Genomic DNA, 41,037 nt, shown 5'->3' on the forward strand with positions numbered 1-41,037 from the left:
GACCGCCGACGCGGCGGCGAACCTGTGGGACACTTTCACTGGAAGTGCCTTTCCGAGTTGTGCCGATAAGTGCGTAAGGAACACTCATCATCACAGCTCAGAGGGCACTTTCCTCGTCACGACACCCGATGACCAGCCGATTCGTCGGTGGATCGAGGCTTAGGTTGATGGCTGGCTCCTATATTTCCTACATCACAGCGTTTCTCGTCGTGAACTGGTCGTCGCCAGCAGCGTGGGTGCTGCCGACGGTCGTGGGGACCCCACTAATCGCCCTTGCGTCACGTCACCTAGCAACACAACCGGAGGGCGCTCATGTCCCACCCGAATAACTGGGTCTCGAACTCACGGTGGGCACCTGACCAGATCGACGACCAGTCCGGTCGCGTAGCCGTGATCACCGGCGCGAATAGCGGCATAGGCTACCGAGTTGCTCTCCACATGGCAGAGCACGGCGCGCGCACCGTGCTGGCATGCCGCGACACCGCCGAAGGCGCCCGCGCCGCGCAGCGCATCGCGGACGCCGTCCCTGATGCAGCCACCCGCGTCGAAGAAGTTGACCTCGCCGACCTGTGCTCAGTCGAACATCTCGCCGGCCGGATCGCCGAGCGCGGCGATCGACTCGACTACCTTTTCAACAACGCCGGCGTGATGATGGCGTCGAACGAGAAGACAGCACAGGGCCATGAGTTTCACTTTGGGGTGAATCATCTCGCGCACTTCGTGCTGACCAACCGACTGCTGCCCACCTTGATGGCGACTCCGGACTCGGTCATTGTGACCGTCTCGAGCTACGGCCACAGATGGGGCGGGATCGATTTTGATGCGCTCGGGGCCAGAAGCGCGCCCGGCAACGCCAGCAAAGCCTACGCGCAGAGCAAACTGGCGAACCTTCTCTTTCACTACGAACTAGATCGTCGCCTAACCAACGCACGAGCCCCAACCCGTGCCGTCGCCGCCCACCCGGGGCGGGCTCGAACAGAGCTGGCACGCCACTCGCGCATGCTGCGGCTGGTCCAGCCCCTGTTATCCCAATCGGCCGACCAAGGCTCGTGGCCACTCCTCTACGCCGCCACATCGCCGCGAGCTGCCGCCGGTAAGTACTACGGCCCCAACGGCTTCCTAGGCCTCACTGGATATCCCGCCGAAAGCACCGCCAGTCCCCGTGCGCGTGACCCGGGGGCAGCTGGCCGCCTTTGGGATCTCTCGGAGTCGCTAACCGGGGTGACATCTGGCATCTGATGTGCCCGATAGAAACCGATGTCCCACGTTGTGACCTTTCGTTTCCAGGTCTAGTGAGCATGAAGCCTTAGCCACCACAATGAATCTGGGCAAGTCCTGCGATCAGCAGGTCCAACCCGAAGTTGAATTCCTCCCCGAGTGCGACCGGCAAGTGTTCAGCGAGCGCCGACGGTTGCCGGGTAGCGATCGACGCCCAAGTATTGAAGGTCGGGTTGCACTGCGCCATACTCGATACCCGCGTCCGAGAGTTGGATCGAAAATCCAAGAACGTAGCGAGCGGGGGTCGCATAACACCGGGCGGCGAGCTCGGGAGCGAATCCATTGTCGAGCAGCACCGAGATCACATGTTCACGAATGGCCATCATGTTCGGCCCGCCAGGCACGCGTTCGACCAACAGGGCCGCGACGTTTCTGTGCCGACGCAACGCGTCGAACATCATCTTCGCGGTCACCCGGCAGGCTTCCTGCCAACCGGAGGCGTCGAGCCGCTGAGCATCGGCGGCTACCTCGCTGAAAACACGGTCGACGACCCGGGCGAGTAGCTCACCACGATTGGCGAAGTGACGGTAGAGAGTCGCGGTTCCCGAATCAAGCCGTTGTGCCTGAACACGCATCGACAACGCGTCCGGGCATTCATCGTCGACGATGGCCAGCGCCGCGTCGATGATCCGATCCGTACGCACTGGCGGGCGGCCCTGCGAGGGGCGCAGCGCAGCGTCGCCGGCGGATGCGCGCACTCTGTTGGCAGCGGGCACGCCCACAGTATGACGGGCTTGACTGCACCGTTCAATATCGGTAACGATGTAACCATATTTATCGGCTCTGCGGTGGTGTCTAGGACCGAAGACAGAAGGAAACGAGAAACGCCGATGTTGCTTCCACTTGCACCCGAACCCTTCACCGTTCCGACCGACCGCGACATGCTGCCCTCGGAACGCCGCCAATTCGTACAGACACATCGAACCTGCGTATACGGCTACCGGCGTCGCCAGGACGGACCTGCCATGTCGATCGTCTACTACGTGCCCACCGACGACGACGAGCTACTCGTGTCCACCATGGCCGGTCGCGGCAAGGCGCGAGCCGTGGCACGCGACGGAAAAGTCAGCCTCTGCGTGCTCGACGAACGCTGGCCATTTGCCTATCTGCAGGTCTACGCCGATGCCGAGATCGAGCATGACCACAACCTGATCGTGGACGTCATGATGGCAGTCGGCGATCGGATGTCGGGCCAACCCCTGACCGACGACGCCAGGCCCGTCGTCGAAGCGATGGCCATCGAGGAGAACAGGGTGGTCGTGCGCTGTCGCCCGTACGCGACATTCGCACAACCACCACGACACCTCCACCACAACGACCAGGACGAGAAGATCACCCACTGGGTTTCAGGCACCATCCCCTGGAACGCGCCGGACCCGACGTGATAGGCATGCACTCGTCCCGCCAACCAGCATGCGGCAGTATCCCCTAAGAGCCGACGAGTGCCGTCACCAACATCAGGGACATCGTCAGATCCATGACGGCATGGGGAAATACCGCGACTCGCGTCGCCTTCGGCAGCTTGCGGTGATCGATCCCGGGAAAGCGGAGCGTGATGGCCACGATGACAGAGCCCAGGAGGTCGGCAAGGAAGAACGCCACCCCGATCCAGCCCAGTACCGGCAGTGGCGGCGGGGCTGCGTGCTCGCGGTGTAGGCCATACATCTCAGGTCGCGAAACGGCCCCCAGGGTCGGGTAGAGCATGGCCAGCGCCGCGATCAAGTGATAGCCGGCGGCCGCGATGAGGTCAGTGGACTGCCCACCGACAGGCGCACGCCTGCGTTGGCCGATATGTATGACGATCAACACTGTGTATACCGCAGCGAGAGCGCCGAAGATGCTCTGCCACAGGTAACTCGGCACCGCATCGTGCGGGAAGACGACCATGATGAAGATCGCCGCCAGCATCACGATATGCCCGAGATCGGACGCCCGGCCGGACGAATAGAGACCCGGCACCGCTTCGTGGCGGCCCCCGCCAGTCGCCCGAGCCACGGCGACGATGAGACCGGCGGCCGTCAGCCCGGCCACCGCCCAGCGCACAGCCAGCGGTAGATCATCGAGCATTTCGGTGACCGGTGCCGCTACTGAGTGGGGGCCAGCGAAACAGCGGTACGGGCGTCGAGGTCGACGTCGACGTAACCGAGGCCTCGCTCGTCGGCAGTCACCGTGGGCTCAACGGCGCCGCCTACACGGTGGGTTCGATTCGGCTGCAGGCGGGCGATGCCCAGGCGTGCACGATGCGGCCCAGTCCCGGGGTACAGCACCAGATCGAGGTCCGACCCGTCAGTGAGCGCGCGAGCCACCAGGACATCGGGGTAGGCCGCCTCGGCGAGCACCGGGCCGGTGCGCCACTGCTCGGGAATCCGTCCCGCAATGAGATCAGCGACACCGTTCGTGCGTGAGAACCGCGCCAGCGCGTACATCGCGTTGACGAGGTTCGACACCCCGCGATAACGACGGGCTCCACGCGCGCGCTCCTGTTCGAGGTCGGAATCGATGGCCTCGGATAGCCTGTCGGCGATGTGATCCGCGCCAAATTCTCTGGCCGCGTTCATGACTGCAACCTTGGTATTCGCTTCACCGTTAGTGAAGCGGTAGTTGCCGACGTCGATTCGCAGCCAGCTGCGACCCCGCATCACGACGTCGTCCCCGTCCCAGCGGAGCAGTCGTGACGTGATCATGTCCCAGGTCTGTCGGGCGATGTCGGGCATCGCCGCGCTCAGCCACAATGCCATCGCTGCGTCGGACCCGATCACCGGGGGTGAGAGGTTGACCGATGCTCCGAGGCGTATCGGAATGAACCGGCGATCGGCACGTCGCCAGCCGTCGGCGTCATAGCTCGTGCGTACTTTCGAGACCAGTTCACTGGAGATGTCATCGTTGTGAAGGCGGTCGTACATCATCAAGGTGTTGAGAGCGAACGTATTGCAGATCGGGTAGATCAGATGCGGCTCGCATGGGTACTGCGGGCACTTCGGCTTGGCCAGCATGTTCTCCCTGATGGCAAAAGCCAGCCGCCGGAAGTCGTACTCGTGCGAGATCTGGTCGTCCCATCGATACGTCAACGAGCCAGGGCGATCGAAGGCGTCGTCTTGGTTCAGTGTTTGAAACACCCCGATCATCACGCCGAGATAGCCGCTGTACATCACGTTGGCGTGCCTGATCGGATCGGTTTCGTGCCGCAGATAACCGATCCGACTCTCTCGAGCCCAATACCCCCAGACCCTCTTGTCGCACATCTTGACGATCAGGTTCCGCTGCGCTGCTGCCAGATATCCGGTGAACGCCGGTGTTCGCGTCAGTTGCGACAGTGCCAGTGCATAGCCGATGAAGTTCAACTGGTAGCGATAGGCAGCGGTGCCCACCTGGTCTCGGCGGTCGAAACCATCGAACTGGTCCAGCGGTTGCAGCGAAAGATCGAACAGGCCACGAAGGACCTCCAGATCGTCCGGCGTCGATTCGCCAACGACGGGCAGCACTCCTACAGCGGTCATCCCGCACCCTTCAATTCGATCTGGGGTTTCAACACACTTTCAGGCGGCGCAGACCACGTGGCGGGTGGCGCGAACCCCGACTCCGGCAGCTTCCCACCTTTGACCTTGCGCCAGCAGTACTGCACGGCAATAACCAAGTAGGTCAACGCAACACAGCAGATCATGTACCACCGGCCACTGCCGCCAGAATGCGGGCGCTGCGCTGGCTGATGGACTCAGCGCTCTCTTCCGGGTGCTCGAGCCACCACCCAACTGTTGCCGAGACCACGCTGAACCAGATCTGGGTCACCAGTGAGACGTCCCGGTCATCGTGATTTCCGATTTCCGACAGCGCCTCCCGGACACCTGCATTGCCGAGTTCAGCGAGCTTTCGCCGGTACAGCAGCGCGGCCTCGTAGGGATCCGTCGTCGGCGGCAGCGTCCGATCGAACAACAACGCCCAGTCCAGCGGCCGCGGCTCGAGCACCCTGAAGAGAGCTTGCAGGCTGGCGACGGCCCGGCCTCGATGCGGACCGCGCTGGGCAGCGGCGACTTGCTCGACGATCGCTGCGCCCGCTCGATGCGCACAGGCGATGTACAGCCCGTCTTTGGTGCCGAAGTAGTTGTAGATCAACGGCTTCGAGATGCCCGCACGTGCAGCTATTCGATCCATCGACACGTGTGCGTATCCTTGTGCACCGAATTCCGCCACCGCAGCGTCGAGAATCGACTGTTCGCGGTCGGCCCGTGCCACCCCCTTGGTGCCGACATCCTTCGCCATAGCCGTGACGATACCACCTGAATTGACTATAGAGTAACTTACTGCATGATCAATGGTGTCGGCGGCCACTCGGCCGGTGACCTATTCGGTTACGCGGAACGCTACGGCCATCGGCGAGGCCCGTCGGCGTCGACTCGGAGATGACCGAACAGTTCCACCGAACGTTCGATGGTGGCGCTCAGGTGCTGACGGCGCTGATGCAGGACGGCATCTCCACCGGATACAGCCGCCCCGACATCGACCTGCACGCGACAGCCGATTCAATCGTTGCCATCCCGTTCGGACACATAGCGCTGCCCTACGGGCATGGCCCGACCGTGAAACGCTGGCCGCGCGGGTTGCGGGCCACAACGGATCTGGTCTGTCGCGGGATTGCGGGCGAGTGGTTGGAAGCCTTTCACGATTGAGGCTCAGCGATCGTGTCTGCTCGCCAACGCCCGGCTCGTCGGTCAGCGGCGTGGTGTGGTGGTGATGTGCAGGTGGTCGTAGTGGCCGTAGCCCGACCCCCGCGGACCGCCCGGCGTGTAGTACGTACCGCGCCAGATCACATCCTGTAAGCCGAATCGGGCCGCATTGCTCATCACGAAGGCGAAGATCTCGTCTCCGAGCGCGATGCCCTCGGCGCTGCCGGAATTGGGAATCATCACATCGATCGCCAGACCGCTGGGGTGCCACGGCTTGGAGTCCGGCCGAACCCCGTCGATATTGGCGATCTGGGGAAACCTCGCGCTGATGGCCCGCGCCGCCAGGATGGTGTTGGGCTGCAGTCCGGCCTCCACGGCCACGCCGACGGGCAAAGCTTCCGGGATATCGACGGCAGCAGCCACCGGCAATGGCGCAACCCCGCCCGGCGGCGGGGCCGGCATCGCGGCGATGGGCGGGTCGGCCGGGACGGGCGCACTCGGCGGCGGCAGCACTGCGGACGCGGTGTCGACCACCATCTGCTGTTGCGGTGTCAACGCCGCGTACTGCGCCTCCGCAGCGAGAATCTGTTGCTGCAGGTCAGTCCATTTGGCCTGCAGCTCTGCGCTCACCGCGGCAGACTGCTCGGCCGCGTCGCGGGCGGCCGTGGCGGATGCCTCCGAGACCCGGGCGGCAGCGGCCGCGCGCTCATGTGCTGATCGAAAGGCCTTCATCTGATCGGCCATCTCAGCGGCGACTGCCCGCTGTAGCGACAGCTCGTCGATCAGCTGCTGCGGGGAAGCTGCGGTGAGCAACGTCGCTATCTGACCGGTGCGTCCGCTCATGTAGGTCGCCGACGCCAGTCGGTCTACCGCGGCCTGATAGGGCTGCAGCTGCGAGTTCGCGACCTCGAGGGCGCCCAGGTCGGCGCGGTGGCGGTCTTCGGCGGCGGTCTGGGCGGCCAGTTTGTCGTCGGTCTCCCGTTGGGCCGTGGTGACAGCCTCGCGACTCTGCAGCGCTTGACGGGACAACTCGTCGAGCCTGGACAGCGCGTCCGCCGCCGGGTCAGCCTTCACATCACCCATCGATATCGCCGCCACCAGGAGCGCGGCCGCCGAACTGACCACGGATCGCCGAAGCAAGAGGCGCACCGTGGTCATGCGGATTGTCCCGATCCTTCGCTGCAGGGACCGATCACGATCCGGCTAGTGGGTCTGGGCAAGGCTACGAACTCGCGTGGGCGCTGTCCACCCGGCCGATACCGCGACTGCCACTGCAGTGGTGACCCGCTGTCGACTTACACACCCGCGTCACCGCTGGTTCAGTTGCGCGCACTACAGGGTCCACCCAGCAGTCGACGCGATCGGCGCTTTCCGCCCCGACGCCGCCGAAATGGCATTCCGGCAGGCGTTTTGCGAGAGCGGGCCTGCTGGAATGCCATTTCGGCGGGCTGGGTCGGGGGCTCGTTACCGATCAGATGGCAAATTGGGATTGAGTTGCCGTCGACGAGCCTCGCCAAGCTCAATAGTAACAATTGTCCCTTTGGTACCATCAGGTAATGCGGGACACGCCGTGGGCTATCGAACCGCGGCAATCACGTCCGGTTTCCCGGCGTGACGCACTGCGCTATGCCACCGCGGCGTCGGTGCTGGCCGGGTTGGGTGCCGCCGCGGCAGGCGCCGGCGTCCCCAGTGCCTCGGCCGCCGCTCCCACGCTGATCGACTACGCCATGCTCCAGATCCCCGCCCAACACATCCGGGCGGCCGGGCACTCCGGAGTGATCAACTACGTGTCGACATCACGGCCCGGTTCGTCTTTCGGCGCCAAACCGATCACCCTGCCCTACGCCAAGTCACTGACCGCCGCCGGACTGGTGATCGTCAGCAACTACCAATACGGAAAGCCGGGCGGGACGGCGCCGTCGGACTTCACCCGCGGGTTCGCCGGCGGCGTCGCCGACGCGCGCACCGCCTGGAACCTGCACACCGCGGCGGGTGGCGGCCGGAGCGCACCGATCTTCTTCAGCGTCGACGACGATATCGATCGCACCACCTGGAACGACCTCGCCCTGCCGTGGTTTCGCGGAATCAACTCGGTGCTGGGCGCGCAGCGCACCGGCATCTACGCCGGTATCAACCCCTGCCAGTGGGCCGCAGCCGATGGCGTCATCGGACGGTCACGCTCACCCGGCCACGTCTGGGCGTGGCAGACCCGGTCCTGGTCTCGCGGTCAGATCTACCCCGCCGCAGTTCTCTACCAGCGCATCATCGACACCGCCTCGAATCCGGGACCGGTGGTCGGCGGCATCCGCGTCGACGTCAACGACGTCCTGGCCTCCGATTGCGGGCAATGGAATCTGCATCCCTGAGCACGAGAGTTCGGGTAAGCGGCCAATCGAGTGACGCCGAGTCTGAGAGCGCGGCGTGCAGGGGCTCGTTGCCGAAGTTCTCGTTGAGCTGCGCCTGAATCTCCCGCGATCGCGAGGACCAGCCTGCGTTCAAGCGACCTCTTCAGAACGCCCTTCTGATTTGGTTCGTTTGGGATCGGTAGCGTCCCGAAAGCGGTGTCATGGTGTCATGACCACGAAGCACCTGCTGCCTATCGCCTTGGCAGTCCTGCTTTCCGGATGTGCCGCCGAGCGCTCCGTGCCCGTTGCCACCGAGACGGTGACTCGCACGGCACCGAGGTCCACCGCAGTCCCGGCGGCCCCGTCATCCCCGCCGGTCACCGTGACGGTGACCGCGCCGCCGCCGCAATCCCCCGAGCCGTCCGGCGTGCCCACCCCGTGCACCGACGGCGAGCTGGCGGTGTCGAACAAGCCGGTGGAGTCGCAAGGTCCCGAATACCGCGTGGTGTTGCTCTTCGAGAACACCTCATCGCACCGCTGCACGCTGACCGGTTATCCCGGCGTGGATATCGTCAACCAGACCGGCCCGGTAGTCCACGCCGAGCGCCGGCCGCAGAACGCGGCTCCTCATCTGACGCTGGAACCCGGCGATGTCGCCACCGCCGACCTTCAGTCGCGCGACGTGCATCCGGTGAATTCCGGTGACGTGTGCCCGCACTGGGGCTCGGTGGTGGTCATCGCGCCCAACACGTTCCAGCCGCACACGCTGGACATCGGGATGCCGATGTGCAGCCCGCTGATCAGTTCGGTGACCTAGGGGGTCGTGCAGCTTCCCCAAGCGGCGCCCGATCGTACACCAACTTTACACGTCAGGTGTAAAGTACGTGTATGGCAAGGGTGCGCACCAATATCGAAATCGAGGACGTCTACGTCGAGGCGATCAAGAACCGCTACGGGGTCCACACGAAGACCGAGGCCGTTGAGCTTGCCCTGCGGCATCTGGCGGGCCAGCCGATGACGCGCGAGGAAGCGCTGGCAATGCGGGGTGCGCACGCGATGGGTGAGGCCCCCGCCGATACCGGTCCCGCCGGCACCGCGTGATCCTGGCCGATACCTCTGCGTGGGTCGAGTACGACCGGGCCACCGGCAGTATGGCGGATCAGCGCATTACCGAGTTGATCGCCACCGATGGGCCGCTGATGTTCACCGAGCCCGTTCTGATGGAGGTTTTGGCCGGCGCGCGCAGTGATGCGCGTGGGCAGGATCTGCGGCGCATGCTGCTGCGGTTCGGCTTGGCGCACTTCGATGCCGTCACCGACTTCGACGCCGCGACGAGAATCTATCGTCGGTGTCGACAAGCGGGCGTCACCCCTGGCGGGGTGGTCGACTGCATGATCGCAGCGGTCGCGTACCGTCGCGCTCTGGCGTTGCTCGCCTGGGACGCCGACATGTACCGCGTCGCCCAGGTGGTCGGAATCGAACTGGACGGGGCATCGCTCCACGCGTGACCCTGCGGGAGATGCATCCTGAAGGGGTTCCGGCTACGTGGCCGCATTGCCGGAACCTGCCAACTCCCCGTTGAGAATGTCGATCCAATTCGACATCCGCGCAAGTAGTTCCGATTCTGGCATCCCGAGGGGCGGCAAGGCCGACTTCCGCGTTGGCCACCAGTCTACGAGCTCACACTCATCATCGTTCTTGAGCCTGAGGCGGTTTCGTCAGATATCGACGACATCGGTCCACCTCCAGCTGATCTTGCGCAACCGAACGAAGGACGTCTCACGGATCAAACCAACAGGTCTGCGACCTATCTCAAGAGAGCAGGGAGTCAGGTTGGATCTGGGGCGTTCCACGCGACAGTGCCCGACACCCAATGGGTGATCTTCTCGTCCTGGTCGTTGCTGTGGAGGTGCCGCGGAGGTTGAGCGAACGTCTCGTAGGGGCGGCAGCGGATCAGGACGCGGTTCTCGTCGAGCGCCATCTGCTGAACGAATGGACGCGCATCCTCGCCCAATGGCTGTCCCGACATCCGGCCGGCCACCGCCATCATGACATCGACCACCAGCTCGGGGTCGTCCTCAACTACTGCGTCCGCGTAGACCTGCAGATACGAAAAGGGCCAACGCTCGTCGAGAACGCAGAGGCTCACCTTGCCGTCACGTGCCGCCACGCGGGCCTTGCCACGACCGGCCATCGTTGAGACCAACAGATCGTCACCATCGGTCGGTATGTAGTAAACGATCGACATGGCCGGACCGTCCGCCTTGCGTCGGTAGCCAAAAACGCAGGTGCGGTGCGTACGAACAAACTCGCGGCGTTCCGAGGGAAGCATGTCGCGGTCGGTAGGTGGGGTGAATGGCTCGCTCGCCAGGGGCAGCAGTCGCACGGCGGTACAGTCCTCCAACAGATCATCACACAATTACAGCTACAGTGTGTTCGTTACTACGTCGGCTGTCAAGGACGGACCAGTGAAAGACCAGCCCAAGACCACCGCCCCCGGGCACACGCTGCCTTCGGTACGACGATCTGTGGGGCGGCCCGCGATACCGGTGCAGCGCATCATCGCCGCGGCACTGCGCATCATCGACGATCGCGGAGCCGACGCGCTGTCGATGCGATCGTTGGCGCAGCAACTCAATTCGAGTACCGCCACGCTCTACCGGCACTTCAGCGGTCGCGCGCAACTCGTGGAGGCCGTCATCGACTACGTCCTCGGGATGGCGATCATCGGTTCCGATGACGCCGCGATGATGACGTGGCCTCAATCGTGCAGAGCACTTTCCCACAACATGTTCAGTGTGTTGAGCGAACACCGCAACGTGGCGCCCCTTCTGGTCGGCTACATCCCGACCGGCCCGAATGCCTTAGCTCGGCGCGAAGCCTGGATCGGGCTCCTGCTCGAGGCCGGGTTCGCGCCCGACATCGCCGTCCGCGCCTACGCCACCATCGCGCACTACACCCTCGGATTTGCCATGCAACTCCCAGCCGAAAGCGACCCCGATGGCGCAGAGGTTCATGAAATCCGTGCCCTCGATGCTGCTAGGTACCCCGCCACCAGCTCCGTGGCCCACCTACTGCCGATGCCACTACACGACGAGTTCACCTTCGGCCTCGACCTCATCATCGACGGTCTCGGCCGCCTCGCGCCGACCGAAGAGACAGACCCTTCAACAAACCCGACACACTTGCGCTCGCCCACCGAAGGGATGTAGGCCATCGGCGCGGCCCCGCCTGGCGCCCTGGGTAGAACCGAGGGGGTCCTTGTGGTGGCGGTCGAGCGAAATACGTTGCGTTCCTCCGGCACTCGACCGGCGCAGGCAACGTGTCAGTGCTCAGTCGACTGCGGAGATCTGCAAGCCACGAATGATCAGTCCAGCAACCTCATCGGCATATCGGCGCACCGCGGCGTCGTCGCCGGCTGCTGGCGCATCGACCAGGGCGCCCATGGGAACCAGCGTGAATGGAGCGACCGCCCCGTGAGTAAGCAGAAAGTGGAGAAGGTACAGCGGAACGGGTCGAATGCGACCAGCACTGACCAGCCGGTCGAGCACGCTGCTGACCCGTTGTAAGGCGGGCTGGATGTACTCGGCGTAGAGGTAGCGCAGCCGGTCGGTGTCCTGCCGGCTCTCGATGTCGACTAAGCCGAGCAGGTCGGGATGCGCCGCAGAGAAGATCACAAACCCGCGGATGAGATAGCTGAGTTCGTCAAGCGGGTCCGTGGTTCCGACATCGGTATTCAGCAGCTCCAACAGTTCGCCGAATCCATGATCGACCGCTGCGCGCCACAGATTCTGCTTGGTTCCGAAGCGCTGGTAGATGAGGTTGTGGCTGACACCAAGCCCCTGGTTGAGCAGGCGAACTGAAACGCCTGTGTAGCCATGGGTTGCGAACGCGTGCAGCGTCGCCTGAAGCATGTCGGCGGTGGCCACCGGCGCATCCTCGGCCTTCGGACGGCCACGGGGGCGCCTGTTGAGAGGCTCTGAGGACACAGCGACGATTCTGCCTCATCCCTTAACTGCCGCATTATATTGACATATGACAATTTATTGTCCACACTGTGACGCACGTTGGTGCCACCTCGACAGGTGACCGCAATCGACACGGAAGGCCTGCAATGACCGCTCCCACCGAAGTTCCCGTTCTGATCATCGGCGGCGGCTGCGCCGGCTTGAGCGCCTCGATGATGCTCTCGAAGCTGGGAATCGAGTCGCTGCTGGTGAGCGCATTGCCGACGACCTCGATCCTGCCCAAGGCCCACGTACTCGGGCAGCGGACGATGGAGATCTTCACCGAGCTGGGATTGGCCGACGAGATCTACAACCGAGCGGCGCCGATGGAAAACCAGGTGCATACCGGGTTCTATGCAGGGCTCACGGGACCTCGATCCGAGTTCGGGCGAGAGCTCGGCAAGCTCGAGATCTGGGGAGCCGGCGATCGCGACCCGGAATACACCGACGCCAGCCCATGTCCGACTGCCAATCTGTTCCAGGTCCGGCTCGAGCCAATCCTCAAAGCCCACGCGGAAAGCCTTGCGCCGGGACGGGTCCGGTTCAACCATGAACTGCTGGCCTTCGACCAGGATGATGATGGGGTCACGAGCACGGTGCGCGACAAGGAGACCGGCGAGGAGTACCGCGTTCGATCTCAGTATCTTCTCGGGGCCGACGGAGGGCGCACCGTCAACAAGATCGTCGGCATCGAACTCGAAGGCCTGCGCAACATCGTCAACATGGTTTCGGTCCACATGACCGCCGACCTGTCGGAGATTCTCGACGACGACTCAGTCCTCTTGCGCTGGCTGGTCAACCCCGAGTTTGGCGGCAGCTTTGGCGGCTGCCTGTGCCCCGCGGGCCCCGACAACTGGGGAACCCGATCAGAGGAGTGGGTGTTCCACATCGCATACCCGCCCGACGACCCGGACACCGGCGACACCTCCAAGGTTCTGGACCGCATGCGGGCGGCACTGGGCATGCCCGAGTTCGACCCGGTCGTGCACGCGGTCTCGGTGTGGGCGCTGGAAGGCATTATCGCCAACAGATTCAGATCGGGCCGCGTGTTCATCTTGGGCGACGCCGCGCACCGTAATCCACCCACCGGTGGGCTCGGTCTGAACTCGGCGGTGCACGATGCGCAGAATTTGACCTGGAAACTCGCCGCGGTCTTGAAGGGGCAGGCGGCCGACACGCTGCTGGACACGTACGAAGCCGAGCGGCGTCCCGTCATCGAGGTCAATGTGGAAAACTCAGTGAACAGCGCCGCCTTGCGGTTTCAGATGGACGCGGCTATCGGGCTGTCCCCGACGAAATCTGCCGATCAGAACTGGGCGGAACTGGGTGTGCTGTGGGACAGCTCGCACCCCGAGCACAAACAGCGGAAGGCAGCCTTCGACAAAGCGTTTGCCGCACAGACCATCGAATTCCACCACCACGGGCTGGAATTTGGCTTCAGTTACAACACGGGGGCAATCGTCAGCGATGGAACTCCTGCGCGTGAACCGATCGATCCAATCCGCATCTACGAGCCGAGTACGCGACCGGGCCACCCATTGCCACACGCTTTCGTTAGCGATGGCAACAGCACCTACCCGCTGCAGAAGCTCACGCACGGAGGAAGATTCGTCCTCATTGCCGGCGAGGATGGCGCCGCGTGGGTGGTAGCCGCCCGCTCCATCGCCGAGCGAACCGGATTGCCCATCGACGCCTACACGGTGGGCAACGAACAGGCCGATCTCTTCGATGCTCGGTTCGCGTGGCTACGCAAGCGTGAGATCGATCGCGATGGCGCCGTCCTCGTTCGACCTGACCGCTTCATCGGGTTCCGGTCTATCGGAGCCGCTGATGACCCTGAAGCCACTCTCGCCGGTGCCCTCAGCCAGATACTGGGTACGGAGATGAGGATCGACGCTTAGTGCCGCAGCGGTAGGTCGTGGCTGGCAGTGTTCAGCGTGTCTGCGCTGGTCCCCGAGGCCCATCAATGCGCCGCCGGCAATAGCGAGCGCCATCGCCAGCTCGCCCCGCACCGTAAACCTGCCTTCTTCCTCAGAAATGAACTTTTCCTCAGGAGACTTGACTGATCATTGTCTCGTATGTGACGATTTCGTCACCATCAGCGGAGGAGGTGCGCGTGAGCACACCACAATCGGATGCCCACAGCGACATGCATTTCGAACAGGGTGCGCTACCCGGCGAACATCCGGGCCGCTCCAAAAACCCCGTCATCAAGGTTCATGACCTGGCATGGCTCGAATTCGAAAAGCCCGACCTGATGCAGGCGGCAACCTTCGCCCACGACTTCGGCTTCGGCATAGCACTGCAGACTCCCACCGAACTGCACCTGCGCGGCGCGGGTGTCGGCGCGCCGTGCGTCATCATCCGCCGGGCCAACCGATCGAGGTTCGTTGGCGTCACGTTCACCGCCCAGGACGCGGCGGACGTCGCCAAACTGGCGAAGGCGACGTCAACCCGCCCCCGGCCGCTGCCGGATGCCCTCGGCGGAATCGCAGTGGAACTGAGAGATCCCACCGGGCTACCGGTTCGGGTGGCCTCGGGTATGCACCAGCTCGCTGCTCTGCCCTCCCAGACCCCACATGACTTCAACTTCGGCGCCGAGCTTCACCGTACGAACGCAACGCAACGCCCACCACACCAGCCAGCCACGGTCGAGCGACTTGGCCACGTGGTGCTGGAAACCAACCGATACCAGGAGGCACTGGACTGGTATCTCGATCACCTCGGGCTGATCGTCAGCGACTTCATGTATTACGCAGGGCAGCGCGAGCGTGGCCCGGTGATGAGCTTCATTCGCTGTGACCGCGGGCAGACGCCCGCCGATCACCACACCTTGGCGATGACCCTGGGACCGCGCAACCGGTACGTGCACTCGGCCTACCAAGTGTGCGACCTCGACGCACTGGCCGCAGGCGGTGAATACCTCAAAAACCGCGGTTACCGGCGCTCGTGGGGCATCGGCCGCCACATCCTGGGCAGCCAGCTCTTCGACTACTGGCGCGACACCGATGGCTTCCTGGTCGAACACTTCAGCGACGGTGACATGTTCGATAACACCCTCGAGCCCGGGTGGGCGCCAATGAGCGCTTCCGGCCTCGTGCAATGGGGACCACCGCCGACCAAGGACTTCCTCGGAACCGCACTGCGGCGCGAGACCCTCGACGATCTGAAAGCCATCGTCGGTGCCCTCCGCGATGACAACGAGTTTGACCTCACCCGCCTGCGCGGCCTACTGAAAGTTGCCACAACATGAGCGTGTCCGTCGTGAAGACTGCCGAATCCTGGTGGGTGCTCACCCCGTCGGGCGCCGCCAAGATCGACACCACCGCACAAACCACCGGCGAACTGCTTGCCGACCGAGCCGCCATCGCGACTGCGGTGACCAACTCCGAGACCGTGTCCGCCGACGGGCTCGAACTCCTGTCGCCGATCACGACACCCTGCCGAGTCGTAGCTCAGATGACGAACTTCGTCTCCCACGTCGTCGACGCCGGCATGAACCCCAAGACGGTGCCCCTGACCTTCTTTCGCAAGACCTCAGGCTCGATCGGCGGACCTTTCGACGACATCGTCAAGCCCAGCCACGTCACCCTCCTGGACTACGAAGTGGAGATCGGCCTGGTGATCGGTCGCGACATGCCAGTTGGATCGTCGCTCACCCAAACCAACCTGGCCGACTACGTCGCGGGGTTGGTCGTCACCAATGATGTCTCCGCACGCGACGTCCAGTTGTCGAAAACGCAGTTCTTCGAAGGCAAGTCGTACCCCACGTTCACTCCGGTCGGGCCACGGCTCGTGTTGCTGGACGCTGAGGAGCTGCGCCGCTTCTCCGATCTTCGCCTGCAACTGTGGGTCAACGGCGAAATCCGGCAGGACATGACCGTCGCCGACATGATCTACCCCCCGCTGCAGGCTCTGCAGGCACTGGCACGATTCCAGCACCTGAGCGCCGGCGACCTGGTGATGACCGGAACTCCCGTGGGGACGGCGTTGAGCGCACCACCCAAGCCCGTTCAGATGATCGCCGATCTACTTCCGCCGGAGCTGAAGTGGAAGATCTTCTTCAAGAGGCAGGCCCAGAACCCGAAGTATCTGGCCGACGGTGACGTCGTCGAACTCGCGATAGCCACCGACGACGGCGCACTCGACCTGGGCCGGCAACGCACCGTGGTCAGAGACGCGTGAGCCGACCGCACTCCGAGGCCAGGCTGTGGCCGACCTACGCCGGACCCGATGACCTGGCCGACATCGAGACGATACCGCTACAGCAGCGTGGACTGCCCGACTCCACCTACGCGCTTCTGCGCCGCGCCGCGACGATGTGGCCGGATCGAACTGCGCTGCAAGTGCTTTCAACAGCCGACCGCTGGCAAGACCCGGTGACCGCCACCTTCGCCGAGCTGATCACCGACGTACACCAGACCGCAAACCTGCTTCGCCACCTCGGCGTAGTCCGGCACAGCCCCGTCGCGCTGATCGCGCCCAACTGCGCCGAACTCGTCACCGCCACCCTGGCAGCGCAACTTGCCGGTGTCGCCGTCCCCATCAACGGTGCGCTGTCCATCGAGCACATCAGCGAGCTGCTGCGCCGATCGGGGGCCCGCGTCCTGATCGCTGCCAGCCGGGAGCTCGACCCGGCGTCGTGGGAGACCGCCCAGCACCTCGCTGAGGCCGGGATCGTCGACACCGTGCTGCTGCTGGCGCCGACCGGGGGCACCGTCGCCACCCCCGATCCACTGGGAATCGACGGGCTTACCGTCGGGCTCCTGGGCGAGCTTGCCGCGGACTTCGACGGAGGGTCATTCACCGCAGAGCCGCCGGCGGCCGCGGATATCGCTGCGCTCTTCCACACCGGAGGGACCACCGGCACACCGAAACTCGCCGCCCACACGCACGCGAACGAGGTCGCCGACGCCTGGATGATCGCCGCCAACACCACGCTCAACGAGGACTCGGTGATCTTCGCCGCGTTGCCGCTGTTCCACGTCAACGCGCTCGTGGTGACACTGCTGGCCCCGCTGTTCCACGGGCAAACCGTGGTGTGGGCCGGCCCACTGGGCTACCGCGATCCTGCGCTGTATGGAAACTTCTGGAAGATCGTCGAGCGCTACCGAATCAGCGCGATGAGCGCGGTCCCGACCGTCTACTCGGTGCTTGCCGAGTGCCCCGTCGACGCCGACGTCTCCAGCTTGCGGGTGCCGATGGTGGGTGCGTCGGCGCTGCCGCGGTCGGTCCGCAGCAAGTTCACCGCCCACACCGGATTGCAGCTGCTCGAAGGCTACGGGCTGACCGAGGCCACCTGCGCCAGCGTGCGCAGCTTCACCGACCACCAACGCGAAGGCGCGGTCGGTCAACGTCTGCCCTACCAGCGTGTCAAGGCCGTCCACGTCGACGACGACGGCAGCTGGCATGATCTCCCGCCCGGCGCGGTCGGGCACCTCGTCATCTCGGGACCATGCGTGTTCCCGGGCTATGTGGTGGGTCGAGACGGTGAAGGGTTCGTTCTCGACGGCCGGGGTGCGCTCAACGACGGCTGGTTGGACACCGGCGACTTGGCGAAGGTGGATTCGCAGGGATTCGTTCATCTGGCCGGCCGCGCCAAAGATCTCATCATCCGGGGTGGCCACAACATCGATCCCGCCACGATCGAGGACGCCCTGCGGACCCATCCCGCGGTCACCGGCGCCGCCGCCGTGGGGCGCCCCGACGTCCACGCCGGGGAAGTTCCCGTCGCCTACGTCACGCTGACGTCTCCGGACGCCGTGTCCGCCGAGGACCTACGCGCGTGGGCCACCAGCAGGGTGCCCGAACGTGCAGCGGCGCCACGATTGGTCACGATCGTGGCGGACCTACCGCTGACCGCAGTCGGAAAACCATACAAACTGCCACTGCGCGCCGACGCGGCCCGCCTCGCGGCGCGGGACGCACTCGCGGGACTTTCCGGCATCGTCGAGGTCACCGCCGAGGCGGATGGCGGTGCGCCGGTAGTGACGGTCACGGTCGAACCGTCTGCCGACCACGAGTCCACTGCCGCGGCGCTTGACCAATTCACCACCACCTGGCGGATCGCGCAACACCATGAATGACGACCTGACGCTCACAAAGTCGCCGAGAGCCAGCGCGTCGGGACCGCTGCTGAGGCGCTTCCACTGTCGCGAGGTCCCCGTCGACGCACCAAAGCCGGATCCGTTGCTGCTCATCGCGGCCGATCGCGGCATCGGTATAAACCCCGCAATTGGGCCCACCCCCCGGTTCGGCTGACCACAGGACTGCTCGATGGCGCTCCCTTCGAACCTACTCTTTGTCCCCGTCGTCATCGTCGGCGCGGGCCCGACCGGGGTGACGGCTGCCATCCTGCTCGCGCAATACGGCGTGCAGTGCCTGGTCCTGGACCGCTGGGACGACGTTTACCCCCAACCGCGGGCAGTCCATCTCGATGACGAGGTCTACCGGATCCTGGACCGGCTGGGGGTATCCGAGGCCTTCGCCGCCATCTCACGACCGGCCCGGGGCCTGCGCCTGCTCGACAAGCGGTTGAACGTGCTGGCCGAATTTCAGCGTGACAGCGCACCCAGTAACCAGGGGTTCCCGCAGGCCAACATGTTTGACCAACCAGAACTGGAATCCATCCTGCGGGAACGGATGAACCGCCATCCTCTCGTCGCGTTCCGAGGCAACGTCGAGGTGACCGACATTCAACCCGCCGAGTCCGGGCCGACGCGAGTGTTGTTCGCCGATCGAAACACCGGGACCACGCACGCAGTGAGCGCGCACTTCGTGCTCGGGTGCGATGGAGCCAACAGTCTCGTCCGCTCGGCTATCGGCGCCGAAATGGAGGACCTGGGATTTGAGCAACGCTGGCTGGTGATCGACGTTGACACCGACGCCGATTTGGGGCATTGGGAGGGGGTGCATCAGGTCTGCGACTCGACCCGCGCCGCCACGTACATGCGTATCGGCGTTACCCGGCACCGTTGGGAATTTCAGCTGCTGGACGGTGAGGCGGTCGCCGACTTCGATACGATCGAACGGCTGATGCCGCTCATCGCACCATGGGTTGCGGACACAGCCGTCGATCACCTCCAGTTGGTCCGGGTCACCGAGTACACGTTTCGCGCGCAACTGGCCACCCAGTGGCGCAAAGGCAACGCCTTCATCCTCGGCGACGCCGCCCACCTCACCCCACCATTCATCGGACAAGGCATGGGGGCCGGTGTTCGGGACGCGATGAACCTCACCTGGAAGATCGCGGGCGCGTTGGCGGGCACCCTGTCCCCCGCTGTGCTCGACTCCTACCAGCAGGAACGAAAACCCCATGCTCGCAGTCTCATTCGGCTCGCCGTCGGCATCGGGTGGGCGATGACCGGCGGCGGAAGCATCGGCGACGTCGTTCGGCGGACGGTGGTGCCAAGGCTAAGGCTGATACCCGGGCTACGGGCCCGGATCGCGGCCAGCCGAACCCCACCCCTCCGACGTTCGGGGTTCGTGGTCAAGGGCCACACCCGCGGCCGGTTGGCGGGCACGCTGAGTCCCAATGCCGTTGTCGGAACGCAGGTCCGACTCAACGACCTGACGGGGAACCGTTTTGCCTTGGTGACCAGGGCACCGGTGTCGACTCAAGACCATACGGTGTTGAACCGTCGAGGAGCCGTCGTCGTCCAGGCCCACCCGGGCAGCGAACTCGAAAGGTGGCTTCGCCGGGGCCACGCCGCCGGGGCCATCGTTCGCCCCGACATGACCGTGATGAGCGCCGGGGGCAGCGTATCGGCACTGTGCAAACGCATGCCCACGTTCACCCCACCGCTTCTGCCCAACCACCCCGCCGAGACCGCCAAGCCCGAAGGGAGTCGCTGATGCTCAACCGACGGAAGGTTCCGGCCTACCGACCCGACATCTATTCCACCAAGGCCATCCTGGACCCCTACCCGCACTACGCGCGGCTGCGGGAACTGGGCCCGGTCGTCTGGCTGACCAGGCAGCGGGTCTACGCGCTGCCCCGCTACGCCGAATGCAAGGCCGCGCTGCGCGACGACACAACCTTCGTCTCCGGCCACGGAGTAGCCCTCAACGCCGTTACCAATCGTCTATCTCGTGGCACCACCCTCAACAGCGACGGCGAAGACCACGACAAGCGGCGCAAACTGGTCGCTCACCGCCTGACGCCAAAAGCGCTGCGTGCCATGTCCGACGCGGTCACCAATCAAGCCGAGCAGGTCGTGGCCGCCGCGGTGGCCAAGCGCACGGTGGACGGTGTCAGCGATCTCGCCAGTGCCCTGCCCCTCGCAATCGTTCCCGACTTCGTGGGATGGCCACGCGAGGGCCGCGACCATCTCCTCACATGGGCAGGAGCAACGTTCGACTTCCTCGGTCCGGCCAACAAGCGCAGCATACGAGCCTTCCCCGCAAGCCTGCAGATGCTGCGGTTCGCACGACAAGTGGTGCGTGAGCGCTCCGCGCTCGACCGCAGCATGGGCCATGACGTGCTGGCTGCCGTCGACAACGGCACCCTGAAGAGGTCCGAAGTCCCCCCGCTGATGGTCGACTATCTGGCCCCCTCGCTGGACACCACGATCAGTGCCATCGCTAGTGGGCTGCACCTATTCGCCACCCACCCCGATCAGTGGCAGGCCATCCGAAACGATCCCAGCCTGATCCCGAACGCAGTCAACGAAGTGGTCCGCATCGAATCCCCGCTGCGCGCGTTCTCCCGCAGAACCACTCGTGACGTCGACATCGCCGGGACCACCATTCCGAAGGGCGCCAGGGTGCTGGTGATGTACGCCTCGGCCAACCGCGACGAACTGCAGTGGACCGATCCCGACACCTTCGACGTGCACCGAGACGCCACCGGGCAACTCGGCTTCGGAATCGGCGCGCATACCTGTGCCGGCCAGGGTCTCGCCCGGATGGAAACCCAGGCGATCCTGACCGCTCTGGCCAAACAAGTCGACACCATCCGTTGCACCGCACCCCCCACCTGGGGGCTCAACAACATCATTCACTGCTTCGAGCGACTACCGCTCGAATTGATTCCCGCCGGAAAGGAATGATCATGAAGGTTCACGTGGACTACGACCGCTGCGAAGGGCACGGAATGTGCGTCGTGCAGGCGGCCGAAGCCTTCTCCCTCACCGACGACGGAGACCTGAACTACCTGTTCGAGGGTCACGACGTCCCCGCCGGCATGGAAGGCGCTGTTCATGCGGCCATCGACGCGTGTCCCGTCGTCGCACTGAGCGAAGCACCCTGATCGGCGCCTCAGCGCAGTACGGATGTAATCAGTCGGAGCAGGAGGTCACATGAGAGCGCAATGCCCGTCATGTATGGACCTGACGAAAGGATCATCACTGACTGTCATCGATTAGACTGTCTTCCGAAACGGAGGTGTGGGCAGTGACAGACGGGCAGACCGAACCGACGAACCGGCTGGAGAGACGGAAACAGCGCACCCGGACGGCGCTGCTACGAGCGGCCCAGGCATTCATTGCCGCGGGCAAGCTGAATGCTCCGATCTTGGAGATCACCCAGGCCGCCGACATCGGGATGGGCTCGTTCTACAACCACTTCGATTCCAAGGAGGAGTTGTTCGCAGCCGCGGTCGCCGACGTCCTGGACTCCCACGGCGAGCTACTGGATCGCCTCACCGAATCGCTGACCGATCCGGCGGAGAGGTTCGCCTGCCGTTACCGGTTGTGTGGCCGACTCTTCAGACGTCAGTCGCAGGAAAGTCGCATCATGCTGTCGATCGGGCTGTCGCTGCTGTCCTCCGACCGCGGGCTTGCCCCCCGCGCCAAACGAGACATCATCGCTGCATCAGAGGCCGGCCGCTTCCAGGTGCACGATCCCGACATCGCTCTCGCAATCGCCGGCGGTGCGCTGCTGGGGCTGGGGCAACTGCTGCAGGAACAGACCGACCGCGACGATGCCCAAGCTGCCGACGACGTCACACGCGACATTTTGCAGTTGTTCGGCGTGGATGCCGCGCAGGCTGAGCGCCTCACGTCGCAGCCGCTTCCCGACCTCGCCTCGTACTCGGACGCGGGGTCCGCTGCCTAGCACGGTTGATCTGGCGAAGCCGGAATATTTGAGTCAGGCTGGCGCTGGCCGACTCGGATGAGTCTGGTCAGGTGGCGAGTCCTGTTGTTTTGCTCAGGGTTTCGAGTGCGTCCAGCGGGTCATACTCCACACCGCCCACGCCAGCTACCCCGCGCAGCGCATTCACCAGGACTTGACTGATGAATGGGTCGTGTGTGACGATATCGTCAGCAGGCCGCTGTGGGCGGAGTCGCATCGAGGAACGGGCTGGCGCCAAGCGGCACAAACTATTCCCGGTGCCTCTTGAGGTGCTCACCGAATCCATTGGAGGACAACGCCGTACATGGAGACGACCTATCTTGCCGTATCGCTTGTCTACGCAGTCCTGTGCCTGGTTCCGGCATCGTTGATACTTGGAGGCACTGCTCCGATGAGGGCCGCCGCGCAGCACTTCAATGTGCCGTGGTCTCGCTACCGCCTCATCGGCGTTCTCGAACTGGCCGCGGCCGCCGGAGTGGTGTTGGGCATCTTCTGGCGGCCCGTCGGTGCTATGGCGGCAACCGGCATGACCCTGTTGCTTATCGGCGCGGTGATTTTTCATCGCCGCGCCGGAGACACCGCTCGCGACTACGCCCCCGCCTTGATATTCCTGGCCGCATCGGTGGCATACCTGGCCGTGTGGGTGACCGCAGCGCCGGTGCACTAGCCGGGACCACTGGCCTCCGGGCCTAACACCTCGGCGGGGTCGAAACGAACTGCGTAGGAACAAGGCTCATGACTGCGATCGGAGCCGGCTCGGTATGGCTGGGCTGCACCTCGCCATCGCCCTAGGGGTGCCCGTTCGCCCCAGCGTTCTCTCGTTGGGTGGAGCGACGCACGCGAGGGCCCTCACCTCTGGTGAGCGCTTCGATCGCAGCATCGACGTTCAAGTCGGCATCCAGCGCATGCGCACCCCTGAGTGCAGAAATAACGATGCTCACGAAACACTCGACCATGGTGGCCTTGTCGAATTGCCCGCTATCGTTCAACCAGTACAAGGCCGCCTCGTCGATCGCCGCGACCGCAGCACGCCCCATCATGGTCCACGCCGGATTGCTCGGATCGATGCCCAAGACGGCCGCGGCACTGTCGAGTGCCCGCGATCGCGCGGACTGAAAGACCTCCCATGCTTCGGGATCGGCCCCGCCACTGCCCAATACGCGCCTCAACGCCAAGCCGCGATGGTCCGCCAAGTACTGCAAGTGCATGGCGAACGCGTGGCGCATCTGCTCAGCGGGCGCCAGCGTGGGGTCAATGAGGAATGCCGCGTCCAGCTGGGTAGCGGCCTCACGCATCGCGGCCAGATAGATGCCCCGCTTGTTGCCAAAGTAATGAAACAACAGCCCGTGGGCGACTCCGGCGCCCTTGGCGATGTCGGTGACGGCTACCTCGTCGTAGTGGCGGTCGGAAAACAAATCGATGGCAGTGTCGATGAGCCGCTGACGTGTCTCGGCAGCCTGCGCGGCGCGCGTCGTACCACTTCGCTGATTCGGCATCGCGCCCTTCCAGATGATCGCGCGGCAGTCGGTCCGCCCAGGCTGAGAGCCCTTCACTATACGTGACCTCCGTTCATTGATCCTGAATCAACTTGCATGGCGCTCGACCGTCGGGCATGTCGCCACCTGCGCCATGGCCGCCCGGTCGGATCGCCTCACCGCGCGCGCCAATCCCGCCCCGCAAAGTGACTGATATTCATTGACACAGAGTCAATCAAGCCGATAGCGTGGGCTGGGTCACGTAAGCGACCGCGCGGATGTCCCCGGGAGTGGGCCGCGCCACGACTCGACGAGGAGCGCTATGGCCGCCCCCAAGAAACTGGCTCACATCGTGCTGCAAACCACCGATATGCCGCGGCTCAGAGACTGGTACGCCAAGGTCCTCGACGCCCGCATCGTGTACCAAGGCGAAGCCAGCGTGTTCATGACCTTCGACGACGAGCATCACCGCGTCGCCATCCTGCAGATCCCGGGTCTGTCCGAACGCACCCCGATCACCGTCGGCTTGGCACACTCGGCCTACACCTTCGACACACTCGCAGCGTTGATGGAGAAATACCGCGATTTGAAGGAGGTGGGGATCACACCGCGCGCACCGGTACAGCACGGCGTAACGACCTCGCTGTACTACCGCGATCCGGACGGCAACATGGTCGAGCTACAGATCGACAACTTCAGCACCCCGGATGAGGCGACCGCCTATATGGAAGGCGAGGAGTACAACCTCGACTTCATCGGACCGAGCTTCGATCCCGACCAGATGGCCAAAGCCCTGGCCGAGGGCACTCCCCCCGAGCAACTCATCACCCGCGACTGGGCCAAGGCGACGCCGCAGCTCAACGTCGCCGAGCTGATCCTGACTTGATCCCCACGGTTCCCGCGCACCACCCGCAACCCGAAGGAGCACCTCGTGATCGTCAACCCACCCGCACCCCCACTGTGCGCGGCGTCCGACGGCACCCAGCTACGGCGAGTCTTCGGCCGCTTTCCCAGCGGAGTCGTCGCGGTGTGTGCCGAGATCTCCGGTCAACCGGTCGGGACGCTGGTCAGCTCCTTCGCCTCCGTCTCGCTGCAGCCTCCTCTGGCCTCAGTCTGCGTGATGGACACCTCACGCAGCTGGTCACAGCTACGTGAAGCGCCCCGCCTGGGCGTCAGTGTCCTCGGCGACGGACATCAAGACCTGTGCCGGCAGTTCTCCTCACCCCGGGACCGCTTCGCCGGGGTGAGCGTCAGCACCACCGCAGACGGCGCGGTGCTTCTTCCGGAAGCCAGCGCCTGGCTGGACTGCTCCATCTACGACGAGATCACCGCCGGTGACCACACCATCGTGCTGCTGAAAATCGAAGCCCTCTACGCCGACGACACGACCGCCACCCCGCTGGTCTTCTGCCAATCGCGCTACCACCGACTCAGCGCCTAATCCCAAAAACCGCCCGGGCCTCCCCACCAACTGCGAGGACACATCCATGCGCATCGCCAACCACAAGGGTCGTCTGCTCGTCCTGACCTCCGAGGGCGGGGTCGACGTCGAGTCAGCAAGCAACGGACGCTTCTCGGCTGACCCGCAGGCGATCTACAGCCGCTGGGACGAGTTCCAGGCCTGGGCGCGCGGCGCCGACTTCAAGGCCACTCTCCCGGTGGACGTCAGCGCCCTTGGCCCACCCGTCCCTCGTCCGCCACAAGTCCTGGCCGTAGGGCTGAACTACCGCGAACATGCCCTCGAAGCCGGCCTGGCCATCCCCGAGGAGCCGGTCGTCTTCACCAAGTTCCCCACGTGCTTGACCGGCCCCATGGCAGACGTAGCCGTTGAGCCCGGGTCTTGGACGGATTGGGAGGTCGAACTCGTCGTGGTGATCGGGCGGCGTGCCGAGCACGTCCCCGCCGACCAGGCCTGGGCCCACGTCGCCGGACTGACCGTCGGTCAGGACATCTCAGACCGGCTCCTGCAATTCCGCGGGCCGCAACCCCAGCAGTTCGACCTCGGCAAGTCTCGTCCAGGCTTCGGACCGATCGGACCGTGGGTCGTCACCCCCGACGAACTGTCCGATCCCGACGACCTCACCATCACCTGCACCCTCGATGGTGAGCAAATGCAGAAGGCCAGCACCAAGGACATGATCTTCTCCGTCCCACAGCTCATCGCGCGGGTGTCCGCGGTCTTGCCCATGCTGCCCGGTGACGTGATCTTCACCGGCACCCCCTCGGGCATCGGAGCCGCCATGAACCCCCAACGCTGGCTGACGCCCGGTCAGACACTGACCAGCCGCGTCGAAGGCATCGGCGAAATGAACAATCCGATCGTGTCCACCCAACCCACATCACCGAGTTGATTCCGCGTCTCCCACAGACTCCCACCGATCCAAAGGAACCGAGATGACCACCGTCGAACACACCGACGTGACCACCGCCGAGGACGTCCTGGCCCGCGTCCGCGAACTGGCGCCGCTGCTACAGCGCAACGCCGCGAGTTCTGAGGCCGAGCGCCGGGTCTCGGAAGAAACCCTCGCCGCGCTCAAGAACGCTGGGGCCTTCCGCCTAGCCGTGCCCCGCCGCTACGGCGGACTGGAAACCGACCTGCGCACCTTGCTCGACGTATCCGCGGCCATCGCCGAGTCCGACGGCGGTCCCTCTTGGGTCACCACCTTGTCCAACATCAACGCCTGGGCAACTGGCTTGGCCAACACCAAGACTCAAGACGAAGTCTGGGCCGGGGGCCCCGACACCATTCTCGCCGGCGTCATCGCGCCATCCGGCAGGGCCCGCAAGGTGCCCGGCGGTTACCAAGTCAGCGGCAGCTGGGCATACTCCTCGGCCAGCCTGCACGCAGAATGGGCCGCCGGCGGGGTTTACCTCGTGGACGACGACGATCAGATCCTCGACCAGGGTATGGTCAACATCCCCAAGTCCGACTTCCGCGTCGAAGACACCTGGTACGTAGCGGGTATGCGATCCTCGGGCAGCAACACCATCGTCGTCGAAGACGTCTTCGTGCCCGAACACCGATACATGTCGATGCTCCCCACCCTCACCGGCCAGTACCTCGCCGATCACCCCGACGCACCCTTGTATCGGTCCGCAATCGGTCCGATGCTGGTCATGGTCCTCGTCGGGCCCCAGCTAGGCCTAGGTCGAGCCGCGCTGGATCTGGTGATCCGCAAGGGCGCGACGAAGTCGCTGGCCTACACCACCTTCGAGCAGAACCGCGACTCGGTGGCCTTCCAACTCCTCGTGGCTGAGGCGGCAGTCAAGGTTGACACCGCGCACCTGCACGCCTACCGCGCCGCCGAGGACATCGCTCGCTACGCCGAGGCCGGCGAGTTCCCCGACATCGCCGCCCGCGCCCGCGTTCGTGGCGATGCTGCGGTCGCGCTGCGCAGCATCAACGAAGCTATCAACACCCTGCTCAACGCCAACGGAGCTGGAAGCTTCGCTGAAGTCAATGCGCTGCAACGCATCTGGCGTGACTCCAACATCGCTGCACGTCACGCCGTTGTGCTGCCCCAGGTCTCAATGGAAACCTACGGCAAGGCATTGCTCGGCATCGACGAGCACATCACCGTCATCATCTGACGCACGCAGTGCGTTGACCGCAACCCAGCACGGTTGACACTCAGCGCATCTTGGTGTGGCACGCCGACATCATCGTGTGCCGCGTCGCTTGGCGTTGAGGCCGCCGGGAACCCGTGCGCGGCAAACTCGGACTCGGCCGCGGCGCGGAGATCCCCGCCCAGACGAAACCGCGTCGCCCCCTGGCCGAGTTCTCGACATCCCTTAGTCACGACAACTCGTCGAGATTCGTGCACGTGCAGACACACCCGGTTGTCTAGCGCTCCCGACAGGACGTCAACAAGATGTCGGAAACGCCGGCACGGGCCGCCAGATCGGCGGCCGAGCCCGCCAGTCGGTCGAGCACCTCGTCAACATCGACGCCGAGCAGCCGGCCGTTGTCCTTCACGAGACGGCCGTCGACCATCACGGCCTCTACGTTGCCGGTGTCCATCATCGTGACGACTGCGCCCGGCGCGTGATTGACCGGTCCCGCATTAAGGGCCCGCGTGTTCAAGACGATGATGTCTGCTCGCTTACCCGGGGTCAGCGAGCCAACCAGATGATCGACGTGGGCAGCCTGTGCCCCACCGATCGTGGCCATTTCGAGGATGTCACGGGTCAGCAGGGGCGGCACCGGTTCGCCGGCTCCTGCGGTCGCGGCGTGCGGCAGGCCGCCTCGCTGCAGCAGGTAGATCGCCCGCATCTGAGAGAAGAAGTCGGGTGCCGCGATGGACACGGCGTCGGTGCCCAGGCTGACCGGGATCTGATGGTCGAGAGCAGCCTGCAGGGTCGGCCGCCCCATGCCGAGTGACTGCTCGGCGACGCCTGAGATCGACACCTTTCCGCCGGTCCGTTTGATGGCCTTCCAGGTGGATTCCTCCAAGCCTAGGCAATGGATGTAGGTGGCCCACGGTCCGAGCAACCCCTGTTCGTCCAGTGTCTCGAGCGCCCGGCCAAAGTTCATGTCGTTGACATGGGCGAAAACGGGCAAGCCGAGGTCGCGCGCCAGCCGGAACAGTTCCTCGTCGACGTGGTAGCCCAATGCCAGGCGAACCAATCCGCCGCCGACCGCGTCGGGTAGATCGACCAGACGATGGATGTCGTGGGGGTGGGCATAGGACGGCGGCGGCACATGGTCTCCGAACGCCGGCGAGAAGCTGAACACGCACCGCAGCCCCGACCGCCTGATGGCTTCGAGCGCGGCGTCGGTGTGTTCGGGAGTGTAGGAGCATTGCGAGGTGTCGACGACGGTCGTCGTGCCGGCGGCCAGGTTCTCCAAGGCGCCGCCGAACTGGCCCCAATACACGTCCTCCGGGGTGTACTGGTGAAAGAGCGCATTTGGCCCAAACCGGGACTGCTGAAAGTAGTCGACGGCCAGCGCGTCGGACCAGTACCCGCGCAGGGCGGTCTGGAACATGTGGTGATGGGAGTTCACAAAGCCCGGCAGCACGATCTTTCCGGTGCAGTCGCGCACCTCGGCGTCGGTTCCCAAATCCCGGCCCAACTGCACTATTTGGCCATCCTCCACGAGGACGTCGCCGGTATCGAAGTCGCCGATGTCCGGATCCATGCTCAGAACGACGCCCCCGCGCAGCAACACCCGACTGCTCACTGCCGACCTCCCCGCGTCCTCTTGGTTGGCAATTGCGAGGTGAATGTACGCGCCTCGTCATTAGTGTCAGCACGCTCGATCGGCGGTGCCAGCGCGGTGACGGCTGCTGTGGTGGCGGCGAGGATGTCGTGGGTGGCGATGCTGGCGATGTAGCCGTCGGGCCGGATGATCAGCAGTGCGTCGGCGTTGATTCCGTAGGCCTTGCGGAAGGTCCCGGCCGCGTCGTTCAAGCTGCGCACGTCGGGACTGTCGTCGGGGGCGTTGACCGTGACGCGGTGCAGTCGCGCACCGCCGTCTGGCCAGGCCAGCTTGCCAAGCTCTTGTGCTGCGTGCGGACCGGCAGCGAGCGCGGTGAAGTGCGGGCCGCGGTAAAGGCCGAACAGTCGCACGGGCGACCCGTCGCTGTCGTGCAGGGTGGCGTCCGGGGCGCGGTCACCGACGTGCAGTGTGGTGGTGTGCTGGGCGGTGCCGGGCGTTAAGGGGCCGCCGCGGTAGTTCAGCGTGATCTGTTGTTCGTCCTTGCCGCGGGTAAAGCTCGAAGGGGACAACTTGGCCATTCCGGTGTACTTCTTCGTCGAGAGGCCCAAGACCGCCGCGGCGATGGGTCGGCGTTCGGTTTCGTAGGTGTCGAGGAGTCCGGGTGGGGCGCCGGCGAGGACCTGGCCGAGTTTCCAGCCCAGGTTGTAGGCGTCTTGTACGCCGGTGTTGAGGCCCTGGCCGCCGGCGGGGGTGTGGACGTGGGCGGCGTCGCCAGCCAGGAAGACCCGTCCCCGTCGGTAGGTTTGGGCCAATCGGATGTTGGGGCGAAACACCGAGGTCCAACTGATGTGGTGTACCGCTAGGTGCTTGTTGCCGGTGCGGGCGCGGATGCACGCGGTGATCTCATCCTCGCCGACTGGTGGCTCGTCGTGGGGGGCCAGCTTGATCATCCACTGGAACTGGGTGCTGTGCGGCAGCGGGCACGCCCCGACCATGCCGCCTCGTCGCGGCCAGACATGCCAGCGCTTGCGGGACAGGTGGCCGGTGACGTCGGCGTCGACGATGAGTATGCGGTCGGCCTCGTCGGTAGACCCCGTGAAGCCGATGCCGGCCTGGTTGCGTACCACACTGGCGCCGCCGTCGGCGCCCACCACGTACCGGGCGGTGATCACCTCGGTGCCTTCCGGCGTGTTGATCGTGGCGTGCACGGCGTCGCTTGTTTCGGTGAGTTCCGACAGTTCGTGGTGGTAGTCGACGTCCACACCGAGCGCGTGGAGTCGGTCGTGCAGAGCGCGGTCCGTACGGAACTGGGGGATGAGCCAGGGTCGGGGGTGCGGCACAGTCGCATCCCCGACGTGGGGGCTGCGCAACAGGCGCAGTGGTACGGTGAACGGTCCCAGGTGGATACCCATGCTCGGGTAGGGCGACCCGCCGCGATGGATGTCGTCGAGTACGCCGAGGTCGTCGAACACCTCCAGGGTACGGGGTTGCACGCCCTTGGCGCGTGACCCGGTAAAGCCGTGCTCGGCCTTGTCGATGATGCGCACGGGCACTCCGCGGCGGGTCAGGTCGATGGCCAGCGCGGTGCCGACCGGGCCGGCGCCGACGATGAGGACATCAGGATTCGGGTTGGTCATCGAGTGCTCCGATCAGGATGGGCGCTAAGAAATGTGGTGACGTGTGCGGCGACCTCGGCGGGGCGTTCGTAGGGCGCCATGTGGCCGCAGTCCAGGATGTGGACCTCATCGGGATGCAGCAGGTTACGGACAGTGCCAAGGCCGGTGATAGGCGTGACCCGATCGGCGCTGCCCCAGAGCAGCAGCGTCGGGACGTCAAGCTCAGCCACACGACGGAACAACGCCTCGCGACCTGACAGCGGGAAGTTCTGCAGCGTCGAGAAGAACCCGTACATCGAGCCTTCGAAACGATAGGCATCGGCAATCATCGCCGTCAGCGGCGCCGCCAATGCGGGGTCGGCGACGTTGTGCCCCAGATGCCCGAGCAGCATGCGACGGCCGAATCGCCTGGCCGCAAAGGTGGCTCGCCGATCGCTGCGCAGCAACCGCTGCTGACGGGCGTTGCTCGCCCCGATCCCAGCAGGACCCACCACTGTCAGCGTCGAGGAGGAATCGGGGTGCTCGGCGACGTGGCCCAATGCGATGAGTGCTCCCATGGAGGTACCCACGATGTGCTGATCGGGCGGCAGGTCGAGCGCGGTGACCAGGTCATACAGCTGGCGCCTGAACAGTGCCTCGTTGTAGTCGGCGGCTAGTCGATCGGAGTAGCCCCGTCCGTAGGCGCTGAACGCCAGTGTGCGCAGACCACGCGCATGCAGTTGCTCCGCAAACCTATCCCAGTAGAACAACGGGATGGTCAGGCCGGGCACCAGCACCACCAACGCGCCATCTTCTGGACCGCGCAGTTCGTAGTGCGTAACACCGTCGCTGAGTTCGATGAAACTGCCCCGAAGTGCGGCTCGCGTCCCGGGGTCGAGCCGGCGCTCCTCACCGGCCGCCGTGAAATACTTCACCGCCGATCGTCCTGCGGCAGCTCGTGCAGGAACAGGCTGATCTGTTCGGCGAACCAGCCCGGGTCCTCCTCGGGAAGCAGATGCCCGGTATGTGGATGAATCGCCTCGCGAGCCCCGGGGATATCGCGGGCGAAGTGCTGTCCATCCAATTCGGCACTCCGCAAGACCAAGGTCGGCGCTTGGATGCGGCACAGATCAGCTGTGCGGTCGGGCTGATCGGTGTTGACGAAGTCGACGAACGCCGCACGGTTTGCGTCATGGTTCCACAGCCGGTGCACTCGATCCACCATCGCGGCGGTCACGATTGTGGACTGCGCGCCCACCGCCTGGCGCAGACCACCTTCGACCATCCGCCGCGGCATCCATGTCCGCATCAACCGACCCGCGAGCGGGTTGCGCGCCAGCCGCATCCCGAGCGGCAGCGCCTTCTCCGGATAACCGGTTGCATTGACCAGCACCAGCGCACGCACACGGTCGGAATAATCCAACGCGAGATTCCAGGCGACGTTGCCACCCAAGGAGTTCCCGGCCACGGCCCAACGGCTGATGCCCAGCTGTGCCATGAACCCCGCGACGGTATCGGCGTAGGTGCGGATCCGATAATCGCGATCCGGGCGAGCGCCGGTCAACCCAAAGCCCGGCAGATCGAGGCGAACGACGTCGAAGTCGTTCTGCAGAATCGCTGCGGCCCCATCGAAGTGTTCCAGCGACGACGTGCTGCCATGAAGCAGCAGCAGTGTCGGGCCGCGCCCGGCGCGTCGGTAGTGCACGCGCAGGTCGCCGACGGTCTCGAAGTGCGACTCCGAAGTAATTCCCTCGAACATAATGGGTACAGTGTTGCCGTTAAGCGGCCGGGTGTCAAACCTGCAGCCAAGCGCTTGTCACGGGCTATGTCGAGCAGCTGCCCGAGCTTGAGCCGGCGCATCAGGGCCTTGAGTTCACCGGAGACCTCGATCGGCGTGATCGCTGGCGCCGATCGCGGAGGCCCAGAGTGGACGCTGACCGGACTGCGCGCCTGGAACTGCTGCTCGACCGTCAGGACATCGCCGACTGCCTGGCCCGATTCAGCCGCGGGGTCGACCGTTTCGACCGCGACCTGTTCCTATCGGCGTTCCACCCCGACGCCGTCGTCGCCGCAGGCGAGTTCGTCGGCGGCCCGGCCGATCTGTACGACTGGGCCCATGCGATGCACCATCAAGGCCAGGTCGCCACGCAGCACCTGCTACTCAACCACACGTGCGAGGTCGACGGAGACTGCTCGCATTCGGAGACCTACTACCTGTTCGCGGCGCGCAACCGCGACGAAACGAACTGGCTGGCCGGTGGCCGCTATTTCGACCGGCTCGAACGTCGCGAAGGTCAATGGCGGATTGCGTTACGCACCAACGTGATCGAGTGGTCGGGAATGCTTCCCACCATGGCGATCCCGTTCGCCGACGTCGCCGACATCGCCGCCAACGGGCACTCCGCACGGGACCACACCGATCCGTCCTATGCACGTCCCCTAACCAATCACCGCCAGCTGCACACCCCCGGCTCTAGTCTTCGACCGACAAGTCCGCCATGGGTGGAACGAAGGCCACAGCGCAGCAGGCAGCGGCTTTCAGAACGAGCAGGGCATCATGCGGATGGCATGCACGAAGTTGCCGGGAACGTAGGCGGGGTCGCCGACTTCCAGGGCGGGCAGCTGACGCAACAACTCGCCGAACATGGCGCGCAGCTGTGCCCTCGCGACGTGCGCGCCCAGGCAGAAGTGCACCCCTCCGCCACCGAATCCGAGGTGCGGGTTGGGGTCTCGGCTGACATCGAACAAATCGGGCCGGTCGAAGACCTCGCTGTCCCAGTTGCCCGACGAGTAGAACATCACGACCTTCTCGCCGGGGACGATCTGCTGTCCTCCAAGTTCGTATTCGGCGACCGCGGTCCGGCGGAAGGTCATCACAGGTGAGGCCCAACGCACGAACTCCTCGACCGCCACGCCGATGCGGTTGTCGAAGTCTTCGGCAAGATAGGCACGCTGGTCCGGATAGTCGGTCAACGCCTTCATCGCGTGGCTGGTCGTCTGGCGGGTGGTGTCGTTGCCCGCCACGGCGAGGAGCACGAAGAACGCGCCGATCTCGAAGTCCGACAGCCGTTCGCCGTCGATCTCGGCCTGCACCAAGCTGGTCAGCAGGTCGTCGCCGGGGTTCTTGCGCCGGTCGGCGATGAGCTCGCTGGCGATCCCGTGCAGATAGGTCTGGCCCTCGGCCAGCGTCTCCAGTGGGTGACGGCCGTTGAGAAACACCGGGTCGGCCCAGGAGACCAGGCCATCGGCGGCTCTCACGACGTTGTCGCGTTCGGAGTCGGGAATCCCCACCATGTCCGAGATCGTGCGCAGGGGCAACTGCTTGGCGCAGTTCTCCACGAAGTCCGCGCCCGAGCCGGCCTCGGCGAGTTCGCCAACGATGTTCTTGGCGTTGGTCTTGATCTGATCCTCGATCCGGCGTACCTGCCGGGGCGTGAAGGCCGCCGACACCAGCTTGCGAATCTTGTGGTGCCGCGGGGGATCCATCGCCAGGAAGGACTGCGAGGCTTCGAGCATCTCCGGGGGGGCGCTCTCGAAGAGGACACCCTGTCCGGAGACGAACACGTCGTTGTTCCGGCTGACGGTGACGATGTCGGCATGCCGGGTCACCGCCCAGAACCCCGGGTCGTCGGGCACGGTGAGCAGTGCGTCGTCGACGGGCCGGTGCCAGCTCACCGGCCGGTCCCGGCGCAGTTCGGCGAAGGTGCGTTCGCGTCCGGCCGCGTCCTGGGCCCAGAACGTGCGGGAAGACAGGTCGAGGGTGTCGTAGGGCCGGGTTGTACTTGTCGCGGCGGTCATCGGGTTACTCCTAGCGAAGGTAGATGGATTTGAGGTTGACCTAGGCGTCGAGGCCTTCGGGGCCGAGTTCTCGCCCCAGTCCGCTGGCCTTGACACCGCCGAAAGGCGCTCCGACGTCCAGGTCGAAGAAGTTGACGCCGATGCTGCCGGTCTGGACACGGCGTGCTACCTCCAGGCCCGCCTGCTCGTCGCGGGTCCACACCGTCCCGCCGAGCCCGTATTCGGAGTCGTTGGCCAGCGCGATGGCGTGATCGAGACCGTGATACGGGATGACGGCCAGGACCGGCCCGAAGATCTCCTCCCGGGCCAATTCCGAGGTGTTGTCGACCCGACCGAAAACCGATGGGGCAACGAACCATCCGTGATCGGGGAGGGCGCGATCAGCACCGACGCCGGGAAGCCCGTCGGCGACTGCGGTGTCGATGTAGCCGCGGATGCGGTCGCGTTGACGTCGGCTGACCACCGGCCCGACGTGGATGCCCACGTCGAAGGGGTCACCGACGGTCAGACTCGACACCAAGTCGGCCAGGGCATCGAAGATTTCGTCGTGGCGGTGTTGCGGCACCAGCACCCGCGTGGACAGATAGCACGTCTGTCCGTTGTTCAGCAGCGACGCAGTCGCCAGACCGGACGCGACCTCGACCGCATCGGCGTCGTCGAGGACGATCGCCGCCGACTTGCCGCCGAGTTCGAGGGTGACGGGACGCAACAGTTCGCCGCAGGTTCGGCCGATGGCCCGTCCCGCTGCGGTCGAACCGGTGAAGGCGACCTTGTCGATCCCGGGATGCGTGACGAGATGTTCGCCGATGTCGGCGCCGCCGGTGATCACGTTGAGCACGCCCGGTGGCAGGCCGGCCCGTTCGGCTGCGCCGGCGAGCAGGAAGGCGTCCAGCGTGGTCTCCGGCGCAGGCTTGAGCACCACGGTGCAGCCTGCAGCGAGGGCCGGAGCGAGTTTGAACGCGGTCAGTACCTGCGGGAAGTTCCACGGCACGATCATCGTGACGACGCCCACGGGTTCGCGGCGGACCACCGTGACTCCCTTGCCGTCCAGGCGGGGGCGGCGCTGCTCGGGTTCGGTGGCCCGGGCCAGTGCGGCGTAGTAGCGCAGCAGTCCGACCGGGCCGTCGCCTTCCGCGGACTGTGCGACGGCGATCGGCATGCCGTTCTGGGCGGTCGTCAGTCCTGCGCGCTCCGCGCCGATCTTCTCGATTTCATCGGCAAAACGTTCGAGGTGGTCGGCTCGTTCAGCACCCGAGAGCGCTGCCCAGCGCGGATCGGCGAGCCCGGTCCGTGCCGCGTGCACCGCGGCGTCGACATCGGTGTGCGTCGCCACCGGATAGCTGCCGATCTCTCGGTGATCGATCGGAGAGTGCACGTGCTGCCGTGCCGACGCTGCGTCCGGCATGCGCCACTGCCCGCCGATGAAGAGTGCGTGGAAATGCTGATCGTGGTTCACTGCGTGCTCCCTCAGGTGCTCAGTTATGTTGAAGAAGAACAGGTTTGATGACGGATCCGGCCAGCGAGTCGGCTTCGGCCTGGTTGATCGCCTCCAACGGGTAGGTCTTGATCAGCGAATCGAAGGGGAAGCGGCCTTGTTGCCACAGCCTGATGAGCGCCGGAATCAGCAGCGCCGGTTGCGCATCGCCTTCGAGGATGCCGGTGACCGTCTTACCCACTGCCAGCGCCATCGGATCCAGCACGAGGTCACCGAGCCGTGCGCCGACCAGCCCGCACACCCCGGTCGGGCGCAGGCCGGCGATCGCGGTGCCGATCACCGCAGGCGCACCGGTGGTGTCCAGTGCGTACTGGCCTCCGTCGCCGGTGATCTCGGCGATGGCATCCGCCACCTGGGCGAGGTCGCCGCCGTGGACGGTGTGGGTGGCGCCGAGTTCTTCGGCCAGTCGCAGCCGGGATTCGTGCAGGTCGACCGCAACCACGGTGGTGGCTCCGCTGACCGCGGCGGCCATGACGGCGCTCAGCCCCACCGCCCCCGCCCCGTAGACGACGATCGATTGTCCCACAGTGACGTTGAGCGAGTTGAACACCGCGCCCGCACCGGTCTGGACACCGCAGCCCAGTGGGCCCAGCTGCTCCAGCGGCAGGGTGGGGTCCACCACCACGGTGTTGCGCGCGGCAACGTTGGCGTGGGTGGCAAACGACGACTGTCCGAACCACCGAGCGGAGATCGGGTTGCCGTCTTTGTCGGTCACCGGTGAGGGTGTGCCGTCGCCTACGCCGCTGAGGTTGCGCTCGAAGAATGTCGCACAGTATGCGGGATGTCCGGCACGGCAGTTCTGACAGCACGAACACGAATCGAAAGACGGCACGACATGGTCGCCGACGGCACGGTCCGCCCCGGACCGTTTCGGTCCCGGTCGCTTCATCGGCGGCGCCGACTCAACTCCGGTTCACCGCTACGCCTTTGCTCCATTCGGCGGCGGCGTGCACACATGCATCGGCCAACAATTCGCCGACATGAACGTCAAGGCGATCATGCACCAATTGCTGCGCCGGCACGTCTGGTGGGTGCCGTCGGGATACCGTCCGAAACTGACCTGGGGCACCGGATCCACACCAACCGACGGGCTACCGATCGCCATTCGGCCGCTCGAGGCCTGACCGCACCGTCACTGCGGCTGAAGCCCCACTCCGTGAACCAAGTCAAGCTCGAGCTAGACGTCGCCACACCATCGCTACGGCCACGGACGTGACCGCGCGCGATCGTGCGTCCGGCGTTGTCGGCGGACGAGCCGCCGGGCCAGCACCTGCTGCCCGGGGCCGGCCAGCTCCCCGATGACACTGTGCCGACCCGAGACCGCCATCAACACGGCTTCCGCCGGTCCGGTCAGCTCTGGTCCCCTGCCATGACTCCAGTCCAGGTCGGTCGCCCTCAGGCGTACGCCGCGGGCGAGGTGCCACCCCGGCAGCTCAGGGGTGTGCAGGCTGTCACCCAGCACACAACGAAGCCGTTCGGCCGGGATCTGGCGCGGCAGACCGAGCGGGCGGCGGATGTCCTGGTGATGGATGGTGACGTCGAGCAGCGCGAGCCGGCCTCCGAAGGTCGCGGCCAGCCCCTGCGGTCGCAGCCGAGCCTGCAGCCGGTCCAGGAGCTGTTCGGTGCTGAGCACTGCGAGTTCGTCGACCCACACCTGATTGGCGTCGATGGTCCGACCGCGGATGACACGGCCAAACATGCCGAGCAGGCTGACGCCGTCGAAGCTCATCACATGAGCGACCACGTCACGCACCCGCCAGCGTTCACACAATGACTGCGTTTGCCACTGCTCGGGCGTCAGAGTCGCCAGCAGCTCGGCCAGCTCTGTTCGCTCGGCGGTGGCCATCTCGAGACTGTCCACGGGATCAACTCTTCCTGATGCCTGTGCTGACTGGTTCACCCATCATGTGACTTCGACACTGGACACGGCAACGTGCCGCCGCTCGGAGCGGGCTACCACGCCGGCCCTCGGCAGGCAAACGCCGATCCGAAAGCCCTTGCAGAGACGCATCCGTGGCGTGAGTTCGGCCGGGCAGGAATCTTGTCCATCCGTCAGTTCGTCAGACGACATTCGGTCGGCACGGCCAACCCCTGACGTCCATGTCTCATGACTATCAGTCGAGATGTCGGTCGACATCCATCCGCTTGTGGAGTATGCGCACCACGTCAATCCATGTCGATCGTCGACTACGTGCCCACTGAAGGCGACGACCTGCTCGTGTCGACCATGGCTGGCCGCGGCACGCACGTGCCGTTGCGCGCAACGGAAGGGTCGGTCTCTGCGTGCTCGACGAACGCCGGCCATGTCGGGCCAGCCCCTACCTGCGGAAGGCCAGACCGGCCGTCGAGGCGATGGCCCTCGATGAAGACATGGTCGTCCGCTGCTGTCGCCCGTACGCGGCGACGACGACTGTGGGTTCTCGTCTTCCGTGTCATCTGGTGGGCATTTGACCTGCGGTAACACGAGTTGTCTCACGACGTGTCATCGTGGTTTCGTCTCAAATTCGTGTCATTTGTTCAGGCTCAAAGAGATCCATTGCGTCGTGATGGACCGCCGGCATTGGAGGAATCCTGTCCACCAACTGTAATCGGCGCGGTGATCGTGCATCAAGTCGTCAACGCGGTGTCCGCGATAGCAGCTCATACTCGACGCCGAGCAGGCGATACGTCGGTTCGGCCCGCCGGTCGCAGGTAACGAGTGACAGCTTGTGCTGGCGTGCGGTCGCACCGACGAGCCCGTCGTAGAGCGCGCCTCCGGCCAATCCGCCCTCGGCCATTTCCTTCAATACGCGTTTCGTATCCGTCGCCGACAAGAAGCGGGACTCCGGGAAGTTCGTGTCTTCTAGACGTAATGCCGCGGTCGGGCTGAGGCGATGTGGCGACGGCAGTCGGGTGAGTACAGAAAGCAGTTCGACCGCAGCGTGCCCCGACATGCCACGCCGACAGACGAGGAGTCTGTCTATTGCCGCGCGGTGAAAAGGGTTCTCGCGCTGTACGAGTGCGAGCGCCGCGCTGGTATCAACCAGTACGTGTTCACCTTTGGTCGGCAAGCCGCAGCTCCCTGACCTCGTCGGAATCCAGTTCGGGCCCACCGGCCGGTAGCAGTAGCAGGCCGTCTTGTTCGACCAGTTCGTCGGCTGTCACGCTCTCGATGCGGATAGCGGCTCCATCGAGGGAGATCTCTACGTCTCCGGCCGTGATACCGGCCTGATCGCGGAGGGTTTTAGGAATTACCAATCGCCCTGCCTTATCTATGGAAGTTCGCATACCACTGACACTACCATTCAGCTGGCATCGTCACGGAAGGTGCGCACCAGGGTCACCGAACCAGCGGAGGCCTATATCGGCCTGATCCACCCAACCTGGACAGTGGTGCGGTTGTTGTTGGTGTTGTGTGTGTCGAGTGCGTGTTGTGCAGCAGCGGAGGAGGCGTGCGTGGTGCTGCGCCGCAGCTGTGACTTCTCACGCCTCATGACCAATCGGGGTTCGCTTCAACTGCGGCTATGCGTGTTGTCTCACGACGTGACCACGACGATTTGCCTCGCGTTGGTGACCAATGTTCGCAGCGTCGAATCCAGCGTCGGTCCGGTCGTACGCTGCCGACAGAGGCGGTTACTTCCAGGGGTTGACGATCTCAGCGCCGGTACCCGCGAACTGGCGAGTACTGCGCGTCGCCAAGGCTGCGCGCCGTGATACAGCGATCCCGGCGATCTGGACATCTCGAACCTCCACCATGTGTCCGGCTTGTTGTCGGCTGGCGGCGATGGTCCCCGCGGCAACTGCCGCGGTTCGGTCGAAGGATTGCACACGCCCGTCGAGGTCCTCGTCGAGGAGTTGAGTGAATGCCCTGTCGAGTTGCTTACGACTCCGGCTAGGCACTAGAAGTTCTATGCCCGTTCGTATTTCAAAGACGGTTACCGATGTGGTCCAGATCGATTCAACGGGCTGATTGTCGAGCCACTCGATCACGACGGGATCGGGCCTCTCCCGCATCAACGCCGACAGCACGTTGGTGTCGAGCAATATCATTCTTCGTCAAACCGTGCCGGCTGCAAGGGTTCTCCACGCAATTCGGGTATGTCCTCCGACAGGCCCACACCTTCGAAGCGTGAAGCGATCCGTGACCCCAGCCGACCCGGACGGTCATCGACGTTCCGGACCGCGTTCCGCAAGATCTCGCGCACTTCCTCTTCGGTGCTCCGACCATGTTGGCGGGCTAGCTGCTGCAATTTGGCCTTCGTGTCGTCCTCCAGCTGACGAATGAGAATCTGCGCCACGAGCAGAATGCTATCACGATATCGTTGGCCATTCTTCCGAGCAAACAGCTCAACTGCCTGGCGGCGGCGGCAGTCGTCGTGTGTGCTGCCGCCGCTGATGACGGACGACGCCGCCGCGGCGGGGGCGTGGTCATCAACAGGGGGAGTCAGCAGGCCGGTACTACAGGGTCGAGTAGATTCTTGGAGGAGCCATCTGAGCACCTAACGTATTCAACGAAGGTCATCATGTCCGACGATCAGAACACCGACGTCCCACCGAATCACCTCTCCATCGATCCGCGCAGCGCGTTCTATAGCGAAGAGGTCCTCCGCCGCGACGTAGGTATTCGCTTCAATGGCGTTGAGAAAACCAATGTTCACGAATACAACGTGGCCGAGGGTTGGGTGCGTGTTGAAGTCTCTACCGCGAAGGACCGCCGCGGAAATCCTATGGTCATCAAGCTTAGCGGCACGGTTGAACCCTATTTCCGCTGAGTGAAATAGCGGATGCCCCGAATTTCTGGCGCGGCCGTCAAGCGGCCCCGGCGGTCGGCCTGCGGCTGCCCAGCACATCGCCGCGCGATATACCCAAGTCGAACTCCAGCCCTACCCTCGCACCAATCTACGGTCGCGTCGCCGCCTTGGTGGCAGGAATTGCTGGCAAATGCGGCGGCCCTGGGCGCTCCGGCCATGGCCTGTCACTTCAACAATCCGGGCTACAACCTGGTGCATGAGCTGCTGGCCCGGATGAGGGAGCGCGGCATGAACGTCTGGGGTGAGATCTACCCCTACGCCGCCGGGTCGACGGCCCTCAACGCCGTCTTCCTGGAACCGGAGATGTGGGTCGAGACTCTCGGCCACAGGTACGAGGACACGATCCAGGACGTGGCGA

General features: G+C 64.8%; 41 protein-coding genes and 3 pseudogenes. 25 read left to right on the plus strand and 19 right to left on the minus strand.

Features of this window, described 5'->3' with window-relative positions:
• Positions 1–312: 312 nt before the first annotated feature.
• Positions 313–1,239, plus strand: coding sequence for an oxidoreductase (locus JDV09_RS23880; protein WP_221371628.1), 927 nt, complete (start codon positions 313–315; stop codon positions 1,237–1,239).
• A gap of 67 nt (positions 1,240–1,306) precedes the next feature.
• Here the strand turns inward: JDV09_RS23880 and JDV09_RS23885 are convergent.
• Positions 1,307–1,922: pseudogene (locus tag JDV09_RS23885) on the minus strand (TetR/AcrR family transcriptional regulator).
• Positions 1,923–2,108: 186 nt separating this feature from the next.
• Between JDV09_RS23885 and JDV09_RS23890 the strand changes: the two are divergent.
• Entirely contained in the window at positions 2,109–2,663 is a 555-nt protein-coding gene (locus tag JDV09_RS23890) for a pyridoxamine 5'-phosphate oxidase family protein (RefSeq protein WP_221371629.1), read from the plus strand.
• 43 nt (positions 2,664–2,706) lie between these two features.
• Here the strand turns inward: JDV09_RS23890 and JDV09_RS23895 are convergent, their stop codons facing one another.
• The 3 genes from JDV09_RS23895 to JDV09_RS23905 all read right to left on the minus strand — a co-directional run bounded on the left by JDV09_RS23895 (position 2,707) and on the right by JDV09_RS23905 (position 5,535).
• Positions 2,707–3,345 (minus strand): DUF5134 domain-containing protein, encoded by a 639-nt coding sequence (locus JDV09_RS23895; protein ID WP_221371630.1) that lies wholly within the window; start codon positions 3,343–3,345, stop codon positions 2,707–2,709.
• A 17-nt stretch (positions 3,346–3,362) separates the two neighbouring features.
• Complete coding sequence (locus JDV09_RS23900) at positions 3,363–4,775, minus strand: linalool dehydratase/isomerase domain-containing protein (protein WP_221371631.1); 1,413 nt, start codon at positions 4,773–4,775, stop codon at positions 3,363–3,365.
• Between the two features lie 160 nt (positions 4,776–4,935).
• Entirely contained in the window at positions 4,936–5,535 is a 600-nt protein-coding gene (locus JDV09_RS23905) for a TetR/AcrR family transcriptional regulator (protein WP_221371632.1), read from the minus strand.
• Positions 5,536–5,675: 140 nt separating this feature from the next.
• On the opposite strand from JDV09_RS23905, the gene JDV09_RS23910 reads away from it, so the two are divergent.
• Entirely contained in the window at positions 5,676–5,942 is a 267-nt protein-coding gene (locus tag JDV09_RS23910; RefSeq protein ID WP_221371633.1) for a hypothetical protein, read from the plus strand.
• Between the two features lie 42 nt (positions 5,943–5,984).
• On the opposite strand, the gene JDV09_RS23915 is transcribed toward JDV09_RS23910, so the two are convergent.
• Positions 5,985–7,097 carry a coiled-coil domain-containing protein gene (locus JDV09_RS23915; RefSeq protein WP_221371634.1) on the minus strand — a complete coding sequence of 371 codons (1,113 nt, stop codon included), beginning with the start codon at positions 7,095–7,097 and terminating at the stop codon, positions 5,985–5,987.
• 398 nt (positions 7,098–7,495) lie between these two features.
• Here JDV09_RS23915 and JDV09_RS23920 point away from each other — a divergent pair, with 398 nt between their 5' ends.
• The 4 genes from JDV09_RS23920 to vapC all read left to right on the plus strand — a co-directional run bounded on the left by JDV09_RS23920 (position 7,496) and on the right by vapC (position 9,792).
• Positions 7,496–8,305, plus strand: a complete 810-nt coding sequence (locus tag JDV09_RS23920; RefSeq protein ID WP_221371635.1) for a DUF1906 domain-containing protein — start codon at positions 7,496–7,498, stop codon at positions 8,303–8,305.
• Positions 8,306–8,513: 208 nt separating this feature from the next.
• Positions 8,514–9,101, plus strand: coding sequence for a DUF4232 domain-containing protein (locus JDV09_RS23925; RefSeq protein WP_221371636.1), 588 nt, complete (start codon positions 8,514–8,516; stop codon positions 9,099–9,101).
• A 71-nt stretch (positions 9,102–9,172) separates the two neighbouring features.
• Positions 9,173–9,385 carry a type II toxin-antitoxin system VapB family antitoxin gene (locus tag JDV09_RS23930; protein WP_221371637.1) on the plus strand — a complete coding sequence of 71 codons (213 nt, stop codon included), beginning with the start codon at positions 9,173–9,175 and terminating at the stop codon, positions 9,383–9,385.
• Positions 9,382–9,792 carry a type II toxin-antitoxin system VapC family toxin gene (vapC, locus tag JDV09_RS23935; RefSeq protein ID WP_221371638.1) on the plus strand — a complete coding sequence of 137 codons (411 nt, stop codon included), beginning with the start codon at positions 9,382–9,384 and terminating at the stop codon, positions 9,790–9,792. The genes JDV09_RS23930 and vapC overlap by 4 nt, the downstream gene beginning before the upstream one ends.
• A 320-nt stretch (positions 9,793–10,112) precedes the next feature.
• On the opposite strand, the gene JDV09_RS23940 is transcribed toward vapC, so the two are convergent.
• On the minus strand, positions 10,113–10,616 hold the full coding sequence (locus JDV09_RS23940; RefSeq protein WP_221371639.1) for a pyridoxamine 5'-phosphate oxidase family protein: 504 nt from the start codon (positions 10,614–10,616) through the stop codon (positions 10,113–10,115).
• Positions 10,617–10,752: 136 nt separating this feature from the next.
• On the opposite strand from JDV09_RS23940, the gene JDV09_RS23945 reads away from it, so the two are divergent.
• Positions 10,753–11,496, plus strand: coding sequence for a TetR/AcrR family transcriptional regulator (locus JDV09_RS23945; RefSeq protein ID WP_308124221.1), 744 nt, complete (start codon positions 10,753–10,755; stop codon positions 11,494–11,496).
• 120 nt (positions 11,497–11,616) lie between these two features.
• Here JDV09_RS23945 and JDV09_RS23950 read toward each other — a convergent pair whose 3' ends face one another.
• A complete protein-coding gene (locus JDV09_RS23950) occupies positions 11,617–12,213 on the minus strand; it encodes a TetR/AcrR family transcriptional regulator (protein WP_221371641.1) in 597 nt (198 codons plus the stop codon).
• 185 nt (positions 12,214–12,398) lie between these two features.
• Between JDV09_RS23950 and JDV09_RS23955 the strand changes: the two genes are divergently transcribed.
• The 9 genes from JDV09_RS23955 to JDV09_RS23995 all read left to right on the plus strand — a co-directional run bounded on the left by JDV09_RS23955 (position 12,399) and on the right by JDV09_RS23995 (position 23,032).
• On the plus strand, positions 12,399–14,192 hold the full coding sequence (locus JDV09_RS23955; protein WP_221371642.1) for an FAD-dependent monooxygenase: 1,794 nt from the start codon (positions 12,399–12,401) through the stop codon (positions 14,190–14,192).
• Positions 14,193–14,440: 248 nt separating this feature from the next.
• The gene (locus JDV09_RS23960) at positions 14,441–15,544 is read left to right on the plus strand and encodes a VOC family protein (RefSeq protein ID WP_221371666.1); all 1,104 of its coding nucleotides are present in this window, start codon (positions 14,441–14,443) and stop codon (positions 15,542–15,544) included.
• Entirely contained in the window at positions 15,541–16,476 is a 936-nt protein-coding gene (locus JDV09_RS23965; RefSeq protein WP_221371643.1) for a fumarylacetoacetate hydrolase family protein, read from the plus strand. Before JDV09_RS23960 ends, JDV09_RS23965 begins: the two co-directional genes overlap by 4 nt.
• Positions 16,473–18,377, plus strand: a complete 1,905-nt coding sequence (locus tag JDV09_RS23970) for an acyl-CoA synthetase (RefSeq protein ID WP_221371644.1) — start codon at positions 16,473–16,475, stop codon at positions 18,375–18,377. Before JDV09_RS23965 ends, JDV09_RS23970 begins: the two co-directional genes overlap by 4 nt.
• A 190-nt stretch (positions 18,378–18,567) precedes the next feature.
• Positions 18,568–20,145 (plus strand): bifunctional 3-(3-hydroxy-phenyl)propionate/3-hydroxycinnamic acid hydroxylase MhpA, encoded by a 1,578-nt coding sequence (gene mhpA / locus JDV09_RS23975; RefSeq protein WP_221371645.1) that lies wholly within the window; start codon positions 18,568–18,570, stop codon positions 20,143–20,145.
• Positions 20,145–21,341 carry a cytochrome P450 gene (locus JDV09_RS23980; RefSeq protein ID WP_221371646.1) on the plus strand — a complete coding sequence of 399 codons (1,197 nt, stop codon included), beginning with the start codon at positions 20,145–20,147 and terminating at the stop codon, positions 21,339–21,341. The genes mhpA and JDV09_RS23980 overlap by 1 nt, the downstream gene beginning before the upstream one ends.
• Before the next feature lie 2 nt (positions 21,342–21,343).
• Positions 21,344–21,541 (plus strand): ferredoxin, encoded by a 198-nt coding sequence (locus JDV09_RS23985; protein WP_221371647.1) that lies wholly within the window; start codon positions 21,344–21,346, stop codon positions 21,539–21,541.
• Between the two features lie 143 nt (positions 21,542–21,684).
• Positions 21,685–22,347: a TetR/AcrR family transcriptional regulator gene (locus JDV09_RS23990; RefSeq protein ID WP_221371648.1), complete on the plus strand. Its 663-nt coding sequence runs from the start codon at positions 21,685–21,687 to the stop codon at positions 22,345–22,347.
• Between the two features lie 322 nt (positions 22,348–22,669).
• Positions 22,670–23,032, plus strand: coding sequence for a DoxX family protein (locus JDV09_RS23995; RefSeq protein ID WP_221371649.1), 363 nt, complete (start codon positions 22,670–22,672; stop codon positions 23,030–23,032).
• 121 nt (positions 23,033–23,153) lie between these two features.
• On the opposite strand, the gene JDV09_RS24000 is transcribed toward JDV09_RS23995, so the two are convergent.
• A complete protein-coding gene (locus JDV09_RS24000) occupies positions 23,154–23,918 on the minus strand; it encodes a TetR/AcrR family transcriptional regulator (protein WP_221371650.1) in 765 nt (254 codons plus the stop codon).
• A 244-nt stretch (positions 23,919–24,162) separates the two neighbouring features.
• Between JDV09_RS24000 and JDV09_RS24005 the strand changes: the two genes are divergently transcribed.
• From JDV09_RS24005 to JDV09_RS24020, 4 genes are read left to right on the plus strand one after another with little or no spacing between them, the layout of a single operon-like run.
• A complete protein-coding gene (locus JDV09_RS24005; RefSeq protein ID WP_221371651.1) occupies positions 24,163–24,726 on the plus strand; it encodes a VOC family protein in 564 nt (187 codons plus the stop codon).
• Between the two features lie 45 nt (positions 24,727–24,771).
• Positions 24,772–25,281 carry a flavin reductase family protein gene (locus JDV09_RS24010; RefSeq protein ID WP_221371652.1) on the plus strand — a complete coding sequence of 170 codons (510 nt, stop codon included), beginning with the start codon at positions 24,772–24,774 and terminating at the stop codon, positions 25,279–25,281.
• A gap of 46 nt (positions 25,282–25,327) precedes the next feature.
• The gene (locus tag JDV09_RS24015; RefSeq protein ID WP_221371653.1) at positions 25,328–26,191 is read left to right on the plus strand and encodes a fumarylacetoacetate hydrolase family protein; all 864 of its coding nucleotides are present in this window, start codon (positions 25,328–25,330) and stop codon (positions 26,189–26,191) included.
• A gap of 43 nt (positions 26,192–26,234) precedes the next feature.
• Entirely contained in the window at positions 26,235–27,431 is a 1,197-nt protein-coding gene (locus JDV09_RS24020; protein ID WP_221371654.1) for an acyl-CoA dehydrogenase family protein, read from the plus strand.
• Positions 27,432–27,684: 253 nt separating this feature from the next.
• Here the strand turns inward: JDV09_RS24020 and JDV09_RS24025 are convergent, their stop codons facing one another.
• From JDV09_RS24025 to JDV09_RS24040, 4 genes are all read right to left on the minus strand, one after another.
• On the minus strand, positions 27,685–28,980 hold the full coding sequence (locus tag JDV09_RS24025; protein WP_221371655.1) for an amidohydrolase family protein: 1,296 nt from the start codon (positions 28,978–28,980) through the stop codon (positions 27,685–27,687).
• Between the two features lie 38 nt (positions 28,981–29,018).
• A complete protein-coding gene (locus tag JDV09_RS24030; protein ID WP_221371656.1) occupies positions 29,019–30,638 on the minus strand; it encodes an FAD-dependent monooxygenase in 1,620 nt (539 codons plus the stop codon).
• On the minus strand, positions 30,635–31,396 hold the full coding sequence (locus tag JDV09_RS24035; protein ID WP_308124223.1) for an alpha/beta fold hydrolase: 762 nt from the start codon (positions 31,394–31,396) through the stop codon (positions 30,635–30,637). The genes JDV09_RS24030 and JDV09_RS24035 overlap by 4 nt, the downstream gene beginning before the upstream one ends.
• A gap of 131 nt (positions 31,397–31,527) precedes the next feature.
• The gene (locus tag JDV09_RS24040) at positions 31,528–32,355 is read right to left on the minus strand and encodes an alpha/beta fold hydrolase (RefSeq protein WP_221371658.1); all 828 of its coding nucleotides are present in this window, start codon (positions 32,353–32,355) and stop codon (positions 31,528–31,530) included.
• A gap of 167 nt (positions 32,356–32,522) precedes the next feature.
• Here JDV09_RS24040 and JDV09_RS24045 point away from each other — a divergent pair.
• Positions 32,523–32,903: pseudogene (locus tag JDV09_RS24045) on the plus strand (nuclear transport factor 2 family protein); the annotation flags it as partial.
• 231 nt (positions 32,904–33,134) lie between these two features.
• Here the strand turns inward: JDV09_RS24045 and JDV09_RS24050 are convergent.
• From JDV09_RS24050 to JDV09_RS24060, 3 genes are all read right to left on the minus strand, one after another.
• Positions 33,135–34,394, minus strand: coding sequence for a cytochrome P450 (locus tag JDV09_RS24050; protein WP_221371659.1), 1,260 nt, complete (start codon positions 34,392–34,394; stop codon positions 33,135–33,137).
• Positions 34,395–34,434: 40 nt separating this feature from the next.
• The gene (locus JDV09_RS24055) at positions 34,435–35,799 is read right to left on the minus strand and encodes an aldehyde dehydrogenase (RefSeq protein ID WP_221371667.1); all 1,365 of its coding nucleotides are present in this window, start codon (positions 35,797–35,799) and stop codon (positions 34,435–34,437) included.
• A gap of 70 nt (positions 35,800–35,869) precedes the next feature.
• The gene (locus tag JDV09_RS24060; RefSeq protein ID WP_308124222.1) at positions 35,870–36,604 is read right to left on the minus strand and encodes a zinc-binding dehydrogenase; all 735 of its coding nucleotides are present in this window, start codon (positions 36,602–36,604) and stop codon (positions 35,870–35,872) included.
• A 172-nt stretch (positions 36,605–36,776) separates the two neighbouring features.
• Here JDV09_RS24060 and JDV09_RS24065 point away from each other — a divergent pair, with 172 nt between their 5' ends.
• On the plus strand, positions 36,777–37,013 hold the full coding sequence (locus JDV09_RS24065; protein ID WP_221371668.1) for a cytochrome P450: 237 nt from the start codon (positions 36,777–36,779) through the stop codon (positions 37,011–37,013).
• Positions 37,014–37,087: 74 nt separating this feature from the next.
• On the opposite strand, the gene JDV09_RS24070 is transcribed toward JDV09_RS24065, so the two are convergent.
• The 4 genes from JDV09_RS24070 to JDV09_RS24090 all read right to left on the minus strand — a co-directional run bounded on the left by JDV09_RS24070 (position 37,088) and on the right by JDV09_RS24090 (position 40,166).
• The gene (locus JDV09_RS24070) at positions 37,088–37,750 is read right to left on the minus strand and encodes a maleylpyruvate isomerase family mycothiol-dependent enzyme (RefSeq protein WP_221371661.1); all 663 of its coding nucleotides are present in this window, start codon (positions 37,748–37,750) and stop codon (positions 37,088–37,090) included.
• A gap of 754 nt (positions 37,751–38,504) precedes the next feature.
• Positions 38,505–38,939 (minus strand): type II toxin-antitoxin system VapC family toxin, encoded by a 435-nt coding sequence (locus tag JDV09_RS24075; RefSeq protein WP_221371662.1) that lies wholly within the window; start codon positions 38,937–38,939, stop codon positions 38,505–38,507.
• A 562-nt stretch (positions 38,940–39,501) separates the two neighbouring features.
• Positions 39,502–39,918: a type II toxin-antitoxin system VapC family toxin gene (locus JDV09_RS24085; RefSeq protein ID WP_221371663.1), complete on the minus strand. Its 417-nt coding sequence runs from the start codon at positions 39,916–39,918 to the stop codon at positions 39,502–39,504.
• Positions 39,915–40,166, minus strand: coding sequence for a FitA-like ribbon-helix-helix domain-containing protein (locus tag JDV09_RS24090; RefSeq protein WP_221371664.1), 252 nt, complete (start codon positions 40,164–40,166; stop codon positions 39,915–39,917). The genes JDV09_RS24085 and JDV09_RS24090 overlap by 4 nt, the downstream gene beginning before the upstream one ends.
• A gap of 225 nt (positions 40,167–40,391) precedes the next feature.
• Here JDV09_RS24090 and JDV09_RS24095 point away from each other — a divergent pair, with 225 nt between their 5' ends.
• Positions 40,392–40,640, plus strand: coding sequence for a DUF3297 family protein (locus JDV09_RS24095; protein ID WP_221371665.1), 249 nt, complete (start codon positions 40,392–40,394; stop codon positions 40,638–40,640).
• A gap of 159 nt (positions 40,641–40,799) precedes the next feature.
• Positions 40,800–41,037: pseudogene (locus JDV09_RS24100) on the plus strand (hypothetical protein); the annotation flags it as partial.

The organism is Mycolicibacterium xanthum (assembly GCF_019710635.1).
Lineage (GTDB): Bacteria > Actinomycetota > Actinomycetes > Mycobacteriales > Mycobacteriaceae > Mycobacterium > Mycobacterium xanthum.

Excerpts from the sequence above, each read along its gene's own strand:
- JDV09_RS23880 (WP_221371628.1), top strand. The coding sequence starts at position 313 with ATGTCCCACCCGAATAACTGGGTCTCGAACTCACGGTGGGCACCTGAC.
- JDV09_RS23890 (WP_221371629.1), top strand. The coding sequence starts at position 2,109 with ATGTTGCTTCCACTTGCACCCGAACCCTTCACCGTTCCGACCGACCGC.
- JDV09_RS23895 (WP_221371630.1), bottom strand. The coding sequence starts at position 3,345 with ATGCTCGATGATCTACCGCTGGCTGTGCGCTGGGCGGTGGCCGGGCTG.
- JDV09_RS23900 (WP_221371631.1), bottom strand. The coding sequence starts at position 4,775 with ATGACCGCTGTAGGAGTGCTGCCCGTCGTTGGCGAATCGACGCCGGAC.
- JDV09_RS23905 (WP_221371632.1), bottom strand. The coding sequence starts at position 5,535 with ATGGCGAAGGATGTCGGCACCAAGGGGGTGGCACGGGCCGACCGCGAA.
- JDV09_RS23910 (WP_221371633.1), top strand. The coding sequence starts at position 5,676 with ATGACCGAACAGTTCCACCGAACGTTCGATGGTGGCGCTCAGGTGCTG.
- JDV09_RS23915 (WP_221371634.1), bottom strand. The coding sequence starts at position 7,097 with ATGACCACGGTGCGCCTCTTGCTTCGGCGATCCGTGGTCAGTTCGGCG.
- JDV09_RS23920 (WP_221371635.1), top strand. The coding sequence starts at position 7,496 with ATGCGGGACACGCCGTGGGCTATCGAACCGCGGCAATCACGTCCGGTT.
- JDV09_RS23925 (WP_221371636.1), top strand. The coding sequence starts at position 8,514 with ATGACCACGAAGCACCTGCTGCCTATCGCCTTGGCAGTCCTGCTTTCC.
- JDV09_RS23930 (WP_221371637.1), top strand. The coding sequence starts at position 9,173 with ATGGCAAGGGTGCGCACCAATATCGAAATCGAGGACGTCTACGTCGAG.
- JDV09_RS23940 (WP_221371639.1), bottom strand. The coding sequence starts at position 10,616 with ATGCTTCCCTCGGAACGCCGCGAGTTTGTTCGTACGCACCGCACCTGC.
- JDV09_RS23955 (WP_221371642.1), top strand. The coding sequence starts at position 12,399 with ATGACCGCTCCCACCGAAGTTCCCGTTCTGATCATCGGCGGCGGCTGC.
- JDV09_RS23960 (WP_221371666.1), top strand. The coding sequence starts at position 14,441 with ATGCATTTCGAACAGGGTGCGCTACCCGGCGAACATCCGGGCCGCTCC.
- JDV09_RS23965 (WP_221371643.1), top strand. The coding sequence starts at position 15,541 with ATGAGCGTGTCCGTCGTGAAGACTGCCGAATCCTGGTGGGTGCTCACC.
- mhpA (WP_221371645.1), top strand. The coding sequence starts at position 18,568 with ATGGCGCTCCCTTCGAACCTACTCTTTGTCCCCGTCGTCATCGTCGGC.
- JDV09_RS23980 (WP_221371646.1), top strand. The coding sequence starts at position 20,145 with ATGCTCAACCGACGGAAGGTTCCGGCCTACCGACCCGACATCTATTCC.
- JDV09_RS23985 (WP_221371647.1), top strand. The coding sequence starts at position 21,344 with ATGAAGGTTCACGTGGACTACGACCGCTGCGAAGGGCACGGAATGTGC.
- JDV09_RS23995 (WP_221371649.1), top strand. The coding sequence starts at position 22,670 with ATGGAGACGACCTATCTTGCCGTATCGCTTGTCTACGCAGTCCTGTGC.
- JDV09_RS24005 (WP_221371651.1), top strand. The coding sequence starts at position 24,163 with ATGGCCGCCCCCAAGAAACTGGCTCACATCGTGCTGCAAACCACCGAT.
- JDV09_RS24015 (WP_221371653.1), top strand. The coding sequence starts at position 25,328 with ATGCGCATCGCCAACCACAAGGGTCGTCTGCTCGTCCTGACCTCCGAG.
- JDV09_RS24020 (WP_221371654.1), top strand. The coding sequence starts at position 26,235 with ATGACCACCGTCGAACACACCGACGTGACCACCGCCGAGGACGTCCTG.
- JDV09_RS24025 (WP_221371655.1), bottom strand. The coding sequence starts at position 28,980 with ATGGATCCGGACATCGGCGACTTCGATACCGGCGACGTCCTCGTGGAG.
- JDV09_RS24030 (WP_221371656.1), bottom strand. The coding sequence starts at position 30,638 with ATGACCAACCCGAATCCTGATGTCCTCATCGTCGGCGCCGGCCCGGTC.
- JDV09_RS24040 (WP_221371658.1), bottom strand. The coding sequence starts at position 32,355 with ATGTTCGAGGGAATTACTTCGGAGTCGCACTTCGAGACCGTCGGCGAC.
- JDV09_RS24050 (WP_221371659.1), bottom strand. The coding sequence starts at position 34,394 with ATGACCGCCGCGACAAGTACAACCCGGCCCTACGACACCCTCGACCTG.
- JDV09_RS24055 (WP_221371667.1), bottom strand. The coding sequence starts at position 35,799 with ATGCCGGACGCAGCGTCGGCACGGCAGCACGTGCACTCTCCGATCGAT.
- JDV09_RS24085 (WP_221371663.1), bottom strand. The coding sequence starts at position 39,918 with ATGATATTGCTCGACACCAACGTGCTGTCGGCGTTGATGCGGGAGAGG.
- JDV09_RS24095 (WP_221371665.1), top strand. The coding sequence starts at position 40,392 with ATGTCCGACGATCAGAACACCGACGTCCCACCGAATCACCTCTCCATC.